The organism is Bradyrhizobium sp. LTSP885, from assembly GCF_000938305.1.
In the GTDB taxonomy this organism is placed as follows: Bacteria; Pseudomonadota; Alphaproteobacteria; order Rhizobiales; family Xanthobacteraceae; genus Bradyrhizobium.
In genome coordinates this window covers 167,645-225,315 of the sequence record NZ_JYMT01000004.1, presented here as the reverse complement: position 1 = coordinate 225,315, position 57,671 = coordinate 167,645, and the positions used below count along the sequence as shown (strand labels likewise).

Sequence of the window (57,671 nt, the reverse complement as noted above, 5' to 3'; positions counted from 1 at the left end):
GACGCTCAGCCCAGCCGCTGATCCCGCGCGTCCTGCGTATCCTCCGTCGCGTGCTTGACGGCGGCGGAAGCGGCGCCTTTCGCGGCGCCCTTGCGGCTCGACATCTCGATCGCCTTGCGGCCGGAGATTTCGTTGCCGGCATCGACGGGCATCTGCCAGAACGACCAGGCCGACGCCGCCGAGATCAGCGAGACCACGATGAAGGCCGGCGCGAACACGCCGGCCGAAAGCTCGGTCTGGTGGTGCAGCGCCAGCGTGGTTTCAACACAGAACGCACCGACCGCAACGCCGGCGGACACCGCAAGCTGCTGGTTGACGCTGACCAGCGTGGTGGCGCGGCTCATCTGCGCCGCCTCGATCTCGGCATAGGCGACCGTGTTGATCGCAGTGAATTCCAGCGAGCGGAAGAAGCCGCCGACCACCAGGATGATGAAGATCAGCAGCAGCGGCGTCGTCACTGTGAACAGGGCGCAGGCGGCAAGGAAGAACGCGGAGACCACCGCGTTGACGGTCATCATGTTGCGGAAGCCGAAAGTGCGGATGATGCGCGCTGCCAGCGTCTTCATGCCCATGGCGCCGACGGCGGAGGCGAAGGTCACGAGGCCGGACTGGAATGGCGAAAGCCCGAAGCCGACCTGCATCAACAGCGGCAGCAGGAACGGCAGCGCGCCGATTCCGAGCCGGAACATGAAGCCGCCGATGATTGCCGCGCGCATCGTCGGCAGCCGCAGCAGGGCGAAATCCAGCACCGGCGAACCGGTGCGCCGCGCATGGAACACGTAAAGCGTCATCGAGACGGTGCCGACGCCGACCAAAGCGGCGACGATCGGCCACGGCAGCAGGTTGAGCCCGGCGACCGAAAGCCCGAAGGCGATACCGGCCAGTCCAATGCCGGCCAGCACCAGCCCGGTGAGATCGAAGCGCTCGGGGTCTTCGCTCTTGATCGGGTCGATATATTTGAGCGCCAGGAAGATGCCGAGCAGCCCGATCGGGATGTTGATCAGGAAGATCCAGTGCCAGGAGAAATAGGTGGTGATGAAGCCGCCGAGCGGCGGCCCGATCACCGGTCCTATGAGTGCCGGGACCGTCACCCAGGCCATCGCGTTGACCAGCGCGCTCTTGTCGACCGAGCGTAGCAGCACCAGCCGCCCGACCGGTGTCATCATCGCCCCGCCGAGGCCCTGCAAGATGCGGGCGAACACGAAATCCGTCACCGAGGTCGACAGCGCGCAGCCGATCGAGCCCAACATGAACACGGCAACGGCGCCGGCGAACACGATGCGCGCGCCGAAGCGGTCCGCGGTCCAGCCGCTCGCCGGGATGAACACCGCGAGCGACAGCAAATAGGAGGTGATCGCAAGCTTCAGCGTCAGCGGGCTGGTGCCGATGTCGGCGGCGATCGCCGGCAGCGAGGTCGCGATCACCGTGGAATCCATGTTTTCCATGAACAGGGCGGTGGCCACGATGAGCGGGATCAGTCTCTGTGATTTCAAGGGCTTAGCCAATCTTGGCGGGAACTCGGGACCATACCTGTGGCACAAAGCGGTATGGTTTTGCACCCCAATCCGGGGAATATCCGGGGACTGCTTCTGGCGGTCCATTCCCTCCCTATTTGGATATCCGATTTGGATACGTTGTGCAGATGACTGTACTAAGTCATGTGCAGAGCGTATGCTCTCTGTCGGTATTCAGCCTACAGACATCAACACTAGTCATGGGAGACCCCAAAGAAGTGGCAGCAAGGAAGACTACTCCCGCGAAGCCTGTGGCTAAGCGTAAGGATCAGCGAAACGTGACGACTGCTACCGAAGACCCGTTGGCCGACCTGGGCCTGACCGACACTGCACCGAAGCCCGCCACTGCAACCCTCCGTACGGACGCTGGCTCTGGCCAAGTCGAAGCTACGGAAGCCGACGAGGCCGGGCGTGATGAAGTCGAGGTCGGCGAGATCGAGTTCGGTTTCTCGGACTTCGTACCGACTGCGAAGCGCAAGACGGAAGGATCGAAGTACAAGTTCGACCAGCTTCCTGCGCCCGCGACGTGGACCGAAGGTCCGAACAAGGGCAAGCCGAAGATCGCGAACTTCGTGGTCAAGCTTCAGCCCGGCGTCGATCCGGATAAGCTCCGGCGATCCGTGCAGAGCGCAACCACGCAAGCGAACAAGAGCGGCGACAAGTATTTCGTGTCGCGTACCGTGTCGGAGGACGGCAAGCTCACTGGCATGATCGTCTATCGGACGGACGACCGCCCGAAGAAGTAACAGGGTCTACTACAACAACAAAAAGCATACTTCAGTAGTGAGAGGGCGGTCAGCAATGGCCGCCCTTTTTCAATGGCGTCTTCAATTAACGAGGAACAGTAAATGCGTAACACCATGAACCGCGACACAGAAGAGAGAACCAATGCACGGCACGTTCAACGACATAGCTACCGTTACCGTCATCGACAGCGCCTTCGCTGAGTTCATCGGCTCTCTCTACGAGAGTGGCACTATCCCTGCGCTTCATATCGTTGACGACATCGACGATGCGCGTGGGCACTTCAAGCGCTCAGGATGCATTCCTGTTCTCTCTGAGGACGAGACGGAAGAGTGCACGGTGTTTGATAACTGGGGGACATACTACGAGTTCGAGGGCTGGCTGACGTACCGTGCCATGTCCGGTGTGGGTAACGAATTTCAACTGATGGTGGCTGACGTGCTGGCAACTGCCCCGTGGTCATCACAGACAAAGCATTGGATCGACATTCTCCATGCGCTTGTCGTTACGCAAGAGGCGTACGCAGACAAGTTCGGAGATTACCCGGTCAATTTGGATCGGTTCATCAAGACATGCATCACGAGCGGCGCAGACGTTGTTCTGCTGGCTGACGTGTACTGAAGGAGCAGAATTGAACTGGACTTATGAGCGTACCAACAAAGGGTACGCTAAGATGTGGGATACGATCAGCATCAAAGGTGGTGCTGATCGTACCAACGCAGACAGCTTCGCTCGCAAGATCATTGCAGGCAAGAAGCAATACCAAGCTGTCGAGGCCGCTACGGGTGTGCCGTGGTACTTCATCGGCGCTCTGCACATGCGGGAGAGTAGCTGCAACTTCGCAGGCGTTCTGCATAACGGTGAGAAGATCATCGGGACGCGGCGCAAGACGAAGCTCGTTCCGTCAGGACGAGGACCGTTCAAGACCTGGGTAGAGGCGGCTATCGACGCTCTCAACCTGAAGAACCTGCGGGGCATTACATGGTGCCCGGCACGGTTCGGATACGAGAGCGAGCGCTACAACGGACTCGGTAACGTGTCTCGTGGCGTGAACTCCTCGTACCTCTGGGCTGCCTCGAACCACGAACAGCTCGGAAAGTTCGTTGCGGATCACAAGTTCGATCCGAAGTTCGATGATCCGCAGATCGGTACGCTTACTGTGCTGAAGGCTCTGTGTGAGCTTGATCCTGTTCTCGCGGTAGAGATCAACGCGAACCACAAGTCACCCATGAGCACCAAGAACAAGGTGCTCATTGGCGTTGGTGCGACTACCGGCGTTGGTGCCGGTGCGAACGAAGCACTGAACGACACGACAAGCACGCTGGACTTGATCCGGCCTGTCATCGACATGTTCCAGAACTACGGAACGACGATTGGCGTGGTCGCTACGGTGGCTGTCGTCGTCGGTGTTGTCGGATGGCACTTCTACGAGAAGTACCAAGCAGGGCCGAATGTGGAAGCTGGCGTTTAGCTGGATCACTGGCGGCGGGTTCGGAATGCTTGTCGATCTCTACAACAAGCACAAGGACAGCGCCGTAGAGAGCGAGCGCATTCAAGCCGCATGGGCTAAGGCTCAGCTTGATGCAATGACCAGCAACCGGAACGCTACGTCAGGCTTCTGGGAAATGCGTCTACTGACGTTCATCATCGGTGGATGCTTCACGTCGCATCTGGTCGCAGTGACCCTCGATACAGTCTTCAAGCTCGGCTGGAAGATCAACAAGTACCCCGTCCCATTCGATGAGTGGGAAGGCTCTATCCTGCTGTCGTTCTTCGGACTGACGGCAGGTGTTATCGGCATCAAAGCCATTGCAAGCGCATTGCGACGCTAACATGAACGGAGACTACATGAGCTACTTCAACATGCTGATGCATGCGAAGCGTCAGGAGACGGCCAGCAAAGTTCTCGGACGACACTCGGACCTACTCATTGTCGATGACATTCCGTCCGGTGAGGACGTGATGGATCAGCCCGACACGATCAGCCTCGACGAGTTGGCGCGCTCCGAACGCGGCTAATGCCAGACGATCCAGTATGGCTTGCTACGGCCAAGACGCTATCAGCCGGGCGGCGCATACGGATCGAGTGCTGTGCACACGACAAGTCATTGATGGTGAGCAACGAGGAACGTGGATACCGAGCCTACTGCTTTAGGTGCGGACCACGCGGCTTCGTTGCTCACGGTGACTTCAGCATAGATCAACTGCGCCGACGACGAGAAGAGTTCGCCTTGTTGCAAGAGGCGAACGTGAGACTGCCCAACGACTTCACAACGGAGATACCGCCCAATGAGGCGATATGGTTATATCGTGCTGGCATCAGCGCAGCGCTGGCTAAGCATTATGGCTTCGGCTTCAGTCCATCGCTCAAGCGAGTTGTACTTCCTGTCTATTCGGGTGAACGCAGAACGCTTGTCGGCTTCACGGCACGGAGTACGATAGGTGCGAAGCCCAAGTACATCGAACGAACAAGATCTCCTGCCCATGCGGTTTTTACCGCTGACAGTTCTACTGCACTGCCTGCCACGGATGATTGGCCTGAAGGTAGTGGACCGGATTTGGTTATCACGGAAGACATACTGTCGGCAGTTCGTGTGGGCCGTCTCGTTCGTCGATGTGTGGCCCTTATGGGCACAAGCGCGAATGAGCATCAACTGGCAAGCACAGAAGGATGCAGGACGATTGCCGTTTGGCTGGACCCTGATCGAGCAGGGAAGACAGCGGCGCATAAGCTCCTGCGCAGACTTGCGCTACAGGGTTACAAGACCATCGCCATCCGAACCGAACAAGACCCGAAGCGTTACAGCAATCGGGAGATAAGGAGCCTGTTATCATCGACGTAATTCTTCTGCGGCTCATGCGCAGGAGATCGGACTACAACAAGCTGAAGGACATGATACCGGCCTCGAACATCGACGCTCAGGCCGTAGCGATCATCGAAGACTTCGGAAAGTATTTCGATAAGTTTCCTACGCATGACGCCGTGGATATGACCACGTTTCTGCCTCGCTTCAAAGCGTGGCATCCGAAGATGAGCGACGAGAAGTTCAACGGCTATAAGGCAATGCTGTTGAACTGCATCGCTGAGCCTGACGACGATCAGCGCAAGAACATTCTGGACGAGTTGTCAGAGCTTGAACTGATGACGAAGCTGGCGAACCTTGCAGACACGTTCCAGCAGGGCGACCTAGCCGACGCCTACGATGCAGTGAACCAAACAATGGACGAGTTCAGGCAGCGTACCGGCCGACGCGCTACCAGCTACATCGACATTCCAATCGGTGACTTGTTGCAGGACGAGTTCGACGACACAGGCATCGCTTGGCGTCTCGATTGTCTGAACGGCTCAATGCGCAAGCTGCGGCCGGGAGACTTCGGCATCATCGCCGGACGACCGGACAAGGGTAAGACATCGTTCATATCCAGCGAGATCACGAACATGGCCTCGCAGCTACCGCCAGATCGAAACATCATCTGGTTGAACAACGAAGGGCCGGGCAAGCGCATCAAGCCTCGCCTGTACCAGTCGGCACTTAACCTGTCGATGATCGAGATGAAGGAATTGCATTCGCAAGGTGTCTTGGTCGGCAAGTACCGCGAAGCGATAGGAGGGCGTCTCGATAAGATACGCATCTTCGACATTCACAGCTTCGCTACAGGACAGGTAGAAGCGATCCTAGAAGAGAATAACCCTGGCGTCATCATCTACGACATGATCGACAACATCAGGGGCTTCGGTGACGCTGCTCGCACGGACTTGATGCTTGAGCAGATGTACCAGTGGGGACGAGAGCGCAGCGTCAAGTACGACTGCATCGGCCTCGCTACCAGCCAGATCAGCAACGATGGTGACGGGTTACAATTCCCGACGCTCGGTATGCTGAAGGATAGCAAGACAGGCAAGCAAGGTGCCTGCGACTTCCAACTCATGATCGGCGCCTCGAATGATCCGGGGCTTGTCGGTTCACGCTTCATCAGTTTGCCCAAGAACAAGTTGAGACGACCGGACGGTGCCAGCGATCCGCGCGCCGAAGTCATCTTCGACGGTCTACGGGCACGCTACAAAGACATTCCAGTAGGAGCATAGTGACTGCAAAGAAGAAACCCGTGCGCCCAGTAAGCACGGACGAGGCGAAGCGTATCGTCGCACTACAGGATCAGGTGAACCGCCTGACCAAGGACTTACGCAAGGCTCTGCGTGACGGTAACTCGAACGACATCATCAGCGATGTTCTCGGCGGTATCGTCAACACTCCGAAGGCGATCCCTGCATGGGTACGCAAGGCTGAGAAGAGAGAACGGCACAAGGCCACTCCCGAAGTCCCTGTGACTATGTGGAGTGATTGGCATCTTGGCGAGGTCGTTACGAAGGCCGAAGTCAACGGAGCGAACGAGTACAACATGACGATTGCGCGAGAGCGCATCGAGCGTTTGTTCTCAGTCACGGAGAAGCTGCTCACAGAGAACCATACCAACAACTATCCGGGCATGGTTATCAACCTGACGGGAGATATGGTCAGTGGCGGACTACATCCAGAACTCGTGGCTACCGACGAGTTGGAAGCTATACCGGCTTCGATCAAAGCGTTCGAGTGGATTGCAGGAGGCATTGCGCGCTTTGCCGATAAGTACGGGCGCGTTTACGTGCCATGTGTCCCGGGGAACCACGGTCGAACTACGCACCGACCCGAGTTCAAGAGATACTATCGGAAGAATTATGACTGGCTCATCTATCAGATGCTCATTCGTCATTTCGCGAGTGACCCTCGCGTCCAATTCGATGTTCGCCCGTCAAATGAAGTTCTGTACCGCGTGTTCAACATTCGGTACTTGCTACTGCACGGAGACATGCTCGGCGTAGGTGGTGGTGACGGCATCATTGGTGCCATCGGCCCGATCCGACGCGGCGAGGTGAAGAAGTCCGGTGCGTACTCCTCGCAGGGTACGCCGTTCGATATGATGCTGCATGGTCATTACCATCAGAAGCTATGGCTTCCGAACTCAACGGGAGCCGGTTCACCAAAGGGCTATTGCGAGTACGTGAAGAACGCACTCAATGCGAAGCCCGAACGTCCTACGCAGCCTCTCTGGTCAGTGCACGAGAAGCACGGACAGACAGCGCACTGGGACGTGTACGTAGACAAGCCGCCGAAGAAGTCGTCCGAATGGATGGCTGTCTTGGGCGCACACCACGAGGCAGCATGAGGATTTACATCTTCGGACCTATGGCGGGTTATCTCGGTCATAACTTTGATGCCTTCCATGCGAAGGCGCGAGAGCTACGAGCCAAGGGACACTTCGTCTACAACCCGGCAGAGATCGAGCCGGACACCTACAAGAACATCAGCGACGAGGAAGCGACAAAGCATCACAACGGAGCGTATCGCAACTGTCTGCGTCAGGAGCTTGCGTGGATTTGCGACGAGGCCGAAGGAATGTACGGCCTGATCGGATGGGAGCACAGCAAGGGTGCGAACGCTGAGCACTTCACGGGACGGGCAGTCGGTGTGAACTTCTTCTACGAGGCTGCGCTGTGAACGCGCCGAACCCCAAGAAGCTCATGGGCGACAAGAAGCCGCCGCTGCATCTGCTGCCACTCGCTGGCATGATCCATCAGTCGCTTGCTCACATGGACGGCGACTTGAAGTACGGCTTCGAGAACTGGAACGAAGCTCCTGTTGAGAAGCTGACGTACATCGGCGCGATCCAGCGACACACAGGCTTGTACAAGTACGGCGAGAACTTCGCTCGCGATACCAACGTGCACAACCTCGGCGCTGTCATGGCGTGCTGCGCGATCCTGCTGGACGCCGAACTGAATGGCAACCTGATCGACAACACGCGACACAGTAAGGCGACGTGCGATCTTCTGCACAACGCTGAGCAAGTAGTGAGCGCGCTGAAGGAGATGCAGCGCGAGCGTGAAGCGGCGAAGGCGGTCACTGCGACGGAAGTATCGACCATCGGTAAGGCCGTCGAGCAGAGCTTCGCTGATACCGCATTGACTGCGCAATGGCTCAAAGCAGAACAGGAGTTCAAGCCGTGCGAAGGGTGCGGTGAGCGGTACACGTGCTCCAACTTCGGAGTTTGCTGCCATCCGCCGAAGTTCGCAACATGCGGTAAGTGCGATGACATCCAAGAGTGCGGGAAGAAGGGCCGTTGCTTCGGCCGCTAAGGCCACGACGACGCACACGTATCCGAGTACGCATTCGACGTAGCAGACGACTGCTGCCGGAAGACTGCGAAGATGTCGAGTGGCCCGAGTACGAGATCGAAGACTGGTTCATAAGCGGTCCTACAGAACAAGGAACAGAATGACGAAATGGTTTGTTGCGGCAGCGCTCATTGTGCTGTCGTGGCTTCCTGCTGCGTGTAGCAAGAAGCCTGCTCCTGTGCCTGCGGTTGCTGAGCAGCCGTACACGGTGACGAAGACCGGTCCGAAGGCCGCGCCTGTCGTGAAGGCAAAGCCTAAGCCCAAGCCGGTGAAGCACAGGCCAGCGCCGACGCCTGCCAAGCAAGAGGCGTGCACGGTTCTCGGTATCTTTCCCTGCTGATGAAGCAGCGCATTGAAGCGGCGCAGGCGCTGCTGAAGTGGCTGAGCGTACATGGTGTCCCCGCAGTCATCTGCGGGGGCTACGCTCGCGATACGATCATGAGCCAGCCCATCCGAGACGTTGACGTGTACGTGTCGGAGAACGGCTACAGAGTAGCTTGTTCGCATCTGGGCGACGTGGCTTCTGCCGATGACCTTGACGAGAAGGACGAGCAGTACGTCCATCAGAGCATCAAGCGACAGCAAGAGTTCGAGCTACTCGACTATCACGACTTCGGCCTACCGACGCGGACGATCAACCTGATCGGTCTGCATGAGGCGAGCACGATAAGCGTCGAGGACGTTACGTCGAGGTTCAATCTCGGCATCTGTAAAGCAGGTATCGACCTGAACGGCATCAGCGTAACTGACGACTTCCGCGCTGACTACAAGGACAAGCAGATCACTCTGCTTCGTACGGACTGGGGACACGAAGCGTCCCTGAAGCAGTTCATCAAACTGCAAACGAAATATCCATGGCCATTGCGAGTGCGACAACCGGAGGAAGGTTTCAATGCTCTTTAGCGCTATCGACGACAAGCAGACCGTGATCCGCAATTCCAAGACCGGAGTCTACAGGCAGGCAAAGCTCTACGAACGCAACAGCGAACTGTACGCGGGCGTCGGTGGCGGCTTCATCCGTCTTATGGAGCAGGGACGAACGTCCAGCCCGAACATGCTCTGGGACGACATCGAGGTTAAGTACGAAGTGACGACGGGCATCCATCGTGCACTGAAGTACGTCGAGAAGCGGGCGGCGCACTGATGGATATCGAGCCAGACGTTGAGATCGAATGCATCGCCTGCGAAGAAGTTGTCCACTGCGACACTATGGACGACGACGGTCGCTGCGAGGCATGCCAAGAGCGGACGCACGAACGTCAGGAGAGAACGTATGGATGATGAGCAGCGTGCCTGGGACGCTGGTGTGTTCTTTGGCTTGCTGATCGGGATTGGTGTTGGGGCTGCGAGTACGCTTCTAGCGCTGAAGTACCTGAACTAGGTGTACAAAGTATTCGACTTGGAAACGGAGACGCACAGTAGCTACAAGCGAAAAGCGTCTCCGTTCGATGATCGCAACTGGGTAGTTGCTAGAGGCTGGAAGAGGCAGGGCGATGCAGCGTGTAGCTATACGTACCATCCTGTGCATGATCGCAATAGCCATCTTCATATTGAGCCTGAAGTTACTTTGCTGGTTGGGCATAACATCAAGTTCGATTTGCTCTGGGAAATGGCCCAAGGCAACCAAGAGTTACGCGCTTTCTACAAGCGCGGGGGTAGAGTGTGGTGCACGCAGTACGCTGAGTATCTGATACGAGCGCAGCATCCCGACGCGCACATGGCTGCGCTGAATGATCTTGCACCGAAGTACGGCGGCACCACCAAGATAGACGAAGTGAAGGCGCTCTGGGAAGCCGGCGTCCTCACGTCGCAGATACCGGAAGACTTGCTGGTCGACTATCTGGTCGGCACTCCGGAGGAAGACCGGAACGGCGGCGACATCCGCAACACGGAGCTAGTGTTCCTCGGCCAGATACAGAAGGCCGTGGCGCAAGGTCAACTGAAGATGATCCAAGACCGTATGGATGGCCTGTGCGCCACCACGGAAATGGAGTTCAACGGTCTCAAGATCGACGTGGCCGAAGCCGGGCGCAGGCTCAAGGTACTGACCGCAGACCTGGCTAAACAGGACGAGGAGCTTAACGGCTTCATCCCGGCCGACTGCCCGTTCGACTTCAACTGGTCGAGCAGGGTGCACGCAAGCTGCCTGATCTTTGGCGGTACGGTGAAGTACCAGAAGCAGGCACCGTACCTTGACGAGGCGACCGGCGAGTTAGCCCGCAAGCAAGAGACAGAGACACACTTCCTGTTGCTTGATGGGACGACGACAGACCTAGCGCCCGACGACAACAGCAAGTCGCTGTACGCCACGTTCGTCTCGGGGAAGCGTAAGGGCGAGTACAAGACGAAACAAGTCAAGGTGCTCGGCGAGATCAAGGTCAAGTATCAAGACTTCTTCTACAGCTTCCCAAGGCTCACTGAGCCGAACGAGAAGTGGGCGACCAAGAACACGGACGGGTACGACGCTCCGATCTACAGCACGAGCGGTGACATCATCGTCGAGCTTGCGTTGCGAAATATCCCGTTCGTCAAGGCGCTGCGATCTAAGCAGAAGCTTGAGAAGGAGATCGGCACCTACTACGCGAAGCAGGATGCCAAGGGCGAATGGAGCGGGATGCTGACGTGCGTACAGAAGCACGATCACATGATCCACCACAAGCTGAACCACACGAGCACGGTAACGTCTCGACTATCGTCGTCTGATCCGAACGGACAGAACCTACCACGCGGCGACAAGTCCGAAGTGAAGGCGCAGTTCGTGAGCCGCTTCACTGAAGCGTACTGCAAGGTGCACGGCATTCCATGCGAGACGGACAATGACGGTGAAATGGTCGAGGCTGACTACAGCCAGCTTGAAGTCGTGGTGCAGGGCGTACTCACAGGTGATGCGCAGCTATGCCAGGACTTGCGAGACCGTGTTGACTTCCACTGCAAACGAGTGGCCGCGAAGTTCGCTGCTACTGCATCACACATCACGTACGAGTACGCCCTCGACTGGTGCAAGAACGAAGACCATGCCGACTACAAGGCTGGCAAGAAGGAACGAACGAAGTGCAAGATCTTCTCGTTCCAACGAGCCTACGGAGCCGGCGCAGCAACCATCGCAGAAGAAACGGGGATGTCCCTTGAAGAAACGCAGGCGCTTATGCAGGCGGAGGATGAACTGTATCCTGGCGTTGTCGCGTTTAACGCTGCCGTCGAGAGCGCAGTTATCAAGTCAGCCGAACCATTCAGTGCCCTCGGCGACGATGGCAAGTGGAAGACTTACCGCAGGGGATATTGGCAAGCTCCTACAGGAACGCTCTACACTTGGCGCAGCTATGATGCGCCAGAGTATGCAAGAAAGCGTGGCAAGCTCGATACGTTCAATCCTCCTGAAATGAAGAACTACCCCGTGCAAGGCACGGGCGGTGAGTTCGTGCAGTGTACTGGCGGACGGCTCTGGCGGCACTTCGTAGCTAACGACAACTACGGTGGCAGGGCGTTCCTAGTGAACACCGTGCACGACTGCAACTGGGCCGACATTCACAAGTCAGTCCGCGATCAAGTCTGCGCTGACATGAAGCGCATCATGGAAAGTATTCCCGAAATCTACAACGAGCGATACGGCATGAACATCACTGTGCCGTTCCCAGTGGAAGTCGAATACGGACCGAACATGAACAAGCTGCACCATTGGGTAGCAGCAGCCTAATCCATCAACGGGCATTGCGCCCAACAAGGAGACTACATGACCAAAGCATTGAGCATTGCAGAACTCGCAGCGATGGCTGCGGAGGCCGAAGACCAGACCGTCGAGACGACCACCACGTTCGACAACGAACCGCCTCCTGCCGGTGTCACCATCGGACGCTTCATCGAGTATATCGAGATCGGCAAGCACGACGGCGGATCGTATCAGGGCAAGGCGAAGCCGGATGCGGACTACGCTCGGCTCACATTCGAGCTTCTGCATCCGACCAAGAACATCCATGAGTACGAGGTCGAGGGCGAGAAGCGTAAGCGCGCAGATCGCGTCTCCATCCGTATCGCCAAGAAGCAGACCCCGAAGGCGAAGTTCTGGAAGCTGCGCGAGGCGATGACCTACGGACGCGACATCAAGCACATGGCTCAGATGCTCGGTGAGGCGTTCATCATCACCGTGTATCACAACGTCGTCGAGAAGGAAGGCGTCAAGAAGACGTACGTCAATCTCGACAAGGATACCTTGTACGGCATCACTGCCCCGTACCGTGTCGATCCGATCACGGAGGAGCGTACCGACGTTCCCGTACCGGAAGCCATCAGCCCGCTGCGCCTGTTCCTGTTCAACAACCCGACGCAGGAGACCTGGGACAGCCTATTCATCGACGGCACCCGCGAGGTGAAGAAGGACAGCGGCGAGATCGAGCACGTCAGCAAGAACTGGCTTCAGGAGAGCATCCTGTCGGCCAAGAACTTCAAGGGCTCGGCTCTGGACGCTCTGCTCGGTGGCGTGGGCGATCTTCCGACCGACGAAGGCGAGGTGCAGCCGGAAGAGAAGACGGTCGAGAAGACCGAAGAGAAGACTGTCGCCAAGACCGCAGCGAAGACCGCTGACAAGCCGAAGGAGAAGGCGGCGGCAAAGCCCGCAGAGAAATCCAAGGGCGCTGCTGACGACGCTCTGGCGGCTCTGGGCCTCGTCTAATGATCGTCAACGGTATCGACCTTGGAAGCCTCGACGGTCTCGGTGATGGAGCCGAGACCCTAGAGCTTCCCCCGGTTGTACCGGGACGTACAGTCCACATCGACGCGGACTTCCTAGCGTACCAGACGACCTACGAGAAGGATGGTGACGACAAAACGTTCGAGGACATGAAGCATAATGCGGAGACTGCTGTTAACAGCCTTCGTGGTCTTGCTGGCGCTGAGACTGTGCATCTGCATCTTACGCCATCGACATCCAACAAGGGAGGGCGCTACGAACTAGCGCACCTCAAGGAGTACCAAGGGAACCGCATCGAGAAGCCCAAGCCTCGATACCTTGGCATCATGCGGGAGTGGATGGTCAAGCGCTTCCCCGGAACGCTGCATCAGTTCTGCGAGGCCGACGACGGTATGTCATCGGCGCAGTACGCAGCCATCGAACGAGGCGAACGTCACCTGAGCATCATCGCATCCAAGGACAAGGACCTGAATATGGTGCCCGGTCTGCATGTGAATTGGAGCACAGGCCAGATCACTGACACGTGGAACGAGGAGGACGAGGACGACTTCGGTTACGTCGAGTTGTACGACCACGTTATGCCGAGCGGCACCGTGAAGGAACTGAAGGGCTTCGGACAGAAGTTCTTCTGGGGGCAGATGCTGATCGGCGACAGTGCCGACAACATCAGCGGTCTGCCTGCAATCCCCGGCCACGTCATGAACTTCATCAAGCCTACGCAGGCTGTGCTGAAGGCGAAGGCGATCCTCGAAGATGAGACCGCTACGGACGCTAAGAGGGAGAAGGCAGAGAAGGTTATTGCCGAACGCAAGGACGGACAGTGCGGTCCTGCTACGGCAATCCTCGTACTCGACATGATCGACAACCCACGCACTGCGTACCACACGATCAAGAACATCTACAAACGGTACGGAGAAGCCGTCGGCTTCACGCACTACAAGACGGGTGATCCTGTTGCGTGGGGTAAGGCGTTCGCATCAGAAGGTCAACTTCTGTGGATGCGACAACAAGCCACGGACGCAAATTGCGTCCTTAACTATTGGAGAAGGTGCGCAGCATAGTGCGATACGATACAGGCTTCGTTGTGTTCGTCCCTTGGATGGATGCAGACAACAATCGAAACCATTCACGGTTCACGTTCAACGGCGACGTGGACCGACGACGAGTGCGGCGGATGATCCGTCGCGCGCTGAAGCAGATTGGCATCAGTGCGCCTAAGTGGTGGCTTAACCACTACATCAACAACCGATCTTATGAGCCCGGACGTAATCCGGCGTAGGATCAAGGCATCTGAAATACCGCTGGTCAAAGCGGCTCTGCTGAAGAGACAGGAACATAAGTGTTGTCTTTGCTCAGAGCCGCTGACCGTCGCAACATCGTGTCTGGATCACAACCACCGCACCGGATTAATCCGGGGTGTACTTTGCAGAAATTGTAACGGCATAGAAGGGAAGATATTCAATCTAGCAAACAGAGCGAAACGCTGGATGTCCGTCATGGACTTCCTCGGTAAGGTCATCCTCTACTGGATCAAGCATGAGACCGATCAGACTGGTCTCTACCATCCGCTACACAAAACGGTAGACGAGAAACGCGAACGCACCAACAAGAAGGCGCGTGATCGTCGCACCGCGCTGAAGCTAAGTAAGGCCCAATAAGAAAAATGCAGACGATAGACGCTCAGCTTGAACTCGAACGTAACATGATCCTCAAAGGCGCAGAGACCTACGAGCGATCCAACAAGGAGGCGGAAGAGAAGGGACGCGGCGCAGAGACAACGTATGCGCGGCGACTGATGCAAGACTTCATGCAGCCTCTGATCGAGGCGCTGACGGCTTTCGTCGAAACAGATAAGCCCGGCAAGCACGGTAAGTGTCGTGTGCTGCTGAAGCGCGTTGCATCGGACAAGGCCATGTACCTTGCGATGCAGGCGGTGTTCAATTCGTTCACGCACGAGGCTCAGCTTGCTGGCCTCGCTACACGCATTGGAAGGATGGTCGAGGACGAGGTTCGCTTCTCCCGCTTCCAAGAGTTGCACGGTGACTACTACGCCACGATCAAGAAGGACTTCGCCCGCAAGGGAACGAAGGACTATCGCTACATGCACCGCGTACTGACGCACAAGGCGAACGAACTCGCGGACGAGTGGATCGAATGGACCGTCTCTGAGCGAGCCGAAGTCGGTATGAAACTCGTAGACATCATCCTGACGAACACCGACCTGATCGAGAAGCGGCAGTTCAACCAGCACGGCAAGACACGTACGCTACTGGTTCCAACGGACAGCGCTAAGAAGTGGATCGACGAACACAAGGACTTCGCGAAGTTCCTGTTCCCCGACAAGATGCCTTGCATCATTCAGCCGGACGATTGGACCGGACTTAACCAAGGCGGTTACTATAGCCCTGAGCTTCGGCATTCAACGCCGATGATCAAGACGAACGGTAAGCGTCACCGGCAGCATGTGCAGGCCGGAGACCTGAAGTTCTCTATGGAGACACTGAACGCGCTGCAAGAGGTGCAGTGGACGGTGAACAGCGACGTGCTGGCCGTAGTCGTACAGTGCTGGAACGCTAACCTTCGTATCGGCATGCCGCCGAAAGACCCGCTCGTCATTCCACCTAGTCCGGTGGAGAGGCGGGAAGGCGAACTCACGCCTGAAGAACAGGAACGCCTCACAGATTGGAAACATGAAGCTGCGGAAATACACACGCAAGAAAAGGAGCGGCGTAGCAAGTCGTTCCAAACGTCTCGCATCATCCGGCTCGCCAGCGAGTACCGGCAGTATGATTGCTTCTGGTACGTCTGGTACTACGACAGTCGCGGACGATCTTATCCGACCACTTCCGGTTTCAACCCTCAAGGATCAGACCTTGCTAAGGGACTACTTCGACCATATACGGCGAAGCGTCTGGGCCGCGATGGCTGGCGTGCCTTACGTATCACCGGAGCGAACCGCTTCGGATATGATAAGGTCAGCTACGATGATCGCGTTGCATGGATCGACGCTAATAGAGACCACTTCGTCAGGGCAGCGAACGATCCATTGTCCTTCACGGATGTATGGGCGAACGCAGATAAGCCGTGGCAGTTCCTAGCATGGTTGTTCGAGTACAGAGACGCGATCGCCCTTGATGCCCTCGGCGTCGGAGCAGAGCAGTTCGTCTCACACATCCCCAACGGTCTCGACGGAACGTGCAACGGACTACAGCACTTCAGCGCAATGCTTCGAGATGCTGTTGGTGGTGCCGCAACGAACCTTGTCCCGATGGCTTTGCCCGCAGACATCTACTCCGCAGTCGCGAGAGTTTGTACGGAGAAGCTGCGTGGCGTCCCAGATGATACCGAAGACATACCGTGGCTCGAACATTGGCTGAGCTTCCTCGCGAAGCACAGCGAAGGTACGATAGCGCGTAAGTGCGCAAAGCGGCCGGTGATGACACTGCCTTACGGATCAACCCGACAGTCCTGCACGAAGTACATTTTCGAGTACATCATGGAAACTGACCGTGAGCATTTCCCCGGTAGCTTCAAGGCCGCGTGCTGGCTGACGCCGCACCTCTGGTCCTCGATTGGCGAGGTCGTGGTGGCGGCTAGAGACGCGATGGGCTGGCTTCAGAAGTGCGCGGGTGTTCTGTCCAAGGCTAACCAGCCAATCACCTGGACCGCCCCTGACGGCTTCCCAGTGTATCAGGGGACGCGGGTTATCATGTCGTCGAAGATCGAGACGCAACTAGGCGGACGCTTTCAGCTTCGCGTCGGTAGCTTCACGGACGAGATCGACAAGAACAAGCAGCGCAACGGCATCAGTCCGAACTTCGTGCACAGCCAAGACGCTGCGCACATGCGCGCTGTTGTGAGACGGTGCAAGGCGGAAGGCATCCTGCCTCTGGCCTTCATCCACGATGACTTCGGAACGCACGCTGCCGACACGGCGCGGCTTCACGAGATCATCCGCGAGACCTTCGTGGAACTTTACGAGAGCCACGATCCACTGCGAGCGTTGGCTGCGCAGTACGAGGATACGGAGTTTGAGCTACCCGAACTGCCTGCTTATGGCACGCTCGATATTCATGGCGTGAAGCAGAGTGCGTACTTCTTCGGGTAAGTTCCTCCCTATTAGATAAAAGAGCATTACAGAGCGTCCCAATAAGCTCGGTCCTTGCGCGTGCAGCGCCTGGTTAGATGGGGTTAGAGCGCGTCCGACAGGACGTAGATCGCAGGTTCAAATCCTGCCTTGGGACACCAAAAGGAAATTGATACTTGAGCTACGCCGAGTTGTCCGATGAGGACAAGTTGGACGAAGCGATCAGATTTGTAGCCGTGGGCCAGCCTCTGCCGGAAGCGTTAGAAACGTTCCTGCGTGAGGCTGGCCTGTACGAAGCTGTGACTGAGCCGCCATGTCCACATTCGTAACATCCGTCGCCATCCCGCCCGTCTCGCAAGAGTTCATACGGGCACTGAGCGATGCATTCCGACCATTCGAGATCAAGCCGGGCTTCGACCGTGACGAGCTTATGCAAGCCGCAGGCGAGCAGAAGGTGATTGAATGGATCAAGCACCACGCATTGCGAGAACGCACCGTCACGGGTGAAGCCGCTGCACTACGCAGCACTCAACCGAATGGTGCAATCGTCCAACTAGGAGAGTGATGCTTCGTAAGATCAAGACCGCAGATGTCGGTCTGATAATTGAAATGCTTCACGCACTACACGAAGAAAGTCCGCATTACAACACAGTGATGCAAGACGAACAGTACGTTCGTAACAACCTCGCGTCCATGATTGAGCACCCCGCATTCATTGGGAGCATCGACGCCGATCTACGTGGCTTCATGTTCGGACAGGCTACTGCAAAGTGGTTTGATCCTGAAGTCAACGCCTATGAACTCTTGCTCTACATCCTCCCAGAATACAGAGGCGGCTTACTGGCCGCGCGACTAATCAAACAATTCGAGATCGACGCTAAGCGTCTCGGCTGTGTGCATGTACGCGCGGGTACGAGCACGCAGATAAGCACGGAGGAAGTTCTGAGATTGTACGAACGGCTTGGCTACACGCGCGAAGCCAACACCGCGACTAAAAGGATAAATTGATTTTGTGCGAACCTATTTCTACGACGCTGGCACTGCTCGGTGCAGGATCAGCGTTGTTCGGGGGCGGTAACAAGGCATCCGCGCCTCCGCCCGCTGCGCCGCCCGTGATTGCACCGCTGGCCGCAACCAAAGACCCGAACGCTGACGTGAAGGTCGGTGACGGCGTTACCAAAGCGGACGCTACCTCGACGCCGCAGTTCGAGGGCTTCACTGAGAAGCGACAAACCGGCACAGCACTAGGCGGCCTCGGCCGTAGCGGGCTCGGTCTTTAATGACTGCGCCCACTGCGCCGAAACATACGCTTCAGCACAGATGGGACAAACTGGACGGTAAGAAGAGTGGCTTCAAGTATCGCAGCGAGCAGTACGCACGTTGGACACTGCCATTCCTTTTCCCGTACGACACGAAGGCACAGGAGACCACTGAGCGGCAACTGAGTAACGACAGTATCGGCGCACGCGCCGTGAATCATCTGTCGAACAAGGTTGTCACTACTCTGTTCCGACCGCAGGCACCGTTCTTCCGACTGAGCTTAAGTCAGGATCAGAAGAAGAAGATCAAGGCGCTTACCGGCTCTGATGCTGACCCAGCCGAAGTGCAGGCGTTGATGGCAAAGATCGACGACGAACTCAACGGCACTGAGCGGCAAGCCATCGAGCATCTTGATATGGTCGCGTACAGACCGCAGGCGACATTCGCTGCGCAGCTACTCATCGTGACCGGCAACGCGCTTGTGTACCATCCCGAAGGACGGCCGGTACAGGTGTTCAATCTGCGCGACTATTGCGTGGTGCGAGACTTGAGCGGTGCTGTCATTGAGATCATGACACGCGAGACCAAGGCGTTCGAGACGTTCCATCCCGACGTGCAGATACAGCTTCGTACGCACAAGGCGTCCGGCCAGAATGAGTACGTGGATGACACCGACGTTACGGTGTACACGCAGATCAAGCTTGAAGACGACGGCAAGTTCTATGCGAAGCAGGAAGCTGGCTGCGTCGAACTCGACACAGCGGAGGCAAGCTGGCCCGCAAAGACGTTGCCATGGATACCTCTGACCTGGACCTTGGTCCGTGGTGAGGACTACGGCCGTGGTCTGGTCGAAGACTATGCTGGTGCGTTCCATGCAATCGAAGTGCTGACGCAAGCGATCATCAACCTCGCTGGCATCATGGGTGACTTGAAGTTCCTCGTTAACCCGGCATCGCTCGTTGATGTCGATGCGTTGAACAAGTCGCCTGCCGGTTCCTACCATAGCGGTAAGGACGGCGACGTTACTGTCATCAAGCTCGACAAGATGAACGACGCACAGTTCATCCTCTCCATGATCGAAAGGTACGAGAAGCAGATCGCACAAGCGTTCCTGCTGAACTCGACGCTCACTCGTAACGCAGAGCGCGTCACGGCTGAAGAGATCAGGATGCAGGCGAACGAACTTGAAATGTCTGTCGGTGGCATCTACTCGCGACTGGCGCTGCAATGGCAGTCGCCTACTGCGTATGTCACGCTCGATCATATCAAGTTCACCGGCATATCGCAGGGCATCGTCCCGCAGATCATCACCGGCATGGACAGTCTCTCTCGTCAGGGAGAGATCGAGAACGTCAGTCAGTGGATCGCTGCACTCGGTATGTTGAACAACGTGCCTGATAACATGCTCGGTGTAATCAACCCGCTGAAGTTCGCGGCGTACCTCGGCACGAACCTTCAAGTCGAGTACCAGAAGTTCCTATTCACACAGGCTGAGCTACAGACTCGTCAAGAGCAGCAGCAACAGCAGCTTGCTCAGCAAGAACAAATGAAAGCGTCCGGAGCCGTCGCCGCAGAGGCAGGCAAGGCCGCAGTACAAGGACAACGATAACGTATGACGACTGAAGTTACCGCCACTGAAAAGGCGCTCGCTGCGCAGGGCGCTACGACCGACAACCTCGATCCCGGCGCGACCGGGACGAGCGGTGCGCCTGTTGCACCGGCTGCACCGTCAAACGAGCCGCCTGCAAAGAAGGAAGGCATTGACGAAACCAACACCATCGTCGCCGACAAGCCCGCCGATCCCGCCGCTATCGCGGCTGCGGCTGCTAAGGCTGCGGAAGAGAAGGCTACTGCGGAAGCGGCTGCTAAGGAAGCTGCTGGACCGCTGAAGTCCTACTCGACATTCCCGGAGAGCCCGGCCGCACAGGCTGCGGTGAACCTCCTGAAGGAAGCGGGCCTCGGCCCGAACGCTGCGAACGACTACTTCGCCAAGGCCATCAAGACCGGCGACCTGAACGACATCGACGTTGCCGGGCTTGAAGCCAAGCTCGGTAAGGACAAGGCGACCCTTGTGCTGGCTGGTGTGCATGCTCACTACAACACGCTGGCTGCGGCTTCGCAGGCGACTGTCAAGCAGACGCACGAAATCTTTGGTGGCGAGGATAACTGGGGCAAGGTCAAGACCTGGGCACAGACAGCCGAGAAGGCTGACCCGAAGCTCAAGGCACAGATCGACGACATCCGCAGTCTGCTTGACGAGGGTGGTGGTCGTGCTGCTGCCGGTGCGCGTGAGTTGCTGCGCCTCTACAACGCCGGGCCTGACAACAAGGGCCTCGGTACGAACAAGCTGGTGACTGGCGACAGCACAGGCTCTGTGATCGGCACCGCACTGACGCGCTCAGCGTACATCACGGAATTGAAAGCTGCGCACGAGCGCAACGCAACGCCGCAGGAGATCGCTTCTATCGACGCAAGGCGTCGGTCGGGCAAGGCTGCTGGCATCTAACCGATACTACGGACTGGTCCCTGTACCTCCCTATTAGGAGATACAGCGGACTAGTCTGCACTAATTCCCTATAGGAGATATATTGTCTTACGAAATTCCCGGCCCAAATCTTTCAGAGGTCGGTCATGAGTTGCTGCTGGAACAGTACGGCGGCGAAGTCGAGAGCCAGTTCAAGAAGTCGGCCATCATGCGGCAGTACGCCCGCATCCGTCCGGTTCGTGGCACCGACACCATTTCCAATAACCGCGTTGGTCGTACCACCCTTCGTGCACTGACGCCCGGCGTCCGTCCGCAGGCCGAGACGACCCCGTTCGGTAAGGTCGCACTGACCGTCGATACCGTCGTGCTGGCCCGCGACAACCGTTCCATGCTGAACGAGCTTCAGGTGCATTTCGATGCGCGTATGGAGCTTGCCCAGGATCACGGTAAGGAGCTTGGCTACTTCTTCGATCAGGCCTTCATCATCATGGCGATCAAGGGCTCAAAGGCCGCTGCGCCCGTGCTTGGTGACGGTACTCCGTCGAAGCAGTCCATCGGCGCTGGCAAGAACAAGACGCTGAGCGCTGCGGGCGACGAGCTCGATCCGGACAAGCTGGCTGCGGCCATCAGTTCGATTGTTGTGTCGATGGAAGAGGAAGAAATCCCGGTTGAAGAACTGGTCATCTTCGTTCGCCCGACGCACTTCGACATCTTGCTGAACAGCAACAAGCTCATCAACAAGTTCTACACTGAAGGCAACGGCGACTACGCCAAGGGTGAAATCCACCAGATCAAGGGCGCACGCATCGTCAAGACCGCGCGCATCCCGACTGCACCGATCACCGGGCACTTCCTGTCGAACGCGCAGAACGGCAACGCCTACGACGTGTCGGCTGCTGAAGCCAAGGCCGTTGCGGTTGTCCTGCATCCGAAGGCCCTGCTCGCGGGCGAGACCATCCCGCTGACCAGCGACATCTGGTTCAACCGCGAAGAGAAGCAGTGGTTCATTGACAGCTTCCTCGCGTTCGGCGTGACGGTGAACCGTCCCGACGTGTGCGGAGCCGTCTTCAAGGCGTAACGCCTAAACGAATATCGCCCGGTCGCTCGCAAGAGTGGCCGGGCATTTTGCATTGGATATAACTTGGACCGAGCTACCATTATCAACTCGATGCTCTCTGTGATTGGAGAGAGCGGCGTGAGTGCTACTGTAACGACGCATCCGTCCGTACAGACTGCATCCCGCATCCTCGACACAGAGGACACCGACCTTCAGCAAATAGGCTGGTGGTTCAATCGCGAGTTCACGCTAACGCTGGTCCCTAATTCAGAGGGACGTGTAGCGGTCCCCGCATCCGCGCTCGACGTGCACATTTCAGATGTCGATAACCTGTCTGATCCTAAAGAGAAGGCTAGGTACGTTCGACGCGGCAACTTCATCTACGACACGTACTTGCACTCTGACGTTCTGAACAAGAGCGTCGCGGTGGACATCATCACGCGCGTAGCTATTGAGGACATGCCGTCCGTCGCCTCGGGCTTCCTGCGGCACAAGGCACGTGAAGCAATCTACAACGACGACGACGGTGACACGTTCAAGAGCGGTAGGCTTCAGAGCGAAGTCATGATGGCGTGGGAGCGCTTGCGTGCGAAAGAGCTTACGATGCTCGGCACGAACGCGCTCGACAATCCGACTGCGCGTAAACTACTCAGCGGCATTCGTGGCGCTGGCTACTCTCGCAATCCGAACCTGATCGGTGGTCTTATCCGATGAAGGTAGACGGATCAGCGGGCTCGTTGCTGCAAGGTGTGTCGCAGCAGCCTGCACGAGATCGCCTCGACGGTCAGTGCACTCTTCAAGAGAACATGAGTGCGAACCCTGTGCACGGACTAATGCGCAGACCACCTACGGATCTTGTTGGGTACTTAGGTATATCAGCAGCGGCACCGTCCTGGCATAACTTCACTGCGCGCGACGGGAAGAAGTTCCTCGCGATGTACAAGGTCGGTACGGCTACCGTGTTCGACCTGAACGCTACGGCACAGTCCGTGACTGTCGATGCCAACGCAACGGCATACCTTAACGGTGCGCGCCTTCGGTCTAGTACAGACGACAGAGACACGACCATCGTGGTGAACCCGACGTTCCCTATCGCCCTGTCATCTTCACCAATACCGTACTTCAATACTGAAGGGCAGGGCGCAGCGATCTTCCAAGTGCTCGGCGGCGGCTTCGCTAGAACGTACAGCATCGTCATCGACGGTGTAACGGTCGCGTACTACGCTACACCTAACGGTGCAAACCCGGACGATCCCATCTGGTCGAGTACGCTGAACATCGCAAACCTGCTTTACGATGCGCTGACTACTACGTTCGGTGTTACACATCCGAACGGATACGCAGGGCATACGCTCTATGGTAGCGGAACTATCAGCACTTGGTCCATCACTCGTAAGGACGATCTTCTTCTGATTAAGAAGCCTAGCGGAACGTTCACTGCGACGGTCAACGATGGCGAGGCTGGCGTTAACTTCAAGGTGTGTACCGACACAGTAATCAAGACTTCTGATCTTCCTCGCATGGCACCACACTACTACGCGGTACGCATAGCGGAGCATACAGAAGCGGATAAGGACCTGTGGTTCAAGTTTATAGCCTCGGGAATGGAAGCCAGCACGACGCCGGATGCATCTGCGTTTGGTATGGCTGGCTACTGGCGAGAGTGCGTTGCTCCTTATACGAACACGGTGTTCTCTCCCGACACTATGCCGTGCAAGCTCACGTACAGCGGCGGCGTGTTCCGCTTCATGCGAGAAGCGTACGATCCGCGTGGTGTAGGCACTAGTGCATCTAACCCGGACCCGTCCTTCGTCGGTAGCACAATCAACGACGTGACGCGCTTTCAGGGACGCCTCGTGTTCCTGTCAGGCTCTAACGTTATTATGTCGCGTACGAACCGACCGACGAACTTCTGGCGCGGCTCGGCTTCTGCGCTGGCCGATACTGACCGCATCGACATCAACTCTACGGCCGATAGTTCTCAGATGCTGGCTGCTGTGCAGTTCAACAAAGACCTCGTGTGCTTTACGAGGAAGGCGCAACACATTGCGTTCGGTCGTACAGCGCTAACTCCGGCTAACGCTACGCTCGTTCTTACGACATCGTTCGAGAGCGAGCCGCTGGCGCATCCTGTCTCCGCTGGTCGCAACATCTTCTTCGCGTCCAACTTCGGTATGTACACCGGCATTCGCGAGTTCTTCTCGGAGAGCACGTCGGAAATGAACGACAGCCGACCGATCACGCAACACGTGAACGAGTACATCACCGGCAAAGCAAGCCATCTGACTGCATCCGCGAACTACGAGACGCTGCTTGTGCACACAGGCACAGATCAGACGTGGGTGTACCTCTACCAGTACATCTGGGAAAACGATAAGAAGGTGCAGACGGCTTGGTCCGCGTGGAGTTTCGATCAGAAGATCGTTTACAGCTTCTTCAGCGATGACGTGCTGTACCTCATTCAGCAGAACGGAACGGAGTTTTATCTGCTTCGTATGCCACTCAACGTGCAGAAGAGTGCAAGTCTGGACTATGCAGTCTATCTCGACCAACGGTTCGACGTGAACAACTGCTTTCAGTCGTTCGTCCTGCCGTACGGCTTTCTCGGTACGAACAAGCTGGTGTGCGTGCAGGGCACAGGTTGCCCAACGCCTGGCCTTACAGCAAGCATTAAGAGCATTGGTCTCGTTCCTGGCACTGGTGTTGTCGTCACTCTGAACAAGACTATGAAGGGCGGAAGCCTGATCGTCGGTACGAAGTACCTGTCACGATACATGCCAACGATGCAGCGCGTGAAGGATCAGAACGGCGTTGTCATCGGTAACGCTAAGCTGGTGGTGAAGCACTTCATCGCCTCACTGTCCGATACCGGCTACATCGCTGGTCGCGTCCGGTCGGAGTACGGAGACGGTGAGGAGGTTGCCTTCAATGCAAGGCTCGTAGGCTCAGTCGATAACATCGTAGGCGAACAGGCGCTGAGCGACGAGAAATTCATCCTGCCGTTCCGACACAACGTCACCGACGCGGAGATCGAGTTCTATTCAGACAGTCATCTTCCGATGACGCTGCTCGATATTGAATACGTCGGTCAGTACAACAAGCGCGGTCGTCGGATCGCAAACCATAATGGAGGAAGTTAATGTGGGCCGACCTAGCCCTTAGTGGCGGGTTGTCGGCTCTGCGTAATGGTATGTCGTACAAGACTGCCAAAGAGGATGCTGACGCCAAACAGAAGTGGCAGGACTACAAGAACACGATGACGAAGCTGTCTCTCGCAGCTAATCAGAACGTGCTTGTTACGAATGCCAACATGGCGCGTGACGCCAGTGCTGAGCAACAGTTCAGCATTGAGCGTAGCGCGTACCTAACGGAAGCGCAGGCGGAAGCGTCTGCTGCTGCCGCTGGTGTAGGTGGACGCTCAGTGAATGACGTGTTGTTCGACATCGACAACAACGCGGCCATGGCACAGAGCCGCCGCAAGGCCGACCTCAAGTCGCAGTATCTTCAGATCGACAACCAGAACACACAGAGCACGTGGCAGGCTGCCATGCAGATGGACTACAGCCCGATACCGCAACCCAATCCCGCAACCTACATGCTGAACTTCGCCACTGACGCAACGAAGCTCTGGCAGAGTAGCAGACCCAAATAAGGAGCATCATGGCGAACGCCAATGCACAAAACGGACGACGCGAGGTAGTTCAAGACCCGCTCGCGATGAACGCGCAGCAGCCTCGCCCTGATCGTTCTCTACAGATCGCGAACATCCATGCGCCGAATACGCCTAGCGCACAGAGCCTGACGAGGGACGATGGTCTCACGCAGGCCCTGCATGGCGTTGAGGGTATTCTCGCGCAGGAGTTCGAGAAGAAGAAAGACGACTTCATTACTGAAGGCAAGGTCGCGTACCAGAGCGGTGCGACTGAGCAGCAGATGCTTGAGACGGGTAATGCGTTCACCGCTCAGGGCTATCGTACTCTTCAGGCTCGGGACAATGTGAACCAGTGGTTCACCAATGCTACCATCGCTATCGACCAGACCGATAAGCAGATGGACCCGAAGCAGTATCAGCAGAAGCTCATGCAAGACCGGGCCGACATGCTCAAGGGCATTACGGACCCTAACGCACGCAAGGTAGCGAGCGCAGCGTTCGAGGATATGTCACCCCGACTGACATCCCAACAGATGCTGAAGAACAGCGAGTTCAATCGTGGTGAGCGCATCAACTCGTTCACTACGATGATCTCCTCGACCGCGCGTACGAGCGCGACGGCATCCCGGCGCGACCCGGCGCAGCCGCTGGCGCTCTCGCCTATGCCTGTCGAAGCCGTCATGACGCCGAGTGCAACTGACCGTGATATCGGCATTCGTACGATGCTTGGCGAGGCCGCCAATGAGGGCGCTGACGGGCTGGCCGCTGTTGCGCACGTCCTCAGAAACCGCGCCACTGATGGCCGCTGGCCGTCCAGCATCGCAGGCGTGTCTCGTCAGCCCAAACAGTTCTCAGCCTGGAACGATGGACCGGGCGGGAACGATCTTGTCCGGACCTACGGACCCGGCTACCCGGTGTATGAGCGGGCAGGCGAGGTGTTCGATGCTGTCATGAGTGGCAAGCATGTCGATCCTACGGGCGGCGCTACGCACTACTACAGCCCGGCCGGTATGTCCAAGCTGGTAGCCGATGGCGATCAGACGAACACGACGCCTACGTGGCTGAAGTCCGAGACTGAGCGCTCCGGTGGTCAGATCAAGATCGGTGGACATATCTTCGTCGGTAAGGCGAACGCGGCTACTGAGCGCGGCTCTGTGGTTGCCCCGCAAGTCACTGCGACTTCGCTTGCTGCTGGCACGCCGGGAGACATCAACGCTGTCCCGTCTCAAGAAGGCGTGGCCGTTACGGGCGTGGCTCAGCGTGCTGGATCAAACGAAATCCAGCAAGTCATCCTCGGCTACAAGGGATTGAACGACGAAGAGAAGGGTACGGCTGTTGCTGACGCTATGCGCCGTAGCTTCGATGCTGGTGACGATACGTTGTTCCGTGATGCTGGTGGCCTTGCTACGCTGTACAGCTTGAAGGTCAAGCCGAACGAAGTCGATGAAGTCATCAAGGCTCAGAAGCGCTTCAACGATAAGCAGCAGACCGAGTTCAACGTGGACCGCGAGAAGTACAGGAACGATATCCTGTCGCGTGCGGAGAAGGGCGATAACCTCGACGCGATCCTTGCCGACATCGACAAGACGCACAAGGCTGGTCTCCTGAACGACGCTAACGCCAAGGCTCTTGCGCAGTCCGCTGCTGACAAGATCAGGGCGGAAGGCAAGGAGTCGTCCAAGCTGGGCAACGTTGACATGCTCAACGAGCTTGGTGGTCTGTATCAACAGATCGCTACTGGCGGTGACTTCAAGACGGTTGCGGAGCAGGCGAAGAAGATCGCTACGAAGTACGATGCGACCGAGAAGGACGTACAGCATATCGTCGGCAAGATGTTCGCCGACAGTCAGTCGTACGTGAACACGATGCGCTCGGAAGCCAAGACGCTTGCGAAGGACCGTGCAGAGCAGGACGCGCAGAAAGCTTCAGTGCAACGCGCGCTCTCTAATGGATGGGGTCTTGGCAACATCAGCGGCACACAGATCAAGATCACGAACGATCATGGTCAGGAGACGAAGGTCAGTGCGCAAGAGTATGGTATCCAGCAGATCAAGGACAAGTGGTCTAAGGAATACTCTGACAAGGTATCGCGCGGCGAAATGCAAGCCGCTGATGCTAAGCCTGCACTGCTACGCTCCGTGATGCTCGAAATGCAGCAGCACGATGTTGTCGATAAACAGACGCAGGCGCAGCTTACTGGTGGTCTGTCCGGAAGCCTAGTCGATAAGGACGGTAAGCTGAAGCAATCCGCAGTCGATGCGTACGACGCGTGGCTGTCATTGAAGACCGCACCGGCTATCAGTCCTGGCTACCTGTCTAAGGTGGTCGGTGACGACAACACGCGCTCGCTTCTTGAGCAGGCGTACCTGTTGAACTCCGGCGACCTCAACAACGCGGAAGCATTGTTGAAGGCGCACGAAATGCTGAGCAATCCTTCTCGTGATCCTAACGACAGGATCAAGAAGGATGTTATCTGGGACCAGACGCTGAAGACCAAGATGGACGCGGCATTGCTTGAGCGTACATCACACGGCTTCCTGCCGACTCTGTTCCAGACTGAGGACCGAAGCAACCGCGAACACATTCTCCGTAACCAGAGCATCGCTACGAAGTTCGTTACGGATCGGGCTGAAGTCTACCATCAGATGAACCCGAACGAGAGCCCAGAAGTCTCGATGGAGAAGGCGATACAGGACATGCAGGCACGCGCTACGCCTGTGCTAGGCAATCTGGTCATCGACCGGCCCGGCAAAGAGATCGCGAAGGAAATGGGCGTCAAGGGCTACGGCGCGACTGCCGTTGAAGATGCTGTCGGCGCGTACGTCGAGAAGTACGGCGACAAGCTCTGGGGCAAGTCGTGGAAGGATCGAGTGCCCGGCTCTGTTGGTAACGCACTGGGCCACGCTGCCAGCTTTGAGAAATCGTTCAGCCCGGAAGGCATCGCCTCTGCGATTGCGCCCGGTAAGTTCGACAACGTTACGAACTACAATAACGAGCGTGCACTCAGCCCGCCCGTGCACGTGACGTACGATGCTGAGATGGGTGTGATGACAGTGGACCTGTACAAGGACGCCACTCGTAAGCAGACCCTCGGTAACCCGATGCACATCAAGGTCAAGTCCATCGGAGACGAGTACAACAAGGATCAACAGTCCGTAGGGACCTGGACCCGCGCGTGGGACAACATGTTCCGTGGCGCTGGTAAGGCAATCAAGGATGCTGCGGCATCTGAGGTGCCTATGTCTGGACCTCAATAATTCAACTAGCTGGCCTGTGTTAACGCGCAGGCCAGCACAAGGAGCAACATGACTGAACTTACCGACACAGCAGATGAAGCTGTTCCCGGTCTAATCAAACTCCCCGACACGAACACCATCGGCCGGGAAGCTACGTCGAAGACGATCAGAGAAGAGAACGCTGCGAGCACGGTTACGCTCGGTGACGGTACAGTTACAGACGACGCTCTTACCGTCTTCAACGACAGCGTGATGAAGTCGTTCACGAGCGGAGGCAACTTCGCGTACGACACGTACAAACGTCTTGAGCGTGCGACACTCGCGCCTGAGCCGGACAAGAGTTACAACGCTGACGACTTCATCAAGCGTAACCGTGATCGCATCCCGCAGACGTTAGAGAAGCAGTACCGCCTTGCTACGTCAGAGACGGAAGCTGGCATGATCCTAACGGACATGACGGATCGTATCCACAAGCAGGAGATACTTGAACGTCGCGGAGGCTTCAGCACGTTCGTTGCGGCAGGGCTGGCTGGCATCGTTGACCTTGATACGCCGCTCTCGGTGTTGTCTGGCGGTGCAGCGTCCACGTTCAAGGGCGGTATCCTCGCAACGAAGTGGGGACGGCTCGCGGGCAGCGCTGCCTCTGGCGCACTCACACAGGCTGGCGCGGCGACCATTGGCTTTGAGGCCGGGACTACCGGAGACTGGACGAGCATCCCCGCTGCCGGTCTTGGTGGCATGGTGTTCGGCATTGCTGGCGCTGGCCTGAAGCATAACCGAAGCGAAGTGCACGCCAACGAGGCAGTGCAGAAGGCCGCTAGGGAGTTCGACGAGACCGTGGCCGAAGGTGCGCCGCTGGCTGCTCGCGACATCCGGAACGAGACGCATCTGCATGACGACGTGTACGGCACGCGGGCTGCACAGAACGCGGAAGAAGAGTTTCCGCAAGAGACCATCGTCCTGCCATCCACAACGGAAGGAGGCGAGGGTAAGGTCATCAAGCTGTCCGATCTTGAAGCCGCTCCGGCAAGCCCAGGTGAGAACGTGGTGCGCGAAGGCGCGACCATGCAGGACGTGCAAGGTGAGAATGGCGGATCAATGGGCGCTCGCCAGCTACAGGCGCAGGGCTCTATCGCTACCATTCCTAACCAACGCATCACGACCATGATTACCAACGCTCGGCGCTGGTTGTCGCGCTCGGGTGTTGAGCAGGAGTACAACGAGAAGTACAGCGCACTGAGCGCGAAGGGGCAGGCTGGCGATAACGTTGCCAAGGCTGGTGCGCGCTTCCATGACGCGCTGTCGGCATCGCCGCTGGCATCTGACTTCGACCGTATGTGGCGCTCCGGTTCGTCCGTGGCGAAGAGGCTGGCTTATGACATGTTCGAGAACGCAAGCGGCGTTGTGCGGAATAACCGCTCGGCTGCAATGCTGAAGGATCATTACGAGAAACAGCTACTCGGATCATTCATGCCTGCGTACGAAGACGCGATGAAGCTGTACGCGAAAGAGAACGGTCTGTCGTGGTACGATAGGATCACGAACAGCGCAGAGCGAGAGAAGTTCAACAGACAGGTTATCGCTGAGCTTAACGCTCGTAAGCTTGAGCCTGCTGGTACGCAGCGCTCGCTACCTGATAGTGTGCGTGGTGCTGCGGATGCAGTGGACCGCTGGTCTGCCACTGACATTGAGATCGGCAAGGGCCGTCCCGGTGAAGGCAGCATCAAGGGTTACGAAGCTCTCTCCGCATACTCCGGATACTATCCTCAGAAGTGGAGCGGCGCTGCAATCGAGAAGATGATCCGGCAGGGGCGCAAGTCTCCCGCAGACATCACGAACGCAGTATCGGAAGCGTACCAGCATGCGCACGGCATGTCGCCAGAGGACGCAGACAAGTACGCGTCTGCTATGGTTGCGCGTGCACGTGCTGGTGAGCGAGGCACCGACACTAACCTGATCGGTATCTTGCAACAGGACGGACGCGACTTCCTTCGTGAGAGCCTGATCCGCAATGGACATTCAACGCACGAGGCCGACAAGCTTATCGACAAGCTGACCGGCGAGGCTGCGCAGCGTTCGCAGGCTGCACACACTAAGGGACGCATCGACGTAGACATGCGGTTCACTTCCTCGAACGGCATTAGCATGATGGACCTTGTTGACACGGACATCGCTCGGCTGATCTCGCGACGTGCTCGCGGTACGTCTGGTAACGCGGCGCTTGCTCGCAAGGGCATCTACTCGCGTATGGATCGCGCAGACATCAAGGACGCAATCCTACAGGAGCAAGCCGCTCGCGGAGGAAGCAAGCCGGTTGCTGCCGGTGCAGGCTCGTTGGACAAGTTCAATCACCTGATCGACAAGGATCGTCATCTGACAGGCGAAGACATCGACCACATGTTCTCGTACTTCGACGCTGGCCCGGTGGCCGGTGGCCTCAGTCCGATCTACTCGAACATCAAGAAGGCAACGAACCTCGCACTGCTGAACCAGCTTGGTCTGACACAGTTGGCAGAGACAGGCGCGTCTATCGCAGCAGTTGGCTTGCGACGGTGGTTCGATCACACAGGCTACGCGCTGCGCGGCGCTGCTACCAACCCTACGTCGGAGTTGGTGAAGGAGCTAAAGCACATGCACGTGCTGGTGCCCGAAGAGAAGCTGTTCCGTGATGACTTCAATCTCGACATGGACAGGCATGGCCCGGCTCAGTCTGACCTGATGCAGAAGCTGTCTACGGTCCTGAACCAAGGCCAGCGTTTGCAGGGATACACGTCTGGCTTCTACGCCGTGCGTAACTTCCAGCAGCGCATTGCTGTCACGTCGGCTGCTGACAAGATCATGCAAAACATGGCAGGGCTCGCGAAGGACTTGACCCCGGAGCGTGCTGCGGACATCGGTCTCGATCCGAAGCTGTACGCGCGCATCGCGAAGCAATACGTCAATCCGCCAGTTGGTGCGAAGAAGCGTAAGACCGCTATTGTCGAGTTCAAGGACGGTATGCTGCACAAGCTGAACCTCGACAAGTGGGACCCGAAGGACGCGGAAGACTTTGCCCTGGCATTGAACAGACACGTGAACCAAGTTGTGCAGAAGGCGATGGCAGGCGAGAGCAGCATCCTATTTCACAAGGACGGCGTGTCTTCTCTGTTCTGGCATCTGAAGGCGTTCCCCATGCTCGCGCTTGAGAAGCAGGCGGGACGTAACTTCCGGCTTGCTGACACGGAGACGGCTTACACGTTCCTCGCTGGGCTCGCGACTGCTGCTACTGCGTACGGAGTGAAGCAGGCTATCAACGGTCGCACTGAGAACCTGTCGGTGGACAAGCTCGCTCGCGGTGCAATCGGTCTGAGCAACATGACTGGTTGGCTTCCTATGTGGAGCGATCCTGTTGCAACGATGCTCGGCATGGATGCGCTGAAGTTCAACACGTACAGCCAAGGCATCGACGGCAACGTGCTCAGCACTCCCGCTGCGCTAACGACCGTGAACAAGATGGCGAACATTGCCGCCATCCCCGGACACGCATTGACGGGCAAGTTCTCGAACAACGATATCCGTGCGCTTCAGGCTACGCCGATCATCGGTAATGCGTACGGCTTCACTGCGATCTTTAACGCACTGAAAGACTGAGGCTTTCGCCAGTAGTGACCCTTGTACCTCCCTATTAGGAGATACAAGGAGTTACTATATGGCCTATTCAAGGGTCGTAGCTACAGGTGACGGCTCTACCAAACAGTTCGCTGTTAACTTCGCACTCGACTACTTGAAGCAGAGCGATGTTACCTGTCGTGTGGGCGGTGAGCTTGCCGACAGAGCTATCACGTTTCTATCTACGAATTTAATTCAGGTGTCCGGTACGGCTGTGCCCGCAGGCGTCAAGGTCGTGTTCACGCGCACAGTCGCGAAGGACAGCCTGCTCGTCAATTACCATAACGGCGACCAGCTCGACGAAGACAATCTGATGACTGCACAGAAGCAGGCTATGATGGCTGTGCATGAAGTGATCGACGGTCGCTTCGCCCCACTGTCTGCGGACTGGGACTTCAACGGCTTCCGCGCGGTGAACGTCGGCGCACCTATCGCTGACACTGATGCAGCGAACAAGGGCTACGTCATTGCGCAGACCGCAAGCTCGGTCATTGCCGCGCAACAGTCCGCCGCTGACGCGGCTACTTCCAAGGTCGCTACTGAGCTTGCTCGTGATCTAACGATTGCTAAGCAGCAGCAGGCCGCAGCTAACGCTGTGGATGCGATGAACTCGCAGATCGCTGCCGCACAGGCGCGAGATCAGGCTGTTGCCGCTGCTTCATCCGTAAGCTCGTCGGTCATCCCGACCAAGGCTGCGGCGCAGTTGCTGAACCCGACAGTCTCGCCTGAAGCCGTGATCCTGGCCGGGCTGCTTGCAGCCGGTGACGGTGGCGGCGGCCTGTTCAAGAAGGTTGCAACGCAGCCGACGCATACTGCCAAGTTCCAGATGGCGAACGGTACGTGGTACGAGTTCGCAGAGAACGTACTGAACGTGAAGGCGTTCGGCGCTGTCGCCGACTTTAATTCTGCGACCGGCCTCGGTACAGACAGCAGCGCGGCTATTCAGTCGGCCCTCGACTTGCATATGACGACGGGGAAGCCGGTCTACGTTCCGGCAGGCACCTACAAGGCAAACAACCTAACCTACGTACTTGCCGCTGGCGCAAACGGTCAGCGAGAGGGCTGTCGTATTTTCGGAGACGGTTCGGAGCGCACCAAGATTTACGGTACGACCGGCGTCACGCTGAAGATCGAAGGTGGTACGGGAAAGTATCTGATCGGTTGTTTCGTCAAGGGAATGACGTTCTCGTCGTTTGGCCGTGGGGCCGGATACGCACTCATACTACATCGTTGCGTGCACACGACTGTTCACGATGTCTACATCGTGGGGCACTCGCAGGATGGCATCTACGTCCCGACACTGTACGGAGACGCGGACCCTCAGAACGACGGTGCTGTGCATATCGTTCTCGATCAGGTTCGCATCAACTATTGCGACAACTACGGTATCAACTGTGCTGTCGGCACTGGCGTCAACGAGAACTCGTTCTTCACTATGCGGAACGTTACGGTGGAGCAGTGCGGTAACGCGACCACGACCGCTGGCGGTGGTATGTATTGGCGCGGTCAGATGCTGCTCATGCAGCACGTTGGCTTCGTGATTTGTAACAACCGTGGCCTGTACATCGAGGGCGGCGCAGGGCTCGGGCAGAACATCGCCGGGTATAACGTCACGTTCGAGAACAACCTCGGTAAGCACCTCGAATGCTGGGGCATCTCACAGATGATGTTCGAGGGCTTGCAAATCTATTGCAGCCCGGCGTGGCAATCTTCGTACGGCATTTACCTCAACGGTACTACGTCTACAATCCAGAATGTGCACATCCGTAGCTGCCGAGTGCGCTGCGATCAGACTGCACCGTTCATTGCTTTCCATACGCAGGGAGCAAACGTTGTCCAGTGCGTGGTTGAGAACGTGGTGTTTCCGGTTTGGAACGCTCTTGCCAACCAGTACAAATATAGCGGTGACTGGATCGTTAGGCCGCAGATCAGGCCGAACGTTTCCGCCCGCGCTACGGCAGCGCAGACCGTTGTAACGTCTGACACTGGCATCCTGTTCAACACCAAGGACCATGATCCGGCCAACGCATACAATGCGGTCAGCGGACAGTACACTGCTCCTGTTACCGGGCAGTATCTTGTGTCTGCTGGCATCGCGCTGACCGCTCCTGCGGCGGGCGTCACCGGCTTCATCAAGCTGTTCTCGACAGACACCGGAACGGAGCTTGCGCGTAAGTCGTACAAATTCGTTGGCGGTGCTGACGAGTCTATGGATATCACGCGGCTCGTCACTCTGACTGAGGGACAGCACGTAGCTGTCAGAGCGGTATGCAGCGCGAACCTGCCATTGCTGCTCGGTGGCAACAACCAGAACAACTACCTTTCAATCGTCCTGCATCAGCAGGGCTAACCACTCATTCATACCGGAGGCTGCGGTTGCAGACTTTAAACGACTGGCTGGCCGCAGCCTCTACATACTTGGCTGCATTGCTGGCGCTATTCATTGAACACTCGAATGAAGTGGTCAAGGTACTTGGCTTCGTACTTCTCGTCGCACGCTTAGTGCAGGAAGTGCCGCGAGCTATCATCATGATTAGGAAGTGGATCGGTGTCTAAGGGACCGGCTACAGAAGGACGACTTGGCGACCTGCATAACAAGGTTGCTGAAGTGATGATCCGGGCGCTCGATCATGTCGAGAAGGCCCAAGAAGTCTTTGAGGCTACGGACGTTGAAGTCCTAGCCGAGAAGGGCATCAAGGAGCCGGAGCTTAATCCGGCGTTGCTCTCCGTCATGGTCCGCTTCCTCGACGCGAACAAGGTTACTTGTGCGCCAGAGGCGGGCAACACGATGAGCGACCTTGAGCAGCGATTGGCTGACAAGGTGAAGCGACGACGCTCCATTGGGAACGTCGTGCACATTACTGACGAATGAATTTATAGGGCTCGCGCTACGGCGCGGGCCTCAGTAAATCCATTACGCAAGGAGGCCCATTGGCCGTAAGAGAGACTGCTGAGCAAGCTCTCGAACGTTGGCATGAGTTAGAACTTCTTCAGAAGCACTACGCCGAGTTCGATGACTTCCTCGTCGATGTCATCGAAGACCTAATGGGCTTCATCTGTACGGAAGTGCAGATCGACATCGGACAATACATCGCGCACGGGCCGAAGTACCGCATGGTACAGGCGCAGCGCGGACAAGCGAAGACAACCATCACCGCTGCTTACGCAGTGTGGCGCTTCATCCACGAGCCTACAACGCGCGTGTTGATCTTGTCGGCCGGTGACACTCAGGCAACTGAGATCGCTAACTGGGTTATTCAGATCATCAACGGCATGCCAGAACTGGCGTGCTTGAAGCCGGACAGATCGAACGGCGACCGTGCATCGGTTGAAGCGTTCGACATCCACTACACTCTCAAGGGACCTGAGAAGTCTCCAAGCCTAGCCTGCGTCGGCATCACGTCGAACATGCAGGGCAAGCGCGCAGACATCCTGATCGCTGACGACATCGAGAGCCAGAAGAACAGCCAGACGCAACATCAGCGTGCTCGCCTTCTGCATCTGACACTCGACTTCGCATCCATCTGCTCTAACGGCGAGATCATCTACCTCGGCACTCCGCAGAGCATTGACAGCCTGTACAACGGTCTGCCTGGACGCGGCTACGATATTCGTATCTGGCCCGGTCGGTATCCGACCAAGGAAGAGATCATCGGCTACGGGCCGTACCTCGCACCGTTCGTACTGAAGCGGCTTCTTGCCGATCCCAGTCTACAGACTGGCGGCGGGCCGACTGGCGAACGCGGCAAGGCGATTGATCCTGTGCTGCTCGGCGAAGACATCCTTTGCAAGAAGGAGATCGACCAAGGCGCGGCGTACTTCCAGCTTCAGCACATGCTGAGCACCACGCTGTCCGACGCTGAGCGCTTCCCGCTTAAACTCTCAAGCCTGCGCGTGCTTGCGTTTGATCGCGAGAGCATGCGGGCACCTATGACAATCAACTTCGCTCGAACCGATGACGTGCAGATACTCCTGCCGTCCGGCATGCCCATCAAGGACCGGCTGTACCGCGTGAAGTCCGCAGAGGACTTCGGCGAGATCAACGGTTGGGTGATGTATGTGGACCCCGCTGGCGGCGGTCAGAACGGCGACGAGCTCGCTTACGCTGTCACCGGCTTCTGTGCCGGGCGCGTCCTGCTCGCCTCTGTAGGTGGCATCTTCGGCGGCTATGGAGACCTTCAGCTTGATTGGCTGACGGCTGCTGCCGTGAAGTGGAAGCCAAAGATCATCAAGATCGAGAAGAACTTCGGCAACGGTGCTCTCTCGTCCGCGTGGCAACCGCGCCTACTGAAGGCGCTGAAGGCCGAGAACCATTCTGTCGGTATTGAGGACGTGTGGGAGAGCGGACAGAAGGAGCTACGGATCATCGACGGGCTTGAGCCTCTAATCGGCGCAGGCAAGTTCGTGGTGCACGAAGATCTAATTCGTGAGGATTGGGACACAGTTCAGAAGTACGCAGCCGACAAACGGAGCACGTACAGTTGGCTGTGGCAGATGGGCCGGATCACGCGTGATCCCAAGTCACTGATCCACGATGACAGGCTCGATGCAATCGCCGGCTCTGCTCGTCACTGGGTAGACCTCGTGGCTATCGACGATGAGAAGGCCAAGGCTGCTGCCAAGGACGAAGCATACAGGAAGCTCATGTCGAACCCACTAGGGGACGGACGCAAGCTGCCCGGTGCATTCGGCAAACAATTCCGCGCACCTAATGCGCTCGACAAATTCAATCGTGGTCGCTTCTGACCACCAAGGAGAATACGTGTCTAAAGAAAAGACTGAGACCAAGGCTGAAGCTCCGGCTGCTCCTGCTGTCTCTGCGAACCCGGCTCTGGTCGAGTTCCCGCGCGATACCTGGGGCTTCACTTCGGAGCTTCGCAAGATCGGCCTACTGGCCGCCAGTGACGTTCGCGGCAACAAGGAGAAGCAGGACTTGTATCTTGCGACCCTACGAGTGCTCGCTCAGCATTCGCTCGCGCGCTTCAATCGTGACGCAGCCGACTTGCTGGCTCAGATTGCTGAGATCGAGGAGCGGGATGCCAGTCTGACCCGGCGTCAGTTCGGGCGCGGCGACAACACCGACGCTGAATAAGCGAACGGGCCGTACCCGAAAGTACGACCCGCTCTACGCGCCCAGGTAAGGCCCGAAGGCCAGTACAGGCGCTGTATCCAAACACCACTACATTAACTCAAGGACCAATGACAAATGAAATCTGACATCTTCACCCCCGGACATGTGCCGATCAGCGGCATCGTCCGGAAGCTGGCCCTCGCGGCGGCAGGCACCGTGGTCGTCCCGCAGGGCGCTTCGGTAGTGGCCGTTTATGTCCGAAGTAAGAACGCGAACGCCGTCACTGGCGGCATCAAGGTTGGAACCACTCTAGGTGGAACCGACGTGCTCGCGGCCGGTGCTGTCGCCGGTAGCGCACTCGCGACCTTCTTCCTGACGAACGGTTTCCCCAGCGCTGTCGGCGATCGTACTCTGTACATCGACGCAGTGACTGCATGGAACTCCGCATCACTCGACATCGCCGTCGAGTACGTCGTCCTCGTCTAATCCGCAGTCAACGCTGTACTCCAAACAGGGCCGGGTGACACCGGCCCTTTTACGTTAGGTATGTAATGCCAAAGAAACCGTTCCGTACCACGCGCCAGCAGGAAAAGCTGGATGACCTGTATAAGGTCATGCGTGAAGGTCTGAGGAACAACCCGTTCACTAACGATGTCATGGCCTCGCCTCCGACCGTTACGGTCGGCACTACCGGCGATGGCACGCTGACGCTGTATCCTGTTGCAGCCGCTGGCGCATTGACCGACTTCTCCAAGAACCAAGTCGCATGGTACGGCGGCGTACCTTCTCCGATCCTCACGCAGTACGTCTGTATGCCGGTGACGAGTGTTCTGCCGTCCACGAATGGCAACATCGGATCGGGTTACGCTGACAAGAACCAGTGGATGTCCGCATTCGAGATCGTCACGCCAGCCGACAAGGTTCAGTTGGGTATCTTCTGTAGCTCTGCTGTGAAGATCATGTTCCAGGTCGAGGACAAGTACGTAGACAAGGTTGGCTTCTCTAGCGCGTCTGCGACGAACGCCGACACTATGTTCCTGCTCACGTTCCCGACGATCACTCCCCGGCGCATCCGTGTGCTGGTGCCGTGCCTACCGTCCAAGGGACCGTGCTTCATCAAGACCGTCCGGGTTACGCCCGGCTGCGGCGTGTGGAAGCCCTCTCAGCGGCGCGTCAAGCGGCTCGGCTGGTTCGGCGACAGCTACCCGGAAAGCACGAACAGTGCGGCCTCGGTGTACCCGATCCCGAACGCGTCGTGGCCTATCCAGACCGGCGAACGCCTCGGTATCCGCGACGTGCGGCAGTACGCTGTAGGCCAGACCGGCTATATCGCTACCGCTGGCGGCACCCGGCCTAGCATGCTCGATCTTATCCCTCTCGTGGCAGATCAGGGTGCATGCGACATCTATGCAGTCTCGCACGGATACAACGACGCTACACAGAACCAGTCTGCTCTTGAGGACCGGATCACGATTACCCTTCAGGAGCTACTGCGCAGATACCAGCATACGCCGGTGTGTGTGCACGGCTGTCAGGCTGGTAACGCTGCTCCGGCTCTGAACCAGATCGCTACTGAGAATACGATCTATGCTGCTGTGAAGCGCGTCGACAGTCGGTACTGCGAGTTCATCAAGGTAAGCACGGACGATGTTCCGTGGCTGAGCACGGCGAACGCAAGCGTGATGGTCGATACCGACAACGCGCATCCGACGCTCGCTGGGCATTCGCTGCTGGCGTACCGTTCGGCTGAAGCCATGGTCGAAGCCGTCGAGCGTATGCTCTGACGGGCAATCACGGTCTCGTGTAGTGGGGTTTGGTCCTCAAGAATCATGAGAGGATCACCAGAGAATTACGGTGACCCAACTGCAAAAATGATCTTGCGCGAACACCTCGTTTAGCCCCACGCTTGACCCCCTGTTCGGCACCGTACGTACCCCTACATTTGGTGTCTAACAGATTGCCCAGCGAAAAGCCGCCCTCGGGTGAAACGAGGACGGCTTCGAGTATCGCTGGGATGGCGCTCCCGAGCAGCCGCCGCTTTGGGTAAGTCCCCAGGGCGGCGGTGTCGCCACGCTAAGCAAGTGGGGGAGGTTGTCAACTAATGCTTGACGGTCAGCCGGGCGATCCTGCGCGGTCCAAGCCAGACCTCGACCGGGTTATCCCCGACCAGTTCGCCCGCCCAGCTTATGGCTTCCTCGTCGCCTTCACCGTCCAAGTCCACGCTCTGTATGACGTCGCCGGTCCAGGTCAGTACGTACACCCGGTAGATCATTCAGTTGTCGGTCGGCTTCAAGGTTCGGATACGCAGGATGAGGTCGCGGGCGAGAGCGCTGTAACGCTGGGCGTCTTCTTGCGACAGTGGGTAGCCGATCAGGTGGGCAACGCGGTTGCGAACGCTGCGCAGCTCTCTTATTGCCTCGACCTCATTAGAAGTTAAGCCTAGCTCCTTGGCAACTTGTTCCATGACACGCATCACGCCGGGCGGTCTGCTTTTCCCATAAGCGCGATAGAGTTCAGCCTCCAGCGCGCTCCATGACTTCAAAACGACCATTTGAGGATGTTCGTATTCATCGACATGAAAGGTCAGGAGATCACCCGTCGACTTGGGTTTTTCCAGTTTGGGCAATTCCTGTTCGGTTGCAGCCCGCGTCTCGACCGTCAATGCCTCGACCTTATCGAGTTCAATGCTTACGCCCCAAGCCGAAACCTTGGTTGGTCGGACCCGATCAACTAGCTGATATAACGGCCTCCGGAAGTACCAAAGCGCCCCGCCGATTAGCACGGGCCACTCAGACCGCTGAACGAACTCCAAGATGTCCATGTCTCGTCCTATGTCGATCCTGATGTCATCCACGAGGGTCGCAGACCGTTTCTTTATGGACCCCGTAATTGTCCATAATTGTCCATAATTGTCTCTTGGAAGGCGTTTGTAATATTGACATTTCCGGGTGCGCTGGTGTGTAGTAAAAAATGTACAATGTGCAACGCCGCCCCACGGGGAAACCCCATAGAGCGGCGCTGGGTGGTCCAAAAGCCGGAAACCTCTCCGGACCGCGGCTGGCACCGCGTCCCGGCTGTTATCACTTGTACGGTCACGGTATGGGGTTAGGCCCCAAGTCCGAGAACCACCTGTGGTTGGTGAACCACCCCTGCATGATGATGATGCGGCTATGGCCCGTCAACATCTTTCGCCCTTTAGAGGCGCTTTCCCTTAAAGTCCCATACTGGCGGTAACAAGGTACTGCCTGGCCGTGCTACTGTTCGGGCGGCGGTGGCTCGAACAGCGATCGGCTCTCATACATCTCAGTACCGATCGACCTATGGCTCTCAAAGTGGTCAATGACCCACACCTCATCCGGCCAATCGAACTCTGGGTCCAATGTCGGTACGGAGCCGTCCAAAAAGTGCGGCTTGCCGGTGTTCGTCCTAATCCATTGAGGGTGTCGTTGATGGTCATGCATAGGCGCAACCTTGCGTCGGCGCGGCCCTTAATTGCTCCGGCTTTGGGGCCATAACATGACTGGCAATTCCCTCCGGTCAGGATCGCCAGAGAAGGCCCAGGAGATCCGTTCGGTCACGGGCTACGAAGCTGCGGACAGCCAGGTTTAACGCATGGGTGGATTCCGCTGCGAGCCGGGCAGGTATCAAACCGGCCCTTCGATAGTAGCTCGGTGAACGTTCGCCTGCTGCCAAGCGCTAACGTGCTTTTGCAGGCCATCAAGGGCGGTCGCGTTGAAGGTCGGATTATCACGGTTGAGATTAAGGTCTGTCGTGATGACGAGAACAGGCTCACCTGACTCTTCATCCGTATCCATGCGCGTTGCTAGAATGTGTCGGTGCGGCTTTAGGTCTGACATGAGCATCCTCGTTTTATACAATATGGGATGCGCCGGTTTCAGATGCCAGATTTGACGGATTTTTTTGAGCGGGTATCCAAGCTCACCCGCGCGCTGACTTCCCCCGTAGGGCCATGAGGTCAAGCCCTGTATTAGATCGCATTAGCATCTGATTTGGTATCATAGCTCATATCCGTATTATGATCTAGTGGCCTTAGCCGGGTATACACCCATAGTATAAGCTAAGCTTGCATCTGGATTATGAGCCGAGTGCTACCGCATAGCTAAAGCTGGGAAGCCTACGGTTATGGCCGGGCATCTGTATTTGTCTGATCTCGGCTCAATCTCATAGTTATAGCTTAGCTAGGTAGCTGGTTCATCTACATGAACACGGTTCAGTGTTCATCTAGCTTACAGCCGGAATGCCTATCCCTCCCTATTAGGAGATACAAAGCCTGATATGCCATTTGGTGTATCAGTCTAAGAATATACTAATGATTATAGATACTTACATGGTCGAGCGAAGCGAGCATGTATAATACAAGCTATTGAGAGCTACTAGTATGTATATAGCACTAGGTACGGATTACCGTACGAATAGAAGCTACTAGACTAGCTCTCATACCAGATAAGCTATTGATATATATAATAGATTGCTGCGCAGTCTATGGCCTAGCTATGCCTCAAGATAGCTATACTGACGAAAAATCAGATATTGATACAGATTTAATTACAGACTATATTACTCAGATAGATCAAGCGATTAAGCCGGTATCAGTCCAATTCTATCGTACAGACCGACAATACAGATATTCCTACGGATCAAATATGCTATTGTTTGTTGGTCAGCGGCGACGCGGCAACGGCTCTTCCAGACTGCTCCGGCGACTTGGACTAAGCCACTAGCTGTAACGCAGGCCAGACAACGGAATTGACTACAACGATACTACGGGCATGCCGCAAGGGTTGCCTATGGACTGAAACAGCTTGCCAGACTGATATCTGGCCTGACGGCTAGGAACTGCCTACGCCGCGCAATCTAATCGGGACACGTGGCCGGAAGGCGGATGGTGTCGGTTAGTCAGTATCTGCGGATTTATGGAACCACTCCGTTCCGAATGTCTAAGGCGCGACTAGCGCCGCTCTTAGTGCCCACCGTGGCCGGTCATTGCGACAGAGCATAATGCTAGTTGATACGCGACTTGACGCTAGGTGCAACGGAAGGCAGGCCGAACGTCCGCAGGGTACACACAAGCGCACTAGCTCATGCCAATGCCAAGGTTGCTAGTGGTGTGTACCAGTTAGATGCACTCCATTTCAGCGTCATACGTGCACGCCTAGAGCGCGGACCCAAGCAACAAGATTAGTGCGGGTTTCATTCTAGGTAGGCGCACGCATAGAGCGGGTTATGTGACCGGCGCTAACTTCATAAAATCGCAAACATGCATACAGCCAGCTAGGCCGCGCTCTACGCGAGTGCGCCTAGTTGGTTATGCGAGCGCATTCAATCCTACAGCCTGAACTGTACACAGAGCACCTAGAGGCTAGTGACGGGAGACGTGTGCGCTCACACAACCAACTAGTGAGCTACGCTATGATGACAATTAGGGAAGCACGTCAGCGCATGCAGATCAATCGCATGACGCTACGCAATACCGGACACGGTGACTATCGCGTGAACTTCATTGAGCGCGATAACGAGGCTACCGCGTACTACACGGATTGCCTTGAAGATGCAGTTTTGACCGGCGCGAACATGCGCCAGCGTCGCGAAGTATCGGCCGCCGCCTGACGGGTATCAGGCTTCACAGAACGCGCCATTGAGGCGTTTAAATCGGAGAGAGCACGAATGGCTACCAAAGCTAAGACCGCTACCACTACGCCCGCCAAGACCGCTGCGAAGGCGGTTGCTGCCAAGGCCACGACCGGCATGAAACTGCTGGTCGGCACGAAGGCAATCGAGGATGCGCTCATGAGCATTCATCGGCGAGGGCAGACGTTGCAGGCTGACATTCACGTGGCCGCGTGCTCCGTGCTTCAGCACCTGGGCCAGCACTCCGACATTCGCATCGTGGCGAAGCTTCTGAACGCCATGCCCGAAATGGGCCGCAAGAACGCCATGCGCGATTGGTTCGTGGAATACGGCCCGGTCATGTTCGATGGCGACCAGCCCGTGTTCATGCAGGGCGGCAAGGTGCGGCTCGGCGATGCCATGGCGAACCCGTTCTGGAAGTTCAGCCCGGAGAAGCCGTATGAGGCTATCGACGTGGCTGCGCTGATCGCCAGCACCATCAAGAAGCTCCAGAAGGACGAGAAGGAAGCGAAGGCGAACCACGGCTCGCTGATCGCTGGCCTTGAGAAGCTGATCCCGGCTGCTCCGACCACGCACTAACACTCAACACCACCACTACGCATCAAGGGCGCAGTCTGTTCTCAGGCTGCGCTCTTTTTGCGTCTGTGCGTACACAAGGGCGCTTTTGTCATCGCGCCATGGCTGCATTGGAATTGCTGCGAGAGAGCGCAGGCCAGTGCAGGCGAGCTTCTGATGGTCTCACGCACATACGTTCAATTCGTAGTGCGACATCCACACGAGAGCGCCCTTGTCTACGCATCACACAACAGAGGTATCGTCATGGCCTTAGAGACACTGCTCGTTCTGCTGTTCACCGTGTTCGCAATACCGGGCGCGTGCTTCTTCGTGCTCGTCGGCTTCTGGGTTCGCGGCGTGTGGAACGGATGGAAGCAACAGCGCCTGTACCGCCGCGACCGTGCAGCGTGGGTGCGCTGATGACGCCAACATACGAATGCTACTGGGTGCACGACAAAGCCCTGCGCACTGAAATACGCGCCGACACAAGCTGGGAAGCGCGCAAGCAATTCCGCGACTTCTACAACGCATCGCAAGACGCTGACGTGCCTGTGCACGAATGCGTTGCAGTCCGTATCTGGGCGACGGTGCTGCCATGACAGAGAAGCTATTCCCGTCACGCGAGCACGCAGCAGATTTGCTGAAGCTACAGGGCTTCAGGCTTGTGTCCACTAACGGACGCGAGTGGCGCACCAAAGACGACCGTATCGCAGCGCGCGTCGTCAAGCACGCTGAAGATAGTTGGGACGTCGAATATTTCGCCAACTAACCGCAACCAACACTCACTTAGCAACTAGGGGAAGAGAACTATGAAGCACGTTGCTCACACGTCGTTCGACGCTGCCATTCTGTCGGCATATCGCACGGAGGCTCAACAGAAGCACGGCGAGCGCGTCAGCGAACGTCAGCGCGTGAACGGTCGGCCGAACGGCTACAGGCCGATCAGCGAGGCTGAGCTTCAGCGCGGCATCGAGGGCACCGGCACGGTGACGAACTACGCCAGCGAGGCGAGGGCGTACAAGCCGACGCACGGCGGCTACTCGTCCTAACGCAATCAATTCATCACAGAGGGACCATACATGAAGAAGCATAACCGCCGCGTCAGCACTCTCGATGCAATCCGCCTGCACGCCGAAGCGAACAAGTCTGATCCGTTCGCCGCTCGTCGTATGGAAATGACGCTACGCAAGCGGCATGACAATCCGAAGGACGTTGCGGACGAAGCGCAGCGCATCCTCGACACTCGCGCCGCAGCGATCCGCAAGGCGTTCGCAGAGTGGATCAAGACGCCGGAAGGCAAGCTGATGCGCAAGTTCGTGCAGGCTGGCCGCACCTATGGCGAGAAGCTGGCTGCGTAATTGCCTGCACTGAACTTCAAAGATGCCGCCGCAGAACTCAACGTGAGTGAGCGGCGGCTTCGCGACATCGTTAAACGGCATCCGTTCTTCTATCCGAACGGGTGTCGCAAGCTATTCACGCAGGAGCATATCGCTCAGATACAGGACGGTCTCGAACAGGAGAAGGAATGCTCAAGCTCACGGAGCGGCATGGATCGCCGTACTACTACCTACGCGGCACCGTCCGGGGCACTAGCATTGACGAAAGCACTCGCATTCCTCTCGTCAACAAAGTCGCCGCGAACGACTACAGGATCAACCGTGAGAAGGAACTGCTCGAAGAGAGCATCCACGGTAAGCGTCTAACAACGACATTCTCTCAAGCCGCGCTCCACTACTTGGAGAATGGCGGCAGGCAGACTTACAGGCTCGCCGATATCATCGAGCACTTCGGTACAACGAAGCTAAGCAAGATCGGTCTCGTCGAGATCGAGGCGGGCGCTATAGCAGTGTTCCCGACGATGCAGCCAGCGTCACGCCGCGCTCACTACTACACACCCTTGTCTGCGATCTTCACGCACGCCTTTGAACGAGGCTGGTGCGAGAAGAAGACCCTCGAATGGCCGGACATAAACGAGAGTATTGTACGGTGGCTCACTAAGGAAGAAGCGAACAGGTTCATTGATGAAGGGCATCACATCAAGCCGCTGTTGATATTCCTGTTCTACACGGGTGCTCGTATCTCGGAGGCTATGAACCTTCAACTGAATGACCTCGATCTTGATCGCAGGCACGTGCAGTTCGTTGGTACGAAGAACGTGCTCGGTAACGGCAAGATCAGGAGCAGAGGCGTTCCGCTGCATCCGCGTGTTGTCGAGGCTCTGCGCGAAATGCTCGCTGTGCACCGGCCTAATGGTGGTGACGTATTCAGACGTGCAGATGGCTCTGAGTATCCGAAGCACACACGAGCCAGCGACAAGATCAAGGTCGTGTTCTGGCGTGCATGCGAGAGAGCAGGCATTGAGAACTTCCGCATACACGACACGCGCCATACCTGGGCGACGTGGCACTACCAAGCGAACAGAGACCTCGGCGCGCTTCAGAAGCTCGGCGGGTGGAGCACGATTGAAATGGTGCTGCGCTATGCGCACACGAACGTCGATGAACTCAGTGACACAATCGGGAGGCTATGATGTTTGAACTGTACTTGTCGCACGGTCGCACAGACCCTGCGGAGAGCATGGATGAAATGGGCTTCAACGGTCCAAGACTGCAAGGCGTAATAGGTCTGCATCAAACGTACAGCGACATCGTGCGTGTCGTGTTCCGCGACGTTGCTGCGAAGGTGATTGCGCAGGGTCTGACCGGCTGGTCGGAGTGGGACGCGAACCAACTGAGCATGCAGAAGCACGAAGATATGATCGAGATCACAACCGCTGAAGGTGAAAAGCAATACTTCGGCGACTGGGGTCTTTGGTCTCCTGAACATGCAGGCGGACGAACCTACTGATGACCGCCGACGAAGAGTTCGAGCTACTGAACATCATCGCCGCACTATGCGGCAAGAACGGGTGGCGGACGTACGCACGGCAAGTGAACGTCATCCGCAACCGCATCTACAGAACACATATCGAGAGAGACAATGAAGGCACTGAACCACAGGATGCAGAACGACGAGTATCAAGCTCGGCTGTTCGTCAATCAGATGATGGCGATCTTGCAGGACTACATCCCGCGAGCTTGCCACCGGGACATGACACACAAGCTGTACGATCATGCTATCGAGCATGGACTTGAAATGACGACCAAGGCGATGCGCTACGAGTATGAGGCGTGGAAGGCGGTTACGCTCAATCCGGCCTTTATCATTTCCGGGGAAAATCTGGGGACTGGGGAGACGCAGCGCAATTAGCGCTGCGTTTTCAACTCGCTACAATCGTGTCCTTTGTTTTCCATGAACAGGGCGGTGGCGACGATGAGCGGGATCAGGCGTGTTTTGTTCATCAAAATGGGACGGTTGTGCTGAAAAAGGTGGGCGAGGGCGCTGTATCATCCTGCCGCCGGAGTCGCTATTGCGGAACCGGCCAAACCACCTAAATCCAGCGTGACGCTGGTATGCATCCGCCGGCGCTAGAAGGTGTGCCGTGATCTACGTCCTTGCCGTGCTGTTGCCGCCGATCGGGCTGCTCCTGAACGGGCAGCCGTTTTCGGCGATTTTCAATCTGGTCCTGATCGTGTTTTGCACGATTTTCGGGCTGTTTTTCCACGTCTTGCTGCTGGTGCCGTCGGCCCATGCCGTAATCGCCGTCCACATGAGGCGGGAGGACCGGCGCCACCGGGAGGTGGTCGAGGCGATCCGCCGGCACGGGCCGCCTCCGGGCTACAGGGCCTCCTGATCGGCCAAGTAACCGGCCAACAATCGGCCAAGTAAAAAGCCCGTGCATGGCTGGCAAACGCTTTGATTCGGCGTTCCGCCATGCTATCGACCGCCGTCAACCCCATCGATGGGCGCCGATTCGACGGTGACGCAGCTAGCGTCGCCGCCGGTCACGTTCATCCGTAAGACTTGCAGCGGCGGATGCCGCCGAAAGGAGTTGGCAATGGCCACGGTATTTCAGGCTATCCGCGAAGCCTACACGTTCGACGACGTGCTGCTGAGGCCCGGCCTGTCGGACGTGATGCCCTCGGAAGTCGATATCCGCTCCCGCATCACCCGCGCGATCCCGCTCAACATCCCGATCATTGCGTCCGCGATGGACACCGTCACCGAGGCGCGCATGGCGATCGCGATGGCGCAGGCCGGCGGCCTCGGCGTCATCCATCGCAATTTCGATCCCGAGGGCCAGGCCGCCCAGGTGCGGCAGGTCAAGAAGTTCGAATCCGGCATGGTGGTCGATCCGCTGACCATCGCCCCTGACGCCACGCTGTCGGATGCGCTGACGCTGATGAAGGATCACGGCATCTCCGGCATTCCGGTCGTCACCGGAGGCGGCAAGAATGTGCCCGGCAAGCTGGTCGGCATCCTGACCAACCGCGACGTGCGCTTTGCGACCGATCCGCGGCAGAAGGTCTCGGAGCTGATGACGCACGAAAACCTCGTCACGGTGCGCGAGGGTGTTAAGCAGGACGAGGCCAAGCGGATGCTGCACCAGCACCGCATCGAGAAGCTCGTTGTCGTCGACGATCAATATCGCTGCGTCGGCCTGATCACCGTCAAGGACATGGAAAAGGCGGTCGCGCATCCGCTGGCCTGCAAGGACGCGCAGGGCCGCCTGCGGGTCGCCGCGGCCACAACTGTTGGCGAGACCGGCTATGAGCGTACCGAGCGGCTGATCGATGCCGGCGTCGACGTCGTCGTGGTCGATACCGCGCACGGCCATTCCAAGCATGTGCTGGCCGCGGTCAACCGCATCAAGCGGCTCTCCAACGCGGTGCAGGTCGTCGCCGGCAATGTCGCGACCGAGGGCGGCGCGCAGGCGCTGATCGACGCGGGTGCTGATTGCATCAAGGTCGGCATCGGCCCGGGCTCGATCTGCACCACGCGGATCGTCGCCGGCGTCGGCGTACCGCAGCTCACCGCAATCATGGATGCGGTCGCAGCCGCCAAGAAGGCCGGCGTGCCCGTGATCGCCGACGGCGGCATCAAATATTCCGGCGACCTCGCCAAGGCGCTTGCGGCCGGCGCTGACATCGCGATGGTCGGCTCGCTGCTCGCCGGCACCGACGAGACTCCCGGCGAAGTGTTCCTGTGGCAGGGCCGCTCCTACAAGGCCTATCGCGGCATGGGCTCGGTCGGTGCGATGGCACGCGGCTCGGCCGACCGCTACTTCCAGCAGGATATCAAGGACACGCTGAAGCTGGTCCCTGAAGGCATCGAGGGCCAGGTGCCCTACAAGGGCCCGGTCGGCAACGTCATGCACCAGCTCGCCGGTGGTCTCCGCGCGGCGATGGGTTATGTCGGCGCCAAGAACCTTGCTGATTTCCACGAGAAGGCCGAGTTCGTCCGCATCACCGGCGCCGGCCTGCGCGAAAGCCACGTCCACGACGTCACGATCACCCGCGAAGCCCCGAACTATCCGGGCGGGGTGTAAGCGAGGCACGTCATTCCGGGGCGGTCCGAAGGACCGAACCCGGAATCTCGAGATTCCGGGTTCGATGCTGACGCATCGCCCCGGAATGACGATGAACATTTCAAACATCATTTCAAACAACACGAGCAAATCCGTCTCCCTTGCGGGGAGCCGGATTGCGTGACTACGTGTGCGCCGCGAACCAACGATCAGAGGAAACAATCATGTCCCAAGGCAAGCGCGTCGTTCTCGCCTCCCGTCCCCACGGCGAACCCAAGGCCTCCGACTTCCGGATCGAGGATTATGCGCCGCCGACACCTGGCGCGGGCGAGGTCCTGCTCCGCACCATCTGGCTGTCGCTCGATCCCTATATGCGCGGGCGCATGAGCGACGGCCCGTCCTATGCGCAGCCGGTGCCGATCGGCGGCGTGATGGAGGGCGGCACCGTCAGCGAGGTGATCGCCTCGAACAATCCAGGCTTTGCCAAGGGCGACGTCGTGCTGTCGCGCGCGGGCTGGCAGACGCATGCGCTGTCCGACGGCAAGGGGCTCGCCAAGATCGATCCGAAGATCGCGCCGATCTCGACCGCGGTCGGCGTGCTCGGCATGCCCGGCATGACCGCCTATACCGGACTGCTCGACATCGGCAAGCCGCAGGCGGGCGAGACCGTGGTGGTCGCCGCCGCATCCGGCGCGGTCGGCTCGGCGGTCGGGCAGATCGCCAGGATCAAGGGCGCACGCGCGGTCGGCATCGCCGGCGGCAAGGACAAATGCGCCTACGTCAAGAACGAGCTCGGCTTCGACGAGTGCCTCGACCATCGCGATCCCGATCTTGCGGCCAAGCTCAAGGACGCCTGCCCGAAGGGCATCGACGTCTATTTCGAGAATGTCGGCGGCGCGGTGTTCGAAGCGGTGTTCCCGCTGCTCAATGCGTTCGCGCGCGTGCCGGTGTGCGGCCTGATCGCGCACTACAACGACACGGAAGCGTCAGCGCCGAAATGGGCCGCCGCCATGATGCGCAACATCCTGACCAAGAGGCTGACCTTCCGCGGCTTCATCGTCAGCGACTTCGCCGCCCGCCATGGCGACTTCCTCCGCGACATGTCGCAGTGGGTCCGCGAGGGCAAGGTCAAGCACAAGGAGTTCGTGACCGAGGGGCTGCACAGCGCACCGGAGGCCTTCATGGGCCTGCTGAAGGGCGCCAATTTCGGCAAGCAGCTGGTCCGGGTCGGGGCTGACCGGGCCTGACGGGAGGGGCTTTAGCTCCCATTCCGCGCAGATTCGTATCAAAAACGCCACATCGGCAAGCTTTTGGGGGCTTTTGGGCCCCCATTTGCTTGACCGGAACCCGGAGGAGTTGAAACAATAGGGCTATATTTTAGGTGTAGCCATGTTTGAGATTGTTATTTTAGGCGTGATTTTGCTGGCCGTCGGCTATTGGGCGACGATGTTCGCCATGGGCCGCCGCGATGATGTGTTGCATGGGAAATTCGTGGAGGACGAGCCCGACGCCGGGCCTTCGTTCGCGATGCCTCCGCGGCCTCCCGCGCGGCAGGTCGCTGCGGCGCCACCGCCGAGCAAGGACTCGCTGCAGACGCTGCTTGCGGTCATCAAGCGGGATCTGAACGACGCCGCGCGGACGTAGTAGCGCTGCGCTGACGTAGGCCGAGGCCGCTCAGGTCGCCGCTTGCTTGCCGAACAGCGTGTCGAGGTCGACATCGACCTGACCCTTGGCCCTGACATGGCGCACTTCAAAACTGTCGGGCTGGAAGCGGTATTCGACCAGGCCGGTTTCCTTGATGCCGATCAATTCCTGCTTCGCGTCGGAGATGATGAAGCCGGCCGATGGCGCCCAGACGTGGCGGACGTGCTCGAAGGTATAATCGCGGCGCTGATGCACATGGCCGCTGCCGACCAACCGTAAATCGACCTTGCCGAACATCTCGATCAGGCGCCGCCGCGCCGGCTGCGGCACGTAGCGGATCGCGGTCGCTTCGCATTCGGGATCGTCGGGCACGTCGAGATAGAGCGGCTTGTGCAGGAACAGCGCAACCGGCTTGCCGACGGCCTTGTCGAGCTGAGAGGCGAGCCAGTCGAACTGTGCGGCTTCGCTGTCGAGGCCGGTGTTCATGATCAGCGAGTTCAATCCGATGAAGCACCAGCCCGCGGCTTCGAAGTGCCAGCGGTCCTCGCCGATCAGGTCCGTGAACGCCTTGCGGCTGGCTTCGGTAGGGAGTTGCGCAGGCACCGGGCCGACCGCGGTCGGGTTGTCGCCGATGTCGTGATTGCCCGGCAGATAGCGGCAATCGACCGGCAGCGAGCGGTGCAGCTCCTTGGCGAAGACAAGATCGTCGCGGCTGGTCGGCCCATCGAAGCCGACGTCGCCGGAGTTGAGCACGAGGTCGGGACGCGTCGTGTCGATATGCTCACTGACGCGATGGAAATTATCGGTGAGGAGTGTGTGGCGGCGGGCGAGGTGGGTGTCGGAAATTTGCGTCAGACGAAACTGCGCCATGCGTCGATCCTTGTATCGATCCTTTCGGGCGATCATAGGCCGGCCCGGAGTCGGAACGATGACGCTATCAAATCCCGATCATTCCCGCCTTGGACGGGCAGGTCCCGAAGTCGACCGCTGACGTCGATGCGTTGAGCCCGAGATAGGCAAGCGCCGAGTGCCCCATGTCGTAGATCGCGAACGCGATCAAGCCGAGCACCAGCGCCGCGGCGAGCCCGTGCCGGACGATGTCGCGGGTCGAGCGATAGCCGGTGCGGAAATAGATCGAGAGCAGGATCGCGACCGAAAGGGCGGCGACGACGCCCGATAGCCCCGCCATCGCCACGCCGAGCCCGCCATCCGGGTTGCTGTCGAACCAGCCGGTGCTGGAGCCGATCGCCTGAAGCAGGGAGGTCAGGGAATCGTCGAGAAACCCGGCCGCGCGGGTCGCACTGGTGAGGATCGGGGAGGTGATGTTCATCGCGCACACCTGCGGGGCGTTGGGGCCGAAACCGGCAAGACTCCTGAACCGACAAGTCTCCTGTGAGTTGGTCACGCAGCTCGGATTGTGGTTCAAGCCGTTCCAGCAGCACCTTGATTGCCAGGGGCGGGGGCTGCGGTTAAGAGGGCTGCGCGGCGTTGCGGCCAAAGGAGATTTCAATGTCTATTCAAATGGTTCTGCTACCTGTCTTCATCCAGATTGGGCTCACCTTCGCGCTTTTGTTCGCCATGGCGACGGCGCGCACAAGCGCGCTCTCGAGCGGCGAAACCAAGATGCGGGACGTCGCGCTGCGCGAGCCGAGCTGGCCGGGCCGCGCCACCCAGTTCGCCAATTGCTTCTCCAACCAGTTCGAGCTCCCGGTCCTGTTCTACATTCTGATTGCAATCGCCCTGCCGCTGCGTCATGCCGACCTCTTCATCGTGCTGATGTCCTGGGTGTTCGTGGTGACGCGCTTTGCCCATGCCGGCGTCTTCGTCACATCCAACGACATGCGGCCGCGCTCGCTCGCCTGGTTCGCCGGCGTGCTGGTGCTGGCAGCGATGTGGCTCTATTTCGCGCTCAAGATCCTGCTGTTGATCTAAAGCATGATCCGGAAAAGTGCGAAGCGGTTTTCCGACACGATTATGCTCAAACAAAAAGCTAAAGCGCGATGAAACCTGAACTCATCGTGCTTTAGCGTTCAACCGAAAGACTCTTATGACCCCCGCCGCCCGGCTCTCCGCCGCCATCGAGCTGATCGAGACCATCGACACCCAACGCATTCCGGCCGCAAAGGCGCTGAAGGAGTGGGGCACGGCGCACCGCTATGCCGGCTCCGGCGACCGCGCCGCGATCTCCGGCCTGATCTGGGACGTGCTGCGCCGGCAATCCTCCGCGGCGTATCTGATGGATGACAACAGCGCCCGGGCACGTTTGCTCGGCATGCTCAAGCTCGAGCGCGGCCTCGATACTGAGGCGATCGCCGCGCTCTGCGACGGCGGCCGGTTCGCGCCGGCGTCGCTGACGGACGCCGAGCGCGCCGCGCTGACCTCACGCACGCTCACTGACGCGCCGGCCCATATCGCGGGCGACTATCCGGAATGGCTCGATCCTTATCTGGCAAAGGTGTTTGGCGACGATCGCGTGGCGGAGGCGACCGCGATGGCGAGCCGCGCGCCGCTTGATCTGCGCGTCAACACGCTGAACGCCACGCGCGAGAAGATCTTGCCGCGGCTGGCGCATCTCGGCGCCAAGGAGACGCCGTGGTCGCCGCTCGGTCTGCGCATCGAACTCGGCGCCGACGCGCGCAATCCCGGCATCCATGCGGAAGAGGATTTCATCAAGGGCGCCATCGAAGTTCAGGACGAGGGCTCGCAGCTCGCCGCGCTGCTGTCGGGCGCCAAGCCCGGCGAGCAGGTGATCGACCTCTGCGCCGGCGCCGGCGGCAAGACACTGGCGCTCGCAGCCCAGATGCAGGGCAAGGGCCGGCTGATCGCGACCGATCACGACAAGCGCCAGCTCGCGCCGATCCATGAGCGGCTGTCGCGCGCCGGCGTGCACAATTGCGACGTGCGCACGCCACGCGGCGAGGCCGAGGTACTCTCGGACATCAAGGCCTCGGCCGATCTGGTGCTGATCGACGCGCCGTGCACCGGCACCGGCACCTGGCGCCGCAACCCCGATGCCAAATGGCGGATGCGTCCCGGCGCGCTCGAGGTGCGGCTAAAGGACCAGACCGCGGCGCTCGACCGCGCCGTGCCGTTGGTCAAGCCCGGCGGCCGGATCGCCTACATCACCTGCTCGGTGCTCTCCGACGAGAATGGCGCGCAGGTTCGGGCCTTCATCGCGCGCCATCCGGAATTTGCGATCCAGCCGCCGGAGCAGACCGCATCGGTGCTCTGGGACAAGGCCGAGGATTTTGCCAACGCCGCGCTGCAGTCCGACGAGGGCTGGCTGATGACACCGCGCCGGACCGGGACGGACGGGTTTTTCGTGTCGGTGCTGAAGAAGGGTTGATGAGGATTTCGTCGTTCCGGGGCGATGCGTAGCATCGAACCCGGAACCTCGAGATTCCGGGTTCGTCCTTCGGACGCCCCGGAATGACGGAGGAGGCTACTGCGTCAGTGCGCAGCTCGCGGATATCGGCGTTCGGCTCACCACGATCACCCAGAACAACAGCGCGACGGCGCTGATGGCCGCGCCGAGCATGCAGACGCCGAGCCAGCCGGCGGTCGCATAGACCACCGTCGAGGCGATCGCGCCCAAACCGCTGCCGATCGAATAGAACACCATGTAGCCGCCGACCAGGCGGCTCGCCGCGTCAGGGCGCGCGGCGACGATCAGGCTCTGGTTGGTCACGTGGATGGCCTGCACTGCGAAGTCGATCATCACGACGCCGGCCAGCACCAGCCATAGCGAGGTCTGCAAGCAGGCGATCGGCACCCAGCCTGCGAGCATCAGCAGCAGCGACAATCCGGTGGTGCGCTGCCCCCAGCCGCGATCGGCGAGGCGCCCGGAGTTGCGCGCTGCGAGGGCGCCGGCGACGCCGGCGATTCCGAGCATTCCGATCGTGGTGTGCGACAGCGACAGCGGTGGCCCCGCGAGCGGCAGCACGATCGAGGTCCAGAACACGCTGAAGCTTGCGAAAATCAAGAGCGCGAACACGGCGCGCTCGCGCAGCACCGGCTCCTGGACGAACAGCTGCAATGTCGAGCGCAACAGCTTTGCATAGGACGATCCGGCCATCGGCCTCAGTTGATGCCGCGGCAGCACGCGCGCGAGCAGGCCGGCGAGCACCAGCGTGAGCACAGCCGAGGTCAGGTAGACCGCGCGCCATCCGGCGAGATCGGCCAGCGCGCCGGAGACAAAGCGTGCCAGCAGGATGCCCGAGACGACGCCTGAGGTGACGGTGCCGATGGTGCGGCCGCGTTCAGCCGGTGTCGCCAGCGTCGCGGCGAAGGCGACCATCACCTGGATCACCACCGCCAGCAGCCCGACCAGCACCATGCCTGCCAGCACCACGACGGCGTTCGGCGCCAAGCCGACGATTGCGAGCGCGATCGCCGACAGCACGGTCTGGCCGACGATCAGCCGGCGCCGATCCACGAGGTCGCCGAGCGGTACGATCAGCATCAGGCCAACCGCATAGCCGATCTGGGTCAGCGTCACGACGAGGCCGATCGCGGCGGGGTCGATGCCGAGATCCTGCGCCATGGTGTCGAGCAGCGGCTGGGCAAAGTAGATGTTGGCGACGCTCAGCCCGCAGGCGACCGCAAACAGCAGCACGACCGCGGGCGAGAGCGTTGTTCCGGCCGTCTCAACGGCGTCTGCATGTGCGGCCTGCGCCGCATCCTGATTCGTCATCAACGCCTCCACTCAATCTGGTCTTATTATGAGACCAGTTGCGTCGGACGCTGTCTAGTCCTATTTTAGGACCAGATTGAGTTGTGATCGGGAGAGGGCAGCGGATGAAGCGGGTCGGATTTGGCAAGGCCGATTGCCCGGTGGCGCGCGCGCTGGATGCGATCGGCGACTGGTGGTCGCTCTTGATCGTCCGCGACGCGTTCGACGGTCTGCGCCGGTTCGGCGATTTCCAGAAGAACCTCGGCATCGCCAAGGGCATGCTGACGACACGATTGCGCAAGCTGGTCGAGCTCGATGTGCTGGAGCTGGTCGCCGCCTCCGACGGCAGCGCCTATCAGGAATATGCGCTGACCAAAAAGGGCCGCGACCTGTTTCCGATCGTCGTCAGCCTGAGGCAGTGGGGCGAGGCGCATCTTTACGCACGCGGCGAAACGCATTCGGTGCTGCTGGATCAGGCGGGGCAGCCGGTCGGGCAATTGGTGCTGCCGTCGAAGGCCGGCCGTCCGCTGATATGGTCCGATACCAGCGTGAAGAAAGTCGCGGCGCGCAGGCGGTGAGGATATCCGCCGTCATTGCGAGGAGCGAAGCGACGAAGCAATCCATCTATCCCCGCGTGGCGGTATGGATTGCTTCGCTTCGCTCGCAATGACGGAAGATTCGGTAGCCGTCTCAATCCACGATGAACAGCGTCGCGCCCGTTGCCGTCGACGAGCGGTGCGCGGCGTCGCCGAAATCCGAGACCTGGTAGCTCATGCCTGGCTTCAGCGTAAACTTGCGGCCGTCGCCCAGCTCGGTGTCGAGCTCGCCCTGCACGACAAAGAGCACATGGCCGCGATCGCACCAGTGATCGGCGAGATAGCCCGGCGAATACTCGACCATCCGCACCCTGACATCACCGATGTTGAGCGTGCGCCACAGCGCCTGGCCGCTGTCGCCGGCGTGGACCGTCGGCTCGACCTGGCTCCAGTCGGTCACGGTGAAGGGCAGGGTGGGGATTTTCATGTCTCGTCCCGATTCAGTTGCGACCAAATTAGGTCAATAATACTGCCATATATCCGTCTGTCCATGCCCAAAGAAGAATGTGGGCGCGGCGCGCCGCGCGGTTGCGGGGGCGGGCGCTCCAGCGTATTTGCTTGCCATGACAGCCGCACAAAAATCCCAGGAAAACTCCCAGCAGTCGACGCCTTCAGTGGCCTCGGCGCATGACAAGATTCTGATTGTCGATTTCGGCAGTCAGGTGACGCAACTGATCGCCCGCCGCGTCCGCGAGATGGGCGTCTATTCCGAGATCGTGCCGTTCCAGAAAGCCGAAGCCGCCTTCAGGGAGATGAAGCCGAAGGCGGTGATCCTCTCCGGCGGCCCGGAATCGGTGCATGAGGCCGGCTCGCCCCGCGCGCCGCAGCTGATCTTCGAATCCGGCGTTCCCGTGCTCGGCATCTGCTACGGCCAGATGACGTTGGCCGCCCAGCTCGGCGGCGAGGTCGAGGGCGGCCACCACCGCGAGTTCGGCCGTGCCGATGTCGAGGTGAAGACCGATAGCTGCCTGTTCGACGGCATCTGGAGCCTGGGCGAAAAGCACCAGGTCTGGATGAGCCATGGCGACCGCATCACCAAAATGCCGCCGGGTTTCTCCGTGGCCGGCACGTCGCCGAATGCACCGTTCGCGATCATCCAGGACGAGGCGCGCAAATATTACGGCCTGATGTTCCACCCCGAAGTGGTGCACACGCCCGACGGCGCCAAACTGATCCGCAATTTCGTCCGCAAGGTCGCCGGCCTCGCCGGTGACTGGACCATGCGCGCCTTCCGCGAGGAGGCGATCGAGAAGATCCGCGCCCAGGTCGGCAAAGGCAGGGTGATCTGCGGCCTCTCCGGCGGCGTCGATTCCGCCGTCGCCGCGGTGCTGATCCACGAGGCGATCGGCGACCAGCTCACCTGCGTGTTCGTCGATCACGGCATGCTGCGGCTCGACGAGGCGAAAACCGTTGTCGACCTGTTCCGCCATCACTACAACATCCCGCTCGTGCATGTGGATGCGTCGAAGCAGTTTCTCGGCGAACTCGAAGGCGTC

60 protein-coding genes and 1 pseudogene (2 of these 61 running past the window's edge) are annotated in these 57,671 nt (G+C 58.6%); 53 read left to right on the top strand and 8 right to left on the bottom strand.

Annotated elements, in window-relative coordinates; all coding sequences use genetic code 11:
* On the top strand, positions 1–2 hold a 2-nt sliver of the coding sequence (locus UP09_RS03425; protein ID WP_156164430.1) for a lipase family alpha/beta hydrolase. It extends 2,056 nt beyond the left edge of the window; only 2 of the gene's 2,058 nt are visible here; its start codon lies beyond the left edge, outside the window; its stop codon straddles the left edge of the window (only 2 of its three bases are visible, at positions 1–2).
* 3 nt (positions 3–5) lie between these two features.
* On the opposite strand, the gene UP09_RS03420 is transcribed toward UP09_RS03425, so the two are convergent.
* Complete coding sequence (locus UP09_RS03420) at positions 6–1,493, bottom strand: MFS transporter (RefSeq protein WP_197082591.1); 1,488 nt, start codon at positions 1,491–1,493, stop codon at positions 6–8.
* Positions 1,494–1,792: 299 nt separating this feature from the next.
* On the opposite strand from UP09_RS03420, the gene UP09_RS03415 reads away from it, so the two are divergent.
* From UP09_RS03415 to UP09_RS03250, 34 genes and pseudogenes are all read left to right on the top strand, one after another.
* Positions 1,793–2,260 carry a hypothetical protein gene (locus UP09_RS03415; protein ID WP_156164429.1) on the top strand — a complete coding sequence of 156 codons (468 nt, stop codon included), beginning with the start codon at positions 1,793–1,795 and terminating at the stop codon, positions 2,258–2,260.
* A gap of 142 nt (positions 2,261–2,402) precedes the next feature.
* Positions 2,403–2,879 (top strand): hypothetical protein, encoded by a 477-nt coding sequence (locus UP09_RS03410; protein ID WP_044536596.1) that lies wholly within the window; start codon positions 2,403–2,405, stop codon positions 2,877–2,879.
* Positions 2,880–2,889: 10 nt separating this feature from the next.
* On the top strand, positions 2,890–3,729 hold the full coding sequence (locus UP09_RS03405; RefSeq protein WP_156164428.1) for a hypothetical protein: 840 nt from the start codon (positions 2,890–2,892) through the stop codon (positions 3,727–3,729).
* Positions 3,710–4,090, top strand: coding sequence for a hypothetical protein (locus tag UP09_RS03400; protein ID WP_052832942.1), 381 nt, complete (start codon positions 3,710–3,712; stop codon positions 4,088–4,090). Before UP09_RS03405 ends, UP09_RS03400 begins: the two co-directional genes overlap by 20 nt.
* A 16-nt stretch (positions 4,091–4,106) precedes the next feature.
* Complete coding sequence (locus UP09_RS03395) at positions 4,107–4,277, top strand: hypothetical protein (RefSeq protein WP_156164427.1); 171 nt, start codon at positions 4,107–4,109, stop codon at positions 4,275–4,277.
* Positions 4,277–5,101, top strand: a complete 825-nt coding sequence (locus UP09_RS38915) for a toprim domain-containing protein (protein WP_082069949.1) — start codon at positions 4,277–4,279, stop codon at positions 5,099–5,101. The genes UP09_RS03395 and UP09_RS38915 overlap by 1 nt, the downstream gene beginning before the upstream one ends.
* A 14-nt stretch (positions 5,102–5,115) precedes the next feature.
* Positions 5,116–6,345, top strand: a complete 1,230-nt coding sequence (locus UP09_RS03390) for an AAA family ATPase (protein ID WP_044536594.1) — start codon at positions 5,116–5,118, stop codon at positions 6,343–6,345.
* Complete coding sequence (locus tag UP09_RS38025; protein WP_044536593.1) at positions 6,345–7,463, top strand: hypothetical protein; 1,119 nt, start codon at positions 6,345–6,347, stop codon at positions 7,461–7,463. Before UP09_RS03390 ends, UP09_RS38025 begins: the two co-directional genes overlap by 1 nt.
* Positions 7,460–7,795 (top strand): DUF4406 domain-containing protein, encoded by a 336-nt coding sequence (locus tag UP09_RS38020; RefSeq protein ID WP_044536592.1) that lies wholly within the window; start codon positions 7,460–7,462, stop codon positions 7,793–7,795. The genes UP09_RS38025 and UP09_RS38020 overlap by 4 nt, the downstream gene beginning before the upstream one ends.
* Complete coding sequence (locus tag UP09_RS36215) at positions 7,792–8,433, top strand: dATP/dGTP diphosphohydrolase domain-containing protein (protein ID WP_052832941.1); 642 nt, start codon at positions 7,792–7,794, stop codon at positions 8,431–8,433. The genes UP09_RS38020 and UP09_RS36215 overlap by 4 nt, the downstream gene beginning before the upstream one ends.
* A 378-nt stretch (positions 8,434–8,811) precedes the next feature.
* Positions 8,812–9,375: a hypothetical protein gene (locus tag UP09_RS03365; RefSeq protein WP_044536590.1), complete on the top strand. Its 564-nt coding sequence runs from the start codon at positions 8,812–8,814 to the stop codon at positions 9,373–9,375.
* Positions 9,365–9,616: a hypothetical protein gene (locus UP09_RS03360; protein WP_044536589.1), complete on the top strand. Its 252-nt coding sequence runs from the start codon at positions 9,365–9,367 to the stop codon at positions 9,614–9,616. The genes UP09_RS03365 and UP09_RS03360 overlap by 11 nt, the downstream gene beginning before the upstream one ends.
* A gap of 573 nt (positions 9,617–10,189) precedes the next feature.
* A complete protein-coding gene (locus tag UP09_RS03355; protein ID WP_197082589.1) occupies positions 10,190–12,166 on the top strand; it encodes a DNA polymerase in 1,977 nt (658 codons plus the stop codon).
* Between the two features lie 36 nt (positions 12,167–12,202).
* Positions 12,203–13,138: a hypothetical protein gene (locus UP09_RS03350; protein ID WP_044536588.1), complete on the top strand. Its 936-nt coding sequence runs from the start codon at positions 12,203–12,205 to the stop codon at positions 13,136–13,138.
* Positions 13,138–14,217: a hypothetical protein gene (locus tag UP09_RS03345; RefSeq protein WP_044536587.1), complete on the top strand. Its 1,080-nt coding sequence runs from the start codon at positions 13,138–13,140 to the stop codon at positions 14,215–14,217. Before UP09_RS03350 ends, UP09_RS03345 begins: the two co-directional genes overlap by 1 nt.
* A gap of 192 nt (positions 14,218–14,409) precedes the next feature.
* Positions 14,410–14,649 (top strand): annotated as a pseudogene (locus UP09_RS38910) (endonuclease domain-containing protein); the annotation flags it as partial.
* A gap of 3 nt (positions 14,650–14,652) precedes the next feature.
* Positions 14,653–14,814: a hypothetical protein gene (locus UP09_RS38390; RefSeq protein ID WP_245301741.1), complete on the top strand. Its 162-nt coding sequence runs from the start codon at positions 14,653–14,655 to the stop codon at positions 14,812–14,814.
* Positions 14,815–14,819: 5 nt separating this feature from the next.
* On the top strand, positions 14,820–17,264 hold the full coding sequence (locus UP09_RS03335) for a DNA-directed RNA polymerase (protein WP_052832939.1): 2,445 nt from the start codon (positions 14,820–14,822) through the stop codon (positions 17,262–17,264).
* A 292-nt stretch (positions 17,265–17,556) separates the two neighbouring features.
* Positions 17,557–17,808, top strand: coding sequence for a hypothetical protein (locus UP09_RS03330; protein WP_044536585.1), 252 nt, complete (start codon positions 17,557–17,559; stop codon positions 17,806–17,808).
* Positions 17,808–18,251 carry a GNAT family N-acetyltransferase gene (locus UP09_RS36210; protein ID WP_052832938.1) on the top strand — a complete coding sequence of 148 codons (444 nt, stop codon included), beginning with the start codon at positions 17,808–17,810 and terminating at the stop codon, positions 18,249–18,251. The genes UP09_RS03330 and UP09_RS36210 overlap by 1 nt, the downstream gene beginning before the upstream one ends.
* A 271-nt stretch (positions 18,252–18,522) precedes the next feature.
* Entirely contained in the window at positions 18,523–20,112 is a 1,590-nt protein-coding gene (locus tag UP09_RS03320) for a portal protein (RefSeq protein WP_044536584.1), read from the top strand.
* 3 nt (positions 20,113–20,115) lie between these two features.
* Positions 20,116–21,009 carry a hypothetical protein gene (locus tag UP09_RS03315; protein ID WP_044536583.1) on the top strand — a complete coding sequence of 298 codons (894 nt, stop codon included), beginning with the start codon at positions 20,116–20,118 and terminating at the stop codon, positions 21,007–21,009.
* An 82-nt stretch (positions 21,010–21,091) separates the two neighbouring features.
* Positions 21,092–22,066, top strand: coding sequence for a major capsid protein (locus tag UP09_RS03310; RefSeq protein ID WP_156164425.1), 975 nt, complete (start codon positions 21,092–21,094; stop codon positions 22,064–22,066).
* A gap of 90 nt (positions 22,067–22,156) precedes the next feature.
* On the top strand, positions 22,157–22,759 hold the full coding sequence (locus UP09_RS03305; RefSeq protein WP_044536581.1) for a phage tail tubular protein A: 603 nt from the start codon (positions 22,157–22,159) through the stop codon (positions 22,757–22,759).
* The gene (locus UP09_RS03300; RefSeq protein WP_044536580.1) at positions 22,756–25,185 is read left to right on the top strand and encodes a phage nozzle protein; all 2,430 of its coding nucleotides are present in this window, start codon (positions 22,756–22,758) and stop codon (positions 25,183–25,185) included. Before UP09_RS03305 ends, UP09_RS03300 begins: the two co-directional genes overlap by 4 nt.
* On the top strand, positions 25,185–25,697 hold the full coding sequence (locus tag UP09_RS03295) for a virion core protein, T7 gp14 family (protein WP_044536579.1): 513 nt from the start codon (positions 25,185–25,187) through the stop codon (positions 25,695–25,697). The genes UP09_RS03300 and UP09_RS03295 overlap by 1 nt, the downstream gene beginning before the upstream one ends.
* Positions 25,698–25,705: 8 nt before the next feature.
* Positions 25,706–28,954: a cell wall hydrolase gene (locus UP09_RS36205; protein ID WP_052832936.1), complete on the top strand. Its 3,249-nt coding sequence runs from the start codon at positions 25,706–25,708 to the stop codon at positions 28,952–28,954.
* A gap of 48 nt (positions 28,955–29,002) precedes the next feature.
* Positions 29,003–32,563 (top strand): hypothetical protein, encoded by a 3,561-nt coding sequence (locus tag UP09_RS03285; protein ID WP_044536578.1) that lies wholly within the window; start codon positions 29,003–29,005, stop codon positions 32,561–32,563.
* A gap of 58 nt (positions 32,564–32,621) precedes the next feature.
* Complete coding sequence (locus UP09_RS03280) at positions 32,622–34,931, top strand: phage tail fiber domain-containing protein (RefSeq protein ID WP_044536577.1); 2,310 nt, start codon at positions 32,622–32,624, stop codon at positions 34,929–34,931.
* A 198-nt stretch (positions 34,932–35,129) separates the two neighbouring features.
* Complete coding sequence (locus UP09_RS03270; RefSeq protein ID WP_156164422.1) at positions 35,130–35,453, top strand: DNA packaging protein; 324 nt, start codon at positions 35,130–35,132, stop codon at positions 35,451–35,453.
* 59 nt (positions 35,454–35,512) lie between these two features.
* Positions 35,513–37,327: a phage terminase large subunit gene (gene terL, locus UP09_RS03265; protein ID WP_044536574.1), complete on the top strand. Its 1,815-nt coding sequence runs from the start codon at positions 35,513–35,515 to the stop codon at positions 37,325–37,327.
* Between the two features lie 16 nt (positions 37,328–37,343).
* Positions 37,344–37,673 (top strand): hypothetical protein, encoded by a 330-nt coding sequence (locus UP09_RS03260; protein WP_156164421.1) that lies wholly within the window; start codon positions 37,344–37,346, stop codon positions 37,671–37,673.
* 114 nt (positions 37,674–37,787) lie between these two features.
* The gene (locus UP09_RS03255) at positions 37,788–38,138 is read left to right on the top strand and encodes a hypothetical protein (protein WP_044536572.1); all 351 of its coding nucleotides are present in this window, start codon (positions 37,788–37,790) and stop codon (positions 38,136–38,138) included.
* A gap of 65 nt (positions 38,139–38,203) precedes the next feature.
* The gene (locus tag UP09_RS03250; protein ID WP_044536571.1) at positions 38,204–39,436 is read left to right on the top strand and encodes an SGNH/GDSL hydrolase family protein; all 1,233 of its coding nucleotides are present in this window, start codon (positions 38,204–38,206) and stop codon (positions 39,434–39,436) included.
* A 314-nt stretch (positions 39,437–39,750) separates the two neighbouring features.
* On the opposite strand, the gene UP09_RS37400 is transcribed toward UP09_RS03250, so the two are convergent.
* The 3 genes from UP09_RS37400 to UP09_RS03235 form a co-directional block, all read right to left on the bottom strand.
* Positions 39,751–39,924: a hypothetical protein gene (locus UP09_RS37400; protein ID WP_156164420.1), complete on the bottom strand. Its 174-nt coding sequence runs from the start codon at positions 39,922–39,924 to the stop codon at positions 39,751–39,753.
* Positions 39,925–40,473: an Abi family protein gene (locus tag UP09_RS03245; protein ID WP_156164419.1), complete on the bottom strand. Its 549-nt coding sequence runs from the start codon at positions 40,471–40,473 to the stop codon at positions 39,925–39,927. It lies immediately after the preceding gene.
* Between the two features lie 823 nt (positions 40,474–41,296).
* Positions 41,297–41,509: a hypothetical protein gene (locus UP09_RS03235; RefSeq protein WP_156164418.1), complete on the bottom strand. Its 213-nt coding sequence runs from the start codon at positions 41,507–41,509 to the stop codon at positions 41,297–41,299.
* A gap of 1,603 nt (positions 41,510–43,112) precedes the next feature.
* Between UP09_RS03235 and UP09_RS37395 the strand changes: the two genes are divergently transcribed.
* The 14 genes from UP09_RS37395 (at position 43,113) to UP09_RS03180 (ending at position 50,907) form a co-directional block, all read left to right on the top strand.
* Positions 43,113–43,280 (top strand): hypothetical protein, encoded by a 168-nt coding sequence (locus tag UP09_RS37395; protein ID WP_156164417.1) that lies wholly within the window; start codon positions 43,113–43,115, stop codon positions 43,278–43,280.
* Between the two features lie 138 nt (positions 43,281–43,418).
* A complete protein-coding gene (locus UP09_RS36200) occupies positions 43,419–43,880 on the top strand; it encodes a hypothetical protein (RefSeq protein WP_156164416.1) in 462 nt (153 codons plus the stop codon).
* A gap of 240 nt (positions 43,881–44,120) precedes the next feature.
* Positions 44,121–44,276, top strand: coding sequence for a hypothetical protein (locus UP09_RS37390; protein ID WP_156164415.1), 156 nt, complete (start codon positions 44,121–44,123; stop codon positions 44,274–44,276).
* Positions 44,276–44,455, top strand: a complete 180-nt coding sequence (locus UP09_RS03225; RefSeq protein WP_156164414.1) for a hypothetical protein — start codon at positions 44,276–44,278, stop codon at positions 44,453–44,455. The genes UP09_RS37390 and UP09_RS03225 overlap by 1 nt, the downstream gene beginning before the upstream one ends.
* Positions 44,452–44,625 carry a hypothetical protein gene (locus tag UP09_RS38330; protein WP_210166764.1) on the top strand — a complete coding sequence of 58 codons (174 nt, stop codon included), beginning with the start codon at positions 44,452–44,454 and terminating at the stop codon, positions 44,623–44,625. Before UP09_RS03225 ends, UP09_RS38330 begins: the two co-directional genes overlap by 4 nt.
* 40 nt (positions 44,626–44,665) lie before the next feature.
* On the top strand, positions 44,666–44,905 hold the full coding sequence (locus UP09_RS03220) for a hypothetical protein (RefSeq protein WP_044536566.1): 240 nt from the start codon (positions 44,666–44,668) through the stop codon (positions 44,903–44,905).
* Positions 44,906–44,935: 30 nt separating this feature from the next.
* A complete protein-coding gene (locus tag UP09_RS03215; RefSeq protein WP_044536565.1) occupies positions 44,936–45,214 on the top strand; it encodes a hypothetical protein in 279 nt (92 codons plus the stop codon).
* A gap of 167 nt (positions 45,215–45,381) precedes the next feature.
* Positions 45,382–46,386 (top strand): tyrosine-type recombinase/integrase, encoded by a 1,005-nt coding sequence (locus UP09_RS03210; RefSeq protein WP_044536564.1) that lies wholly within the window; start codon positions 45,382–45,384, stop codon positions 46,384–46,386.
* Positions 46,386–46,703 (top strand): hypothetical protein, encoded by a 318-nt coding sequence (locus UP09_RS03205; protein ID WP_044536845.1) that lies wholly within the window; start codon positions 46,386–46,388, stop codon positions 46,701–46,703. Before UP09_RS03210 ends, UP09_RS03205 begins: the two co-directional genes overlap by 1 nt.
* Before the next feature lie 132 nt (positions 46,704–46,835).
* Positions 46,836–47,105 carry a hypothetical protein gene (locus UP09_RS03200; RefSeq protein WP_044536563.1) on the top strand — a complete coding sequence of 90 codons (270 nt, stop codon included), beginning with the start codon at positions 46,836–46,838 and terminating at the stop codon, positions 47,103–47,105.
* A 232-nt stretch (positions 47,106–47,337) separates the two neighbouring features.
* Positions 47,338–47,589: a hypothetical protein gene (locus tag UP09_RS03195; RefSeq protein WP_044536562.1), complete on the top strand. Its 252-nt coding sequence runs from the start codon at positions 47,338–47,340 to the stop codon at positions 47,587–47,589.
* 204 nt (positions 47,590–47,793) lie between these two features.
* Positions 47,794–49,284, top strand: coding sequence for an IMP dehydrogenase (gene guaB / locus UP09_RS03190; protein ID WP_044536844.1), 1,491 nt, complete (start codon positions 47,794–47,796; stop codon positions 49,282–49,284).
* Between the two features lie 203 nt (positions 49,285–49,487).
* Positions 49,488–50,510, top strand: a complete 1,023-nt coding sequence (gene curA / locus UP09_RS03185) for an NADPH-dependent curcumin/dihydrocurcumin reductase (RefSeq protein WP_044536561.1) — start codon at positions 49,488–49,490, stop codon at positions 50,508–50,510.
* Positions 50,511–50,652: 142 nt separating this feature from the next.
* Positions 50,653–50,907 (top strand): hypothetical protein, encoded by a 255-nt coding sequence (locus tag UP09_RS03180; RefSeq protein ID WP_044536560.1) that lies wholly within the window; start codon positions 50,653–50,655, stop codon positions 50,905–50,907.
* 30 nt (positions 50,908–50,937) lie between these two features.
* Here the strand turns inward: UP09_RS03180 and UP09_RS03175 are convergent, their stop codons facing one another.
* Complete coding sequence (locus tag UP09_RS03175; RefSeq protein WP_044536843.1) at positions 50,938–51,777, bottom strand: metallophosphoesterase family protein; 840 nt, start codon at positions 51,775–51,777, stop codon at positions 50,938–50,940.
* Between the two features lie 67 nt (positions 51,778–51,844).
* Entirely contained in the window at positions 51,845–52,237 is a 393-nt protein-coding gene (locus UP09_RS03170) for a hypothetical protein (RefSeq protein ID WP_052832933.1), read from the bottom strand.
* Positions 52,238–52,416: 179 nt separating this feature from the next.
* On the opposite strand from UP09_RS03170, the gene UP09_RS03165 reads away from it, so the two are divergent.
* Both UP09_RS03165 and UP09_RS03160 read left to right on the top strand, forming a co-directional pair.
* Entirely contained in the window at positions 52,417–52,839 is a 423-nt protein-coding gene (locus UP09_RS03165) for an MAPEG family protein (RefSeq protein ID WP_044536559.1), read from the top strand.
* 115 nt (positions 52,840–52,954) lie between these two features.
* Positions 52,955–54,253 carry an RsmB/NOP family class I SAM-dependent RNA methyltransferase gene (locus UP09_RS03160; protein WP_044536558.1) on the top strand — a complete coding sequence of 433 codons (1,299 nt, stop codon included), beginning with the start codon at positions 52,955–52,957 and terminating at the stop codon, positions 54,251–54,253.
* A gap of 96 nt (positions 54,254–54,349) precedes the next feature.
* Here the strand turns inward: UP09_RS03160 and UP09_RS03155 are convergent, their stop codons facing one another.
* The gene (locus UP09_RS03155) at positions 54,350–55,600 is read right to left on the bottom strand and encodes an MFS transporter (RefSeq protein WP_044536841.1); all 1,251 of its coding nucleotides are present in this window, start codon (positions 55,598–55,600) and stop codon (positions 54,350–54,352) included.
* Between the two features lie 104 nt (positions 55,601–55,704).
* On the opposite strand from UP09_RS03155, the gene UP09_RS03150 reads away from it, so the two are divergent.
* Positions 55,705–56,157, top strand: a complete 453-nt coding sequence (locus tag UP09_RS03150; RefSeq protein ID WP_044536557.1) for a winged helix-turn-helix transcriptional regulator — start codon at positions 55,705–55,707, stop codon at positions 56,155–56,157.
* Positions 56,158–56,269: 112 nt separating this feature from the next.
* Here UP09_RS03150 and UP09_RS03145 read toward each other — a convergent pair whose 3' ends face one another.
* Positions 56,270–56,602 carry a DHCW motif cupin fold protein gene (locus UP09_RS03145; RefSeq protein ID WP_044536556.1) on the bottom strand — a complete coding sequence of 111 codons (333 nt, stop codon included), beginning with the start codon at positions 56,600–56,602 and terminating at the stop codon, positions 56,270–56,272.
* A 136-nt stretch (positions 56,603–56,738) separates the two neighbouring features.
* Between UP09_RS03145 and guaA the strand changes: the two genes are divergently transcribed.
* On the top strand, positions 56,739–57,671 hold the 5' portion of the coding sequence (guaA, locus tag UP09_RS03140) for a glutamine-hydrolyzing GMP synthase (RefSeq protein ID WP_044536840.1). The gene runs 675 nt beyond the window's last position; 933 of the gene's 1,608 nt are visible here — the first part of the coding sequence; the start codon lies at positions 56,739–56,741; its stop codon lies beyond the right edge, outside the window.

Bases quoted from the DNA above. Each gene is read 5' to 3' on its own strand.
- UP09_RS03285 (WP_044536578.1), top strand. From the start codon at position 29,003: ATGACTGAACTTACCGACACAGCAGATGAAGCTGTTCCCGGTCTAATC.
- UP09_RS03365 (WP_044536590.1), top strand. From the start codon at position 8,812: ATGAAGCAGCGCATTGAAGCGGCGCAGGCGCTGCTGAAGTGGCTGAGC.
- UP09_RS38915 (WP_082069949.1), top strand. From the start codon at position 4,277: ATGCCAGACGATCCAGTATGGCTTGCTACGGCCAAGACGCTATCAGCC.
- UP09_RS36205 (WP_052832936.1), top strand. From the start codon at position 25,706: ATGGCGAACGCCAATGCACAAAACGGACGACGCGAGGTAGTTCAAGAC.
- UP09_RS03335 (WP_052832939.1), top strand. From the start codon at position 14,820: ATGCAGACGATAGACGCTCAGCTTGAACTCGAACGTAACATGATCCTC.
- UP09_RS03295 (WP_044536579.1), top strand. From the start codon at position 25,185: ATGTGGGCCGACCTAGCCCTTAGTGGCGGGTTGTCGGCTCTGCGTAAT.
- UP09_RS03305 (WP_044536581.1), top strand. From the start codon at position 22,157: ATGCTCTCTGTGATTGGAGAGAGCGGCGTGAGTGCTACTGTAACGACG.
- UP09_RS36200 (WP_156164416.1), top strand. From the start codon at position 43,419: ATGAAACTGCTGGTCGGCACGAAGGCAATCGAGGATGCGCTCATGAGC.
- UP09_RS03345 (WP_044536587.1), top strand. From the start codon at position 13,138: ATGATCGTCAACGGTATCGACCTTGGAAGCCTCGACGGTCTCGGTGAT.
- UP09_RS03280 (WP_044536577.1), top strand. From the start codon at position 32,622: ATGGCCTATTCAAGGGTCGTAGCTACAGGTGACGGCTCTACCAAACAG.
- UP09_RS03330 (WP_044536585.1), top strand. From the start codon at position 17,557: ATGTCCACATTCGTAACATCCGTCGCCATCCCGCCCGTCTCGCAAGAG.
- UP09_RS03315 (WP_044536583.1), top strand. From the start codon at position 20,116: ATGACGACTGAAGTTACCGCCACTGAAAAGGCGCTCGCTGCGCAGGGC.
- UP09_RS03400 (WP_052832942.1), top strand. From the start codon at position 3,710: ATGTGGAAGCTGGCGTTTAGCTGGATCACTGGCGGCGGGTTCGGAATG.
- UP09_RS03160 (WP_044536558.1), top strand. From the start codon at position 52,955: ATGACCCCCGCCGCCCGGCTCTCCGCCGCCATCGAGCTGATCGAGACC.
- UP09_RS03300 (WP_044536580.1), top strand. From the start codon at position 22,756: ATGAAGGTAGACGGATCAGCGGGCTCGTTGCTGCAAGGTGTGTCGCAG.
- curA (WP_044536561.1), top strand. From the start codon at position 49,488: ATGTCCCAAGGCAAGCGCGTCGTTCTCGCCTCCCGTCCCCACGGCGAA.
- UP09_RS37390 (WP_156164415.1), top strand. From the start codon at position 44,121: ATGGCCTTAGAGACACTGCTCGTTCTGCTGTTCACCGTGTTCGCAATA.
- UP09_RS03145 (WP_044536556.1), bottom strand. From the start codon at position 56,602: ATGAAAATCCCCACCCTGCCCTTCACCGTGACCGACTGGAGCCAGGTC.
- UP09_RS38020 (WP_044536592.1), top strand. From the start codon at position 7,460: ATGAGGATTTACATCTTCGGACCTATGGCGGGTTATCTCGGTCATAAC.
- UP09_RS03410 (WP_044536596.1), top strand. From the start codon at position 2,403: ATGCACGGCACGTTCAACGACATAGCTACCGTTACCGTCATCGACAGC.
- UP09_RS03235 (WP_156164418.1), bottom strand. From the start codon at position 41,509: ATGTCAGACCTAAAGCCGCACCGACACATTCTAGCAACGCGCATGGAT.
- UP09_RS03390 (WP_044536594.1), top strand. From the start codon at position 5,116: ATGCGCAGGAGATCGGACTACAACAAGCTGAAGGACATGATACCGGCC.
- UP09_RS03320 (WP_044536584.1), top strand. From the start codon at position 18,523: ATGACTGCGCCCACTGCGCCGAAACATACGCTTCAGCACAGATGGGAC.
- UP09_RS03215 (WP_044536565.1), top strand. From the start codon at position 44,936: ATGAAGAAGCATAACCGCCGCGTCAGCACTCTCGATGCAATCCGCCTG.
- UP09_RS03395 (WP_156164427.1), top strand. From the start codon at position 4,107: ATGAGCTACTTCAACATGCTGATGCATGCGAAGCGTCAGGAGACGGCC.
- UP09_RS36210 (WP_052832938.1), top strand. From the start codon at position 17,808: ATGCTTCGTAAGATCAAGACCGCAGATGTCGGTCTGATAATTGAAATG.
- UP09_RS03245 (WP_156164419.1), bottom strand. From the start codon at position 40,473: ATGGACATCTTGGAGTTCGTTCAGCGGTCTGAGTGGCCCGTGCTAATC.
- UP09_RS03210 (WP_044536564.1), top strand. From the start codon at position 45,382: ATGCTCAAGCTCACGGAGCGGCATGGATCGCCGTACTACTACCTACGC.
- UP09_RS03225 (WP_156164414.1), top strand. From the start codon at position 44,276: ATGACGCCAACATACGAATGCTACTGGGTGCACGACAAAGCCCTGCGC.
- UP09_RS03355 (WP_197082589.1), top strand. From the start codon at position 10,190: ATGGCTGCGCTGAATGATCTTGCACCGAAGTACGGCGGCACCACCAAG.
- UP09_RS38390 (WP_245301741.1), top strand. From the start codon at position 14,653: ATGGACTTCCTCGGTAAGGTCATCCTCTACTGGATCAAGCATGAGACC.
- guaB (WP_044536844.1), top strand. From the start codon at position 47,794: ATGGCCACGGTATTTCAGGCTATCCGCGAAGCCTACACGTTCGACGAC.
- UP09_RS03250 (WP_044536571.1), top strand. From the start codon at position 38,204: ATGCCAAAGAAACCGTTCCGTACCACGCGCCAGCAGGAAAAGCTGGAT.
- UP09_RS38330 (WP_210166764.1), top strand. From the start codon at position 44,452: ATGACAGAGAAGCTATTCCCGTCACGCGAGCACGCAGCAGATTTGCTG.
- UP09_RS03170 (WP_052832933.1), bottom strand. From the start codon at position 52,237: ATGAACATCACCTCCCCGATCCTCACCAGTGCGACCCGCGCGGCCGGG.
- UP09_RS03175 (WP_044536843.1), bottom strand. From the start codon at position 51,777: ATGGCGCAGTTTCGTCTGACGCAAATTTCCGACACCCACCTCGCCCGC.
- UP09_RS37395 (WP_156164417.1), top strand. From the start codon at position 43,113: ATGCAGATCAATCGCATGACGCTACGCAATACCGGACACGGTGACTAT.
- UP09_RS03150 (WP_044536557.1), top strand. From the start codon at position 55,705: ATGAAGCGGGTCGGATTTGGCAAGGCCGATTGCCCGGTGGCGCGCGCG.
- UP09_RS03350 (WP_044536588.1), top strand. From the start codon at position 12,203: ATGACCAAAGCATTGAGCATTGCAGAACTCGCAGCGATGGCTGCGGAG.
- UP09_RS03220 (WP_044536566.1), top strand. From the start codon at position 44,666: ATGAAGCACGTTGCTCACACGTCGTTCGACGCTGCCATTCTGTCGGCA.
- UP09_RS03360 (WP_044536589.1), top strand. From the start codon at position 9,365: ATGCTCTTTAGCGCTATCGACGACAAGCAGACCGTGATCCGCAATTCC.
- UP09_RS37400 (WP_156164420.1), bottom strand. From the start codon at position 39,924: ATGATCTACCGGGTGTACGTACTGACCTGGACCGGCGACGTCATACAG.
- UP09_RS03255 (WP_044536572.1), top strand. From the start codon at position 37,788: ATGAAATCTGACATCTTCACCCCCGGACATGTGCCGATCAGCGGCATC.
- UP09_RS03155 (WP_044536841.1), bottom strand. From the start codon at position 55,600: ATGACGAATCAGGATGCGGCGCAGGCCGCACATGCAGACGCCGTTGAG.
- UP09_RS03180 (WP_044536560.1), top strand. From the start codon at position 50,653: ATGTTTGAGATTGTTATTTTAGGCGTGATTTTGCTGGCCGTCGGCTAT.
- UP09_RS03165 (WP_044536559.1), top strand. From the start codon at position 52,417: ATGTCTATTCAAATGGTTCTGCTACCTGTCTTCATCCAGATTGGGCTC.
- UP09_RS03200 (WP_044536563.1), top strand. From the start codon at position 46,836: ATGAAGGCACTGAACCACAGGATGCAGAACGACGAGTATCAAGCTCGG.
- UP09_RS03205 (WP_044536845.1), top strand. From the start codon at position 46,386: ATGTTTGAACTGTACTTGTCGCACGGTCGCACAGACCCTGCGGAGAGC.